The 57,290-nt window shown below is 70.6% G+C and carries 37 protein-coding genes and 5 pseudogenes; 23 read left to right on the forward strand and 19 right to left on the reverse strand.

What is annotated here, in order from left to right; genetic code table 11:
- The 4 genes from IE226_RS38380 to IE226_RS38395 form a co-directional block, all read left to right on the forward strand.
- Positions 1–11,092 (forward strand): type I polyketide synthase (locus IE226_RS38380; protein ID WP_190086154.1); only part of this gene is annotated, 11,092 nt, incomplete at its 5' end.
- A 43-nt stretch (positions 11,093–11,135) separates the two neighbouring features.
- Positions 11,136–22,517: a type I polyketide synthase gene (locus IE226_RS38385; protein WP_229871815.1), complete on the forward strand. Its 11,382-nt coding sequence runs from the start codon at positions 11,136–11,138 to the stop codon at positions 22,515–22,517.
- 51 nt (positions 22,518–22,568) lie between these two features.
- On the forward strand, positions 22,569–23,330 hold the full coding sequence (locus IE226_RS38390; RefSeq protein ID WP_190086155.1) for a thioesterase II family protein: 762 nt from the start codon (positions 22,569–22,571) through the stop codon (positions 23,328–23,330).
- Between the two features lie 289 nt (positions 23,331–23,619).
- A complete protein-coding gene (locus tag IE226_RS38395; RefSeq protein ID WP_190086156.1) occupies positions 23,620–24,300 on the forward strand; it encodes a response regulator in 681 nt (226 codons plus the stop codon).
- Here the strand turns inward: IE226_RS38395 and IE226_RS38400 are convergent.
- Positions 24,275–25,477 (reverse strand): sensor histidine kinase, encoded by a 1,203-nt coding sequence (locus tag IE226_RS38400; RefSeq protein ID WP_190086157.1) that lies wholly within the window; start codon positions 25,475–25,477, stop codon positions 24,275–24,277. The two genes, IE226_RS38395 and IE226_RS38400, sit on opposite strands and share 26 nt — an antisense overlap.
- 337 nt (positions 25,478–25,814) lie before the next feature.
- Between IE226_RS38400 and IE226_RS38405 the strand changes: the two genes are divergently transcribed.
- Complete coding sequence (locus IE226_RS38405) at positions 25,815–28,031, forward strand: MMPL family transporter (RefSeq protein WP_190086158.1); 2,217 nt, start codon at positions 25,815–25,817, stop codon at positions 28,029–28,031.
- 171 nt (positions 28,032–28,202) lie between these two features.
- Here IE226_RS38405 and IE226_RS38410 read toward each other — a convergent pair.
- The 5 genes and pseudogenes from IE226_RS38410 to IE226_RS38430 form a co-directional block, all read right to left on the reverse strand.
- A pseudogene (locus tag IE226_RS38410) lies at positions 28,203–28,631 on the reverse strand (citrate/2-methylcitrate synthase); the annotation flags it as partial.
- Positions 28,632–29,562: 931 nt separating this feature from the next.
- Positions 29,563–29,976, reverse strand: coding sequence for a DUF4190 domain-containing protein (locus tag IE226_RS38415; RefSeq protein WP_190086159.1), 414 nt, complete (start codon positions 29,974–29,976; stop codon positions 29,563–29,565).
- Positions 29,977–29,997: 21 nt separating this feature from the next.
- Positions 29,998–30,591 carry a hypothetical protein gene (locus tag IE226_RS38420; protein WP_190086160.1) on the reverse strand — a complete coding sequence of 198 codons (594 nt, stop codon included), beginning with the start codon at positions 30,589–30,591 and terminating at the stop codon, positions 29,998–30,000.
- 99 nt (positions 30,592–30,690) lie between these two features.
- A complete protein-coding gene (locus tag IE226_RS38425) occupies positions 30,691–30,924 on the reverse strand; it encodes a hypothetical protein (RefSeq protein WP_190086161.1) in 234 nt (77 codons plus the stop codon).
- A gap of 250 nt (positions 30,925–31,174) precedes the next feature.
- On the reverse strand, positions 31,175–31,579 hold the full coding sequence (locus IE226_RS38430) for a DUF5958 family protein (RefSeq protein ID WP_190086162.1): 405 nt from the start codon (positions 31,577–31,579) through the stop codon (positions 31,175–31,177).
- A 357-nt stretch (positions 31,580–31,936) separates the two neighbouring features.
- Here IE226_RS38430 and IE226_RS38435 point away from each other — a divergent pair, with 357 nt between their 5' ends.
- The gene (locus tag IE226_RS38435; RefSeq protein WP_229871816.1) at positions 31,937–32,503 is read left to right on the forward strand and encodes a DUF4253 domain-containing protein; all 567 of its coding nucleotides are present in this window, start codon (positions 31,937–31,939) and stop codon (positions 32,501–32,503) included.
- A gap of 72 nt (positions 32,504–32,575) precedes the next feature.
- On the opposite strand, the gene IE226_RS38440 is transcribed toward IE226_RS38435, so the two are convergent.
- From IE226_RS38440 to IE226_RS38455, 3 genes are all read right to left on the reverse strand, one after another.
- Entirely contained in the window at positions 32,576–33,304 is a 729-nt protein-coding gene (locus IE226_RS38440; RefSeq protein ID WP_190086163.1) for an SMI1/KNR4 family protein, read from the reverse strand.
- Between the two features lie 59 nt (positions 33,305–33,363).
- Positions 33,364–34,242 (reverse strand): pentapeptide repeat-containing protein, encoded by an 879-nt coding sequence (locus IE226_RS38450; protein ID WP_229871817.1) that lies wholly within the window; start codon positions 34,240–34,242, stop codon positions 33,364–33,366.
- Between the two features lie 90 nt (positions 34,243–34,332).
- Positions 34,333–34,845 carry a hypothetical protein gene (locus IE226_RS38455; protein WP_190086164.1) on the reverse strand — a complete coding sequence of 171 codons (513 nt, stop codon included), beginning with the start codon at positions 34,843–34,845 and terminating at the stop codon, positions 34,333–34,335.
- Between the two features lie 184 nt (positions 34,846–35,029).
- On the opposite strand from IE226_RS38455, the gene IE226_RS38460 reads away from it, so the two are divergent.
- From IE226_RS38460 to IE226_RS38480, 5 genes are all read left to right on the forward strand, one after another.
- Entirely contained in the window at positions 35,030–35,647 is a 618-nt protein-coding gene (locus IE226_RS38460) for a hypothetical protein (RefSeq protein WP_190086165.1), read from the forward strand.
- Between the two features lie 224 nt (positions 35,648–35,871).
- Entirely contained in the window at positions 35,872–36,804 is a 933-nt protein-coding gene (locus IE226_RS38465) for an immunity 49 family protein (RefSeq protein ID WP_229871818.1), read from the forward strand.
- A 790-nt stretch (positions 36,805–37,594) separates the two neighbouring features.
- Positions 37,595–38,569: a hypothetical protein gene (locus IE226_RS38470; protein WP_190086166.1), complete on the forward strand. Its 975-nt coding sequence runs from the start codon at positions 37,595–37,597 to the stop codon at positions 38,567–38,569.
- A 437-nt stretch (positions 38,570–39,006) separates the two neighbouring features.
- On the forward strand, positions 39,007–39,888 hold the full coding sequence (locus IE226_RS38475) for a tyrosine-type recombinase/integrase (RefSeq protein WP_229871819.1): 882 nt from the start codon (positions 39,007–39,009) through the stop codon (positions 39,886–39,888).
- Entirely contained in the window at positions 39,885–40,037 is a 153-nt protein-coding gene (locus IE226_RS38480) for a hypothetical protein (RefSeq protein ID WP_190086167.1), read from the forward strand. Before IE226_RS38475 ends, IE226_RS38480 begins: the two co-directional genes overlap by 4 nt.
- A gap of 486 nt (positions 40,038–40,523) precedes the next feature.
- Here IE226_RS38480 and IE226_RS38485 read toward each other — a convergent pair whose 3' ends face one another.
- The gene (locus IE226_RS38485; RefSeq protein ID WP_190086168.1) at positions 40,524–41,471 is read right to left on the reverse strand and encodes a hypothetical protein; all 948 of its coding nucleotides are present in this window, start codon (positions 41,469–41,471) and stop codon (positions 40,524–40,526) included.
- Here IE226_RS38485 and IE226_RS38490 point away from each other — a divergent pair.
- Together IE226_RS38490 and IE226_RS38495 are read left to right on the forward strand one after the other, a co-directional pair.
- Positions 41,464–42,366 (forward strand): site-specific integrase, encoded by a 903-nt coding sequence (locus IE226_RS38490; RefSeq protein ID WP_229871820.1) that lies wholly within the window; start codon positions 41,464–41,466, stop codon positions 42,364–42,366. The genes IE226_RS38485 and IE226_RS38490 overlap by 8 nt on opposite strands.
- 8 nt (positions 42,367–42,374) lie before the next feature.
- Positions 42,375–42,881 carry a DUF6262 family protein gene (locus IE226_RS38495; RefSeq protein ID WP_229871821.1) on the forward strand — a complete coding sequence of 169 codons (507 nt, stop codon included), beginning with the start codon at positions 42,375–42,377 and terminating at the stop codon, positions 42,879–42,881.
- Between the two features lie 93 nt (positions 42,882–42,974).
- Here IE226_RS38495 and IE226_RS38500 read toward each other — a convergent pair whose 3' ends face one another.
- Together IE226_RS38500 and IE226_RS38505 are read right to left on the reverse strand one after the other, a co-directional pair.
- The gene (locus IE226_RS38500; RefSeq protein WP_190086187.1) at positions 42,975–43,628 is read right to left on the reverse strand and encodes a class I SAM-dependent methyltransferase; all 654 of its coding nucleotides are present in this window, start codon (positions 43,626–43,628) and stop codon (positions 42,975–42,977) included.
- Between the two features lie 179 nt (positions 43,629–43,807).
- Positions 43,808–45,512: pseudogene (locus IE226_RS38505) on the reverse strand (PHP domain-containing protein); the annotation flags it as partial.
- A gap of 258 nt (positions 45,513–45,770) precedes the next feature.
- Between IE226_RS38505 and IE226_RS38510 the strand changes: the two are divergent.
- The gene (locus IE226_RS38510; RefSeq protein ID WP_190086170.1) at positions 45,771–46,004 is read left to right on the forward strand and encodes a hypothetical protein; all 234 of its coding nucleotides are present in this window, start codon (positions 45,771–45,773) and stop codon (positions 46,002–46,004) included.
- Positions 46,005–46,085: 81 nt separating this feature from the next.
- Positions 46,086–46,418, forward strand: a complete 333-nt coding sequence (locus IE226_RS38515) for a hypothetical protein (RefSeq protein ID WP_190086171.1) — start codon at positions 46,086–46,088, stop codon at positions 46,416–46,418.
- A 256-nt stretch (positions 46,419–46,674) separates the two neighbouring features.
- On the opposite strand, the gene IE226_RS38520 is transcribed toward IE226_RS38515, so the two are convergent.
- A complete protein-coding gene (locus IE226_RS38520; protein WP_190086172.1) occupies positions 46,675–46,938 on the reverse strand; it encodes a hypothetical protein in 264 nt (87 codons plus the stop codon).
- Between the two features lie 332 nt (positions 46,939–47,270).
- Between IE226_RS38520 and IE226_RS38525 the strand changes: the two genes are divergently transcribed.
- Entirely contained in the window at positions 47,271–48,932 is a 1,662-nt protein-coding gene (locus IE226_RS38525; protein WP_229871822.1) for an ISL3 family transposase, read from the forward strand.
- On the opposite strand, the gene IE226_RS38530 is transcribed toward IE226_RS38525, so the two are convergent.
- Positions 48,923–49,507 (reverse strand): hypothetical protein, encoded by a 585-nt coding sequence (locus IE226_RS38530; protein WP_190086173.1) that lies wholly within the window; start codon positions 49,505–49,507, stop codon positions 48,923–48,925. The genes IE226_RS38525 and IE226_RS38530 overlap by 10 nt on opposite strands.
- A 168-nt stretch (positions 49,508–49,675) precedes the next feature.
- Between IE226_RS38530 and IE226_RS38535 the strand changes: the two genes are divergently transcribed.
- From IE226_RS38535 to IE226_RS38550, 4 genes are all read left to right on the forward strand, one after another.
- Positions 49,676–50,173, forward strand: a complete 498-nt coding sequence (locus IE226_RS38535) for a PIN domain-containing protein (RefSeq protein ID WP_190086174.1) — start codon at positions 49,676–49,678, stop codon at positions 50,171–50,173.
- A gap of 90 nt (positions 50,174–50,263) precedes the next feature.
- Complete coding sequence (locus IE226_RS38540) at positions 50,264–50,485, forward strand: hypothetical protein (RefSeq protein WP_190086175.1); 222 nt, start codon at positions 50,264–50,266, stop codon at positions 50,483–50,485.
- Position 50,486: 1 nt separating this feature from the next.
- A complete protein-coding gene (locus IE226_RS38545) occupies positions 50,487–50,861 on the forward strand; it encodes a fic family toxin-antitoxin system, toxin component (RefSeq protein ID WP_190086176.1) in 375 nt (124 codons plus the stop codon).
- A 164-nt stretch (positions 50,862–51,025) separates the two neighbouring features.
- Complete coding sequence (locus tag IE226_RS38550) at positions 51,026–51,367, forward strand: hypothetical protein (RefSeq protein ID WP_229871824.1); 342 nt, start codon at positions 51,026–51,028, stop codon at positions 51,365–51,367.
- A 36-nt stretch (positions 51,368–51,403) separates the two neighbouring features.
- Here the strand turns inward: IE226_RS38550 and IE226_RS38555 are convergent.
- The 3 genes and pseudogenes from IE226_RS38555 to IE226_RS44960 all read right to left on the reverse strand — a co-directional run.
- A pseudogene (locus IE226_RS38555) lies at positions 51,404–52,379 on the reverse strand (IS5 family transposase); the annotation flags it as partial.
- 273 nt (positions 52,380–52,652) lie between these two features.
- Complete coding sequence (locus IE226_RS38560) at positions 52,653–53,477, reverse strand: alpha/beta fold hydrolase (protein WP_190086177.1); 825 nt, start codon at positions 53,475–53,477, stop codon at positions 52,653–52,655.
- A 33-nt stretch (positions 53,478–53,510) separates the two neighbouring features.
- Positions 53,511–53,642, reverse strand: coding sequence for a hypothetical protein (locus IE226_RS44960; protein WP_268251313.1), 132 nt, complete (start codon positions 53,640–53,642; stop codon positions 53,511–53,513).
- 36 nt (positions 53,643–53,678) lie between these two features.
- Between IE226_RS44960 and IE226_RS38570 the strand changes: the two are divergent.
- Positions 53,679–53,918 (forward strand): annotated as a pseudogene (locus IE226_RS38570) (transposase); the annotation flags it as partial.
- A gap of 97 nt (positions 53,919–54,015) precedes the next feature.
- On the opposite strand, the gene IE226_RS38575 reads toward IE226_RS38570, so the two are convergent.
- Positions 54,016–54,813, reverse strand: coding sequence for a DUF1963 domain-containing protein (locus tag IE226_RS38575; RefSeq protein ID WP_190086178.1), 798 nt, complete (start codon positions 54,811–54,813; stop codon positions 54,016–54,018).
- Between the two features lie 80 nt (positions 54,814–54,893).
- Between IE226_RS38575 and IE226_RS38580 the strand changes: the two are divergent.
- A pseudogene (locus IE226_RS38580) lies at positions 54,894–54,995 on the forward strand (RICIN domain-containing protein); the annotation flags it as partial.
- 283 nt (positions 54,996–55,278) lie between these two features.
- Here the strand turns inward: IE226_RS38580 and IE226_RS38585 are convergent.
- Complete coding sequence (locus tag IE226_RS38585) at positions 55,279–56,136, reverse strand: LysR family transcriptional regulator (RefSeq protein ID WP_190086179.1); 858 nt, start codon at positions 56,134–56,136, stop codon at positions 55,279–55,281.
- Between the two features lie 70 nt (positions 56,137–56,206).
- Between IE226_RS38585 and IE226_RS38590 the strand changes: the two genes are divergently transcribed.
- The gene (locus tag IE226_RS38590) at positions 56,207–56,938 is read left to right on the forward strand and encodes an SDR family oxidoreductase (protein ID WP_190086180.1); all 732 of its coding nucleotides are present in this window, start codon (positions 56,207–56,209) and stop codon (positions 56,936–56,938) included.
- The last annotated feature ends 352 nt before the right edge of the window (positions 56,939–57,290 follow it).

The following is a 57,290-nucleotide window of genomic DNA, read 5'->3' on the forward strand; positions in this document are numbered from 1 at the left end:
CCGTGACCTCAACCTCTCGGCGTTCGTGCTGTTCTCGTCCGCCGCCGGTGTCTTCGGTGGCGCGGGCCAGGGCAACTACGCGGCGGCGAACGCGTTCCTGGACGCCCTTGCCCAGCACCGCCACGCCACCGGCCTCGCCGCGACCTCACTCGCCTGGGGCCTGTGGGCCTCCGGCGGAGGCATGGCCGGGAGCCTTGACGAGGCCGATGTGCGCCGTATCACCAGCGGTGGCGCGATCCCGATCGGCGCGGCCGAGGGCCTGGCGCTGTTCGACGCGGCGGCCTCCACCGGCCGCGCGCTCCTCGCGCCCGTTCCCCTGGACCTGTCGGTGCTGCAACGCCAGGCGCGCTCCCACCCTGTACCGCACCTCCTGCGCGGCCTGGTGCGGGGCACCGCGCGCAGGACCGTCGATCCCGCCGCCGCGAGGACCGCGCTGGCGCAGTCCCTGGCCGGCATGACCGAGGCCGAGCGGGAGAAGGCGCTGCTCGACCTCGTGCGTACCACCGCCGCCGCGGTCCTCGGCCACAGCTCGGCGCATGCCGTCGCGCCCGACCGCGCATTCCGGGAGCTCGGCTTCGACTCGCTCAGCTCCGTGGAGCTGCGCAACCACCTCAACGCGGCCACCGAGCTGCGCCTGCCCGCCACGCTGGTCTTCGACCACCCGAACCCCGCCGCGCTCGCCGCGTTCATCGGCACCGAGATCGCGGGCGTGCCCGTCGTCGCGGCGCCCACCCGCAAGACCGCCGCGGTGACCGACGAGCCGATCGCGATCGTCGGCATGAGCTGCCGCTACCCCGGCGGGGTCGAATCGCCCGAGGACCTCTGGCGACTCGTCCTCAACGGGGACGACGCCATCAGTGAGTTCCCCGTCAACCGTGGCTGGGATGTGGACGCGCTGTACGACCCGGACCCCGAGCACACGGGCACCTCGTACACCCGCGAGGGCGGCTTCCTGCACGACGCCGACCTGTTCGACCCGGCGTTCTTCGGCATCTCGCCCCGCGAGGCGCTGGCCATGGACCCCCAGCAGCGGCTGCTCCTCGAAACCTCCTGGGAGGCCTTCGAGCGGGCCGGCATCGCGCCGGAGACGGCGCGGGGCAGTGCGACCGGTGTGTTCGCCGGCGTGATGTACCACGACTACGTGTCGCGGCTCCGGTCCGTCCCCGAGGACGTGGAGGGCTACCTCGGCACCGGCGGTGCGGGCAGCGTCGCCTCTGGACGCGTCGCCTACGCACTGGGCCTCGAAGGGCCCGCCGTCACCGTCGACACCGCGTGCTCCTCGTCTCTCGTGGCCCTGCACTGGGCGATCCAGGCGCTGCGCCAGGGCGAGTGCTCGATGGCGCTTGCCGGTGGTGTCGCGGTGATGGCTACCCCCTACACGTTCGTCGACTTCAGCCGCCAGCGCGGGCTGTCCGCCGACGGCCGGTGCAAGTCCTTCTCCGACGACGCCGACGGCACCGGCTGGGGCGAGGGCGCCGGCATGCTCCTCGTGGAGCGTCTCTCCGACGCCCGCCGCAACGGCCACCCCGTCCTCGCCGTCATCCGCGGTTCCGCCGTGAACCAGGACGGCGCGTCCAACGGCCTGACCGCTCCGAACGGCCCCTCGCAGCAGCGCGTCATGCGGCAGGCGCTGGCCGGTGCGGGCCTGGCCCCGTCCGACGTGGACGCGGTCGAGGCGCACGGCACCGGCACCACTCTCGGCGACCCGATCGAGGCGCAGGCGCTCCTGGCCACCTACGGTCAGGACCGCCCCGAGGACCGGCCGCTGTGGCTCGGCTCGATCAAGTCGAACATCGGCCACACGCAGGCCGCAGCCGGTGTCGCCGGTGTCATCAAGATGGTCATGGCGATGCGGCACGGAGTGCTGCCGAAGTCCCTGCACCTCGGCGAGCCCTCGTCGAAGGTCGACTGGTCGGCTGGCGACGTCGAGCTGCTGACCCGGACGCAGCCGTGGCCGGAGACCGATCGTCCGCGCCGGGCCGGTGTGTCGTCGTTCGGCGTGAGCGGGACCAACGCGCACACCATCATCGAGCAGGTGCCGAGCGAGGAGCACGTCCCGGCCCCGGTCGAAGGACCTCTGCCGTGGGTGCTGTCCGCCCGGAGCGCGGAAGGGCTGCGGGCGCAGGCGATCCGGCTCAGGGAGCACGTGACGGGCGAGCCGGGGGTCGGTGCGCTGGACGTCGCTTACTCCTTGGCGACGACGCGATCGGCTTTCGACCACAGGGCCGTTGTCGTGGGCGACGACCGCACGACGCTGATCGACGGACTCACCTCCCTCGCCGAGGGCCGGCCGTACCCGGGCCTGACCGCCGGGTCGGTCGTCGTCGGCGGTGTGGGTTTCCTGTTCTCGGGACAGGGTTCGCAGCGGCTGGGCATGGGTCGTGAACTGGCCGAGCGTTACGAGGTGTTCGCGGACGCCTTGGACGCCGTACTGGACGAGTGTGATCCGCGCGTGCGTGAAGTGCTGTTCGGTGAGGACGCCGACGCGTTGAACGAGACCGGGGTGACGCAGCCCGCCCTGTTCGCGGTGGAGGTGGCACTGTTCCGTCTCCTGGAGTCCTGGGGTGTGCGCCCCGATGTCCTTGCCGGTCACTCGATCGGCGAGCTGGCAGCGGCCCACGTCGCCGGTGTCTGGACGCTGGCGGACACCGTGAAGGTGGTGTCGGCGCGTGGTGCGTTGATGCAGGCGCTGCCTGCGGGCGGTGAGATGGTGGCGGTCCAGGCGACCGAGGCCGAGATCTCCCCGGACCTGTCGGAGACGGTCGGCATCGCGGCGGTCAACGGACCCACCTCCGTCGTCGTCTCAGGTGTCGCCGCCGATGTAGAGGCGGTCGCGGAGAAGTGGCGCGAGGCGGGCCGCAAGGTGTCACGCCTGAAGGTCAGCCACGCCTTCCACTCGCCGCTGATGGACCCGATGCTCGACGACTTCCGCCGGGTACTTGAAGGGGTGTCCTACGAGGCACCGTCAGTCCCGATCGTGTCGACGCTGACCGGCGTCCGCGCGAGCGCCGAGGAGCTGGCCTCGCCCGAGTACTGGGTGCGGCACGTACGCGAGGCCGTACGGTTCGCCGACGCCGTCGGCACGCTCACGGACGAGGGCGTGACCACGTTCGTCGAGGTCGGCCCCGGTGGCACCCTGGCCGCGCTCGGCCAGGAGACCGCGCAGGACGCGGCCTTCGTACCGGTGCTGCGCGCCGACCGGCCGGAAGCGGCGGCCGCGACGACCGCCGTGGGCCGACTGCACGTGTGTGGTGTGCGGGTGGACTGGGAGGGCTTCTTCGCCGGTCGCGGCGCGCGCCGCGTCGGCCTGCCCACGTACGCCTTCCAGCACCAGCGCTACTGGCTGGACTCCGGGGTGGCGGCGGGCGATCTGGACGCCGCGGGGCTCGGCTCGGCCGGTCACCCGCTGCTCGGGGCGATCGTCGACACGGCCGACTCGGACGGGCAGCTCTTCACCGGCAGGCTGTCGGTGGCGACCCACCCGTGGCTGGCCGATCACGTGATCCAGGGCTCGATCCTGCTGCCCGGCACGGCGTTCCTCGAGCTCGCGGTGCGCGCGGGCGACCAGGCGGGCTGCGATCTGGTGGAGGAGCTGACGCTCGAAGCGCCGCTGGTGGTGCCCGAGCGCGGTGGCGTACGCGTGCAGGTGCAGGTCGGTGTGGCCGATGAGTCGGGCCGCCGCTCGGTGACGGTGCACGCGCGGGACGACGACGATGACCTGTGGGTGCGGCATGCGAGCGGTGTGCTCGTGAGCAGTGCCGAAGCGACCCCGCCTGATGTCGGTGTCTGGCCGCCGGCCGGGGCGCGGGCCGTGGATCTGGACGGGCTGTACGACCGCATGGCCGACGGAGGCTTCGGTTACGGGCCTGTGTTCCAGGGCCTGCGGGCCGCTTGGCACAAGGGCGATGAGGTGTTCGCCGAGGTCGCGCTGCCGGACGGTGCGGGCGTGGACGGTTTCGGCCTGCACCCGGCGCTGCTGGATGCCTCCCTGCATGCCATCGGGTTGATGGGCGAGGCCGACGGCCCCGGCAGGCTGCCGTTCTCGTGGTCGGGTGTGCGGCTGCACGCCTCGGGCGCGACGGTGCTGCGGGTGCGGTTGGCGCCGGCGGGGTCGGACGGCGTGTCGCTGGCGGTCGCTGACGGCTCCGATGCCCCGGTGGCCACCATCGACTCGCTGGTGCTGCGCCCGGTGACGGCGACGGCACTGGCGCGGCAGGGCCGGGATTCCCTGTTCCGGCTGGACTGGGTGCCTGCCCCCGTATCGGCCGGGAGCGCCGGTTCGGTGGCGGAGTACGCGGACTGGGCGGCGGTCCGGTCAGCGCTGGACGCGGGGGAGTCGCTGCCGGACCACGTCGTGGTGCGGTGCGCGGAGACCTCCGGCGTGGACTCCGTACGCGGGAGGACGCTGGATGCCCTGGAACTCGTCCGAGGCTGGCTGAGCGACGACCGGTGCTCGGCGTCGCGGCTGGTGCTCGTGACGCGCGGCGCCGTCGCCGTGGGTTCCGAGGACGACGTGGCGGACCTGGCGGCGGCCGCGGTGTGGGGCCTGGTGCGCTCCGCCCAGTTGGAGGACCCCGACCGCTTGGTCCTGGTGGACGTCGACGACGACACCGACACCGCTATGGACGGTGACGGCGGCTGGCGGGCGGCGCTCGCCACCGGGGAGTCCCAGGCCGTCGTACGCGAGGGCCGGGTGTTCGTCGCCCGCCTGGCGCGTGTGCGGCCAAAGACGGCCGGCACGGGACCGGCGTTCGGTCCCGACAGCTCGGTCCTGGTGACCGGCGCGTCGGGCGCGCTGGGCGGTCTCATGGCCCGGCACCTCGTCGGTACCCATGGCGTCGGGCATCTGGTCCTCGCCAGCAGGCGCGGGGCGACGGCGGAAGGCGCCGAGGACCTGCGGGCCGAACTGGCCGCGCAGGGCGCGGAGGTGTCGTTCGCGGCATGTGACGTCGCGGACAGGGACGCGCTCGCCGCGCTGCTCGCCGAGCACCCCGTGACCGCGGTCGTGCACACCGCCGGTGTGCTCGACGACGCCACGATCGGCTCGCTGACCCCGGACCAGGTCGACACCGTGTTCCGGCCCAAGGTCGACGCCGCGCGACACCTGCACGAACTGACCCGCGACCTCGACCTGTCCGCCTTCGTGCTGTTCTCCTCCGTGGCGGGCACCCTCGGTGCCACCGGACAGGGCAACTACGCGGCGGCCAACGCCTTCCTCGACGGCCTCGCCCGGCGCAGACGCGCTCAGGGCCTGCCGGCGACGTCGCTGGCCTGGGGTCTGTGGGCCGACGGCATGGGCGCCAAGGTGGCCGATGCCGCCGAGAACGGCCTCTCGGCGGAGGAGGGCGTCGCGCTGTTCGACGCCGCCGTCTCCGGGGCCGATCCGGTCGTCGTGCCGATGCGCCTCGACCTGCGGGCCGTACGGGAACTCCCGGCCGTACCGCCGGTCCTCAGCGGCCTGGTGCGGACCACGACCCGCAGGTCGGCGGAGAGCGGCGACCCCGCGGCGGCACTGCGCGACCGGCTCGCATCGCTGGCCGGGGACGAACGCGAGCGGGTGCTCCTCGACCTCGTGCGCACCCAGGCCTCCGCGGTGCTCGGCCACGCGGGCCCCGAGGCGGTCGCGCTCGGCCAGGCCTTCACCGAGCTGGGCTTCGACTCGCTGACCGCCGTCGACCTGCGCAACCGGCTCAACCTGGCCACGGGCCTGCGCCTGCCGGCCACGCTCGTCTTCGACTACCCGACCCCCGCGGCGCTCGCCGCGTTCATCGGTACGGAGTTCGCGGACGCCCCCGTGGCGGCGGCGCCCACCGGCACGGCCGTGGCCGTGGGCGCGACCGACGAGCCGATCGCGATCATCGGCATGAGCTGCCGCTACCCCGGTGGCGTCCGCTCGCCGGAGGATCTGTGGCGGCTCGTCTCCGACGGCGCCGACGGCATCACGCCGTTCCCGACCGAGCGCGGCTGGGACGTCGAGGCGCTCTACGACCCCTCGGGCGAACGGGACGGCAGCTCCTACACCCGCGAGGGCGGCTTCCTGCACGACGCCGACCTCTTCGACCCGGCGTTCTTCGGCATCTCGCCCCGCGAGGCGCTGGCCATGGACCCGCAGCAGCGGCTGCTCCTCGAAACCTCCTGGGAGGCCTTCGAGCGGGCCGGTATCGACCCCGGGTCGCTGCGGGGCAGCGCGACCGGCGTGTTCGCGGGTGTGATGTACCACGACTACGCCTCCCAGCTGTACGGCGTGTCCAAGAGCACCGAGGGCTTCCTCGGCACGGGCAACGCGGGCAGCGTGGCCTCCGGCCGCGTGTCCTACACCTTCGGCCTCGAAGGCCCCGCGATGACCGTGGACACGGCCTGCTCGTCCTCGCTCGTCGCGCTGCACCTCGCGGCGCAGGCGCTGCGGTCGGGGGAGTGCTCGCTGGCGCTCGCGGGCGGCGCCACCGTCATGGCGACGCCCGGCGCGTTCGTCGACTTCAGCCGTCAGCAGGGCCTGTCGCCCGACGGCCGGTGCAAGTCGTTCTCCGCCGATGCCGACGGCACCGGCTGGGGCGAGGGCGTCGGCATGCTCGTACTGGAACGCCTTTCGGACGCCCGGCGCAACGGCCACCCGGTCCTCGCGGTGGTGCGCGGTTCGGCGGTGAACCAGGACGGCGCGTCCAACGGTCTGACCGCGCCCAACGGGCCCTCGCAGCAGCGGGTGATCCGCCAGGCGCTTGCGAGCGCGGGCCTGTCCCCGTCCGACGTGGACGCCGTCGAGGCGCACGGCACCGGCACCACCCTGGGCGATCCGATCGAGGCCCAGGCGCTGCTCGCCACCTATGGGCGGGAGCGCGCGGGCGAGCCGCTGTGGCTGGGTTCGCTGAAGTCGAACATCGGCCACACCCAGGCCGCCGCCGGTGTGGGCGGCGTCATCAAGACGGTGATGTCGCTGCGGCACGGTGTGCTGCCCAAGACGCTGCATGTCGGCGAGCCCTCCCCGCACATCGACTGGTCGGCGGGCGCGGTGGAACTGCTGACCGAGGCACAGCCGTGGCCCCGGGCGGACCGGCCCCGACGGGCGGGCGTCTCGTCCTTCGGCTTCAGCGGGACCAACGCGCACGTCATCATCGAGTCGCCGGAGCCCGAGCCGGCCGACGACGCCGACGCTCCCCGGTCGCCCGAGGCGCCGCTCGGCCCGTGGCTGCTGTCGGGCCGCACCGAGAGCGCCCTGCGCGACCAGGCGGCACGGCTGCGCGACCATCTGGCCGCACGGCCCGAACTCGACCCCGCGGACGTCGCCGGCGCGCTGGCGACCTCACGGACCGCGTTCGAGCACCGGCTCGCCGTCGTCGGCAAGGACCTCGACGACCTGGTGGCCGGACTCACCGAAGCCGTCGAGGGACGGCCGGGCAGCGGTGTCGTGCTGGGTGTGACCGACGAGCACCGGGTCGGTTTCCTCTTCTCGGGCCAGGGTTCGCAGCGGCTGGGCATGGGTCGCGAACTGGCCGACCGCTACCCGGTGTTCGCCGATGCCCTGGACGCCGTACTGGACGAGTTCGAGCCGCGCGTACGTGAAGTGCTGTTCGGCGAGGACGCCGACGCGCTGAACGAGACCGGGGTGACCCAGCCGGCGCTGTTCGCCATCGAGGTGGCGCTGTTCCGCCTTCTGGAGTCGTGGGGCATACGGCCTGACGTGCTGGCCGGTCATTCGATCGGTGAGCTGGCCGCGGCGCATGTGGCCGGTGTCTGGTCGCTGGCCGACGCGGTCAAGGTGGTGTCGGCGCGTGGCGCGCTGATGCAGGCGCTGCCCGCGGACGGTGCGATGGTGGCGGTCCAGGCGTCCGAGGCTGAGATCGCCCCGGACCTGTCGGAGACGGTCGGCCTGGCCGCCGTCAACGGCCCCACCTCCGTCGTCGTCTCCGGTGTCGCCGCCGATGTGGACGCGGTAGCGGAGAAGTGGCGTGCGGCGGGCCGCAAGGTGTCACGCCTGAAGGTCAGTCATGCCTTCCACTCGCCGCTGATGGACCCGATGCTCGACGACTTCCGCCGGGTGCTCGAAGAGGTGTCCTGCGCGGCGCCCGCCATCCCGATCGTCTCGACGCTGACCGGCGGCCCGGCCTCCGCACAGGAGTTGGGCGCACCGGAGTACTGGGTGCGGCACGTGCGCGAGTCCGTTCGGTTCGCCGACGCCGTGGCCGGGACGGGCGCGGACGTGCTCGTCGAGATCGGTCCCGGCGGCGTGCTGTCGGCGCTGGGGCAGGAGTCCCTGCCGGACGCGGCCTTCATACCGGTGCTGCGCGGTGACCGGGCGGAGGACGGCGCTGTCAGGACGGCGCTCGCCGAGCTGTATGTGCGCGGGGTGCACGTCGACTGGAGTGCCTGCTTCGCCGGCACGGGGCACGGCGTCGATCTGCCGACGTACGCCTTCCAGTACCAGCGGTTCTGGCCGGACACGAGCGTGCGGCCCGCGACCGACGCGTCCGGGCTCGGGCTCGGGTCCGCCGACCACCCGCTGCTCGGCACGGCGGTCGCGCTCGCGGACGAGGACACCGTCCTGTTCACGGGCAGGCTGTCGCTGCGGACGCACCCCTGGCTCGCCGAGCACGAGATCATGGGGTCGGTGCTGCTGCCCGGCACGGCCTTCGTCGATCTCGCGGTGCGCGCCGGTGACCAGGTCGGCTGCACCTGTGTCGAGGAGCTGACGCTGGAGGCGCCGCTGGTGCTTACCGAGCACGGCGGTGTGCAGGTCCAGGTGCGCGTCGGCGCGCCGGACGAGTCGGGCCGCCGCCCGGTCACGGTGCACGCGCGGGAGGAGAACGGGGACCTGCCGTGGTCCCGGCACGCCAGCGGTGTCCTCGCCGATGACGCCGGCGCGCCCGCCGACCTCGGCGCCTGGCCGCCGGCGGGCGCTGAGCCCGTCGAACTGGACGGTTTCTACGACGGCATGGCCGACGGCGGGTTCGCCTACGGCCCGCTGTTCCAGGGGCTGCGCGCGGTGTGGCGCGGTGGCGACGAGGTGTTCGCCGAGGTCGCGCTGGCGGAGGACACCCCTGCCGCCGGGTTCGGTGTGCACCCGGCGCTCCTCGACGCGGTGCTGCACGCGGTGGCGTTCGGTGTGCTGGCCCCGGTCGAGCACGGACGGCTGCCGTTCTCGTGGTCGGGGGTCCGTCTGCACGCCGAGGGCGCGACGACGCTGCGGGTGCGGCTGAGCGCGGTGGGGCCGGACGCGGTGGCCCTGGCCGTCGCCGACGGTTCCGGCGCGCCGGTCGCGAGCGTCGACTCGCTGGTGCTTCGCGCGGTGTCGCCGGACGCGCTTCGGACGGCCCGCGGGCACGAGTCGCTGTTCCGCCTCGACTGGGTGGCCGCCCCTTCGGCAGCCGCGAGCGCGGGCTCGGTGGCCGAGTTCGCCGGCTGGGCCGCGGTGCGGTCCGCCCTCGACGCGGGCGAAGCGCTGCCGGAGAACGTGGTGGTGCGGTGCCTGCGGCCCGCCGACATGGACGCGGACGCGGTGCACCGGCAGACACACACCGCGCTGGAACTGGTGCGGGGCTGGCTGGCCGACGGCCGCTGCGAGGCGTCGCGACTGGTCCTCGTGACCAGTGGCGCCGTGGCCGTGCGTGCCGAGGACGACGTGGCGGACCTGGCGTCGGCCGCGGTGTGGGGCCTGCTGAGGACGGCGCAGGCGGAGAACCCCGGCCGCTTCGTCCTGGTGGACGTCGACGACGAGGACGGCTGGAAGCCGGCCGTGCTCGGCACGGAACCCGAACTGGCCGTGCGTGGCGGTGGGGCGTTCGTGCCGAGGCTCGTACGGGCCCGCACCACGGCCGAGGAGGGCCGGGGATTCGGTGCGGGCCCGGTCCTGGTGACCGGCGCGAGCGGCATGCTCGGCGGCCTCGTGGCACGGCACCTGGTGGTGGCACACGGCGTGCGGCGCCTTGTCCTGGCCAGCAGGCGTGGCCAAGTGGGCGCGCTGGAAGCGGAGTTGGCCGGCCTGGGTGCCGAGGTCGTGACGGTGGCCTGTGACGTGGCCGACCGGGAAGCGGTGGCGGCGCTGCTCGCCGAGCACCCCGTGACGGCCGTCGTGCACGTGGCGGGCGTCCTGGACGACGGCGTGATCGCGTCGCAGACGCCGGAGCGCATCGACACGGTCTTCCGGCCGAAGGTCGACGCGGCCTGGAACCTGCACGAGCTGACGCGGGACCTGGACCTGTCGGCGTTCGTGCTGTTCTCCTCCGCCGCGGGCACGCTGGGCAACCCCGGCCAGGCCAACTACTCCGCCGCCAACGCCTTCCTCGACGCGCTCGCCCGGCACCGCAGGGTGCGGGGCCTGCCCGCGACGTCCCTCGCGTGGGGTCTGTGGGCAGGAGAGGACGGCATGGGCGCCCGCATGGCCGAGTCCGGAGCCGCGGGCCTGTCCGCCGAGGAGGGCATGGAGCTCTTCGACGCGGCGGCACTCGGCGACGATGCGGTCGTCGTACCGATGCGGCTCGACCTGCGGGCCGTACGCGAACTCCCGGCCGTACCGCCGGTGTTCAGTGCCCTGGTGCGGACGACGGCCCGCAGGGCGGCGGACAGCGGGACCGACCCCGCCGCCGCGCTGCGGGACAGGCTCGCGGCACTGCCGCCGACCGAGCGGACGTCCGCGCTGGTGGACGTGGTGTGCACACACGTCGCGGCCGTACTGGCGCTGCCCGGCGCCGGGGCGGTCGACGAGCGGCGCGCCTTCACCGAGCTGGGCTTCGACTCGCTGACCGCGGTCGAGCTGCGCAACCGCCTCGGTGCCGCCACCGGGCTCCGTCTGCCCGCCACCGCCATCTTCGACTACCCGACCCCGCTCGACCTGGTCGGCCACATCGCGGACACGCTCGTCGTCGACGAGCCCGACGGGGTGGCGCCTCTGCTTGCGGAGCTGAGCCGCATCGAGGCGGGTCTCGCCTCGGTCAAGCCGGGCGACGACGAGGACGACCGGGTCGGCGCCCGCCTCTCGGCGCTCCTCGCCGCCTGGCGCGAGAGCCGGGCCGACGCCGACGCGCAGGCGGCCGACGACCTGGAGGCCGCCACGGACGACGAGGTGTTCGACCTGCTCGGCAAGGAGTTCGGCATCTCCTGACCCGCCCCTCCGCCCCCGGCCACCGCACGTGCACGAACACTCCATGGAGTTGGAAACGATGGACAACGAGGACAAGCTCCGCTACTTCCTGAAGCGGGTCACCGCCGACCTGCGGGACACCCGCAGACGCCTGCGCGAGGTCGAGGAGGGCGAGCAGGAGCCGGTCGCGATCATCGGCATGAGCTGCCGCTACCCCGGTGACGTACGTTCCCCCGAGGACCTGTGGGAACTGGTCGCCGGCGGCCGCGACGGCGTGACGGCGTTCCCCGACGACCGGGGCTGGGGCGAGGTCGAGCTGTCGGATCCCGAGGACCCCGAGCGCGAGTTCCGCACCGAGGGCGGCTTCCTCCACGACGCGGCCGAGTTCGACCCCGGCGTCTTCGGGATCTCGCCGCGCGAGGCCCTGGCGATGGACCCGCAGCAGCGCCTGCTCCTGGAGACCTCCTGGGAGGCCTTCGAGCGGGCCGGGATCGACGCCTCCTCGCTGCGCGGCAGCAGGACGGGCGTGTTCGCCGGGGTGATGTACCACGACTACACCTCGCGGCTGCGTTCCGTGCCGGAGGGAGTGGAGGGCTTCCTCGGCACGGGCGGCTTCGGCAGCGTCGCCTCAGGACGCGTGTCGTACACGTTCGCCCTTGAGGGGCCCGCCGTCACGGTGGACACCGCCTGTTCGTCCTCCCTGGTCACGCTGCACCTGGCGGCGCAGGCGCTGCGCTCGGGCGAGTGCACGCTCGCCCTGGCGGGCGGCGTCACCGTGATGGCGACGCCGGATACGTTCATCGGCTTCAGCAAGCAGCGCGGCCTCGCCGCGGACGGCCGGTGCAAGTCCTTCTCCGACGACGCCGACGGCACCGGCTGGGGCGAGGGCGCGGGCATGCTGCTCCTGGAGCGGCTGTCCGACGCCCGCCGCAACGGCCACACCGTCCTCGGCGTGCTGCGCGGTTCCGCGGTGAACCAGGACGGCGCGTCCAACGGCCTGACCGCGCCCAACGGCCCCTCGCAGCAGCGCGTCATCCGCCAGGCCCTGGACAGCGCGGGACTGACCGCAGACCAGGTCGACGCGGTCGAGGCGCACGGCACAGGGACCACCCTGGGCGACCCGATCGAGGCACAGGCGCTCCTGGCCACCTACGGCCGGGACCGCCCCGCCGACCAGCCGCTGTGGCTGGGTTCGGTGAAGTCCAACATCGGGCACACCCAGGCCGCCGCCGGGGTCGCCGGGGTCATCAAGTCGGTCATGGCGATGCGGCACGGCGTGCTGCCGCCGACCCTGCACGTCGGCGAGCGCTCCCGGCACGTCGACTGGTCGGCGGGCGCCGTGGAACTGCTCACCGAGGCGCGCCAGTGGCCCGAGACGGGCCGGCCGCGCAGGACGGCGGTGTCGTCCTTCGGGATCAGCGGGACCAACGCCCACGTCATCCTGGAACAGGCCCCGGCCGACGACCCCGACGACGAGCCGGGTGAGCCTTCCGCGCCCGTCGAGGCGGTGCTCGCCGAGGCCGTGCCGTGGGTGCTCTCCGGCAATGACCCCGCCGCCCTGCGCGCACGCGCCGCCGGTCTCCTGTCCCGCCTGGCGGGCCGCGACGAGACCCCGGCCGACATCGGCTACTCGCTGGCCGTCAGCAGGACCGCACTGGAGCACCGGGCCGCCGTCGTCGGCGCGGACCGCGCGGAACTGCTGTCCGGCCTCGAAGCCCTGGCAGGCGGCGACGAGGCGCCCAACGTGGTGCGCGGCACGGTCGGCACGCGCGGCAAGCTGGCGTTCCTCTTCAGCGGCCAGGGCAGCCAGCGGGTGGGCATGGGCCGCGAGTTGTACGCGGAGTTCCCCGTGTTCGCCCGGGCACTCGACGAGGTCTGCGCGGGCCTTGACCCGCACCTGGACGTGCCGCTGCGCGACGTGCTGTTCGCCGAGCCCGGCAGCGATGCCGCCGCCCTGCTCGACAGGACCACCTACACCCAGCCCGCGCTGTTCGCGATCGAGGTGGCGCTGTTCCGCCTCGTCACCGCCTGGGGCCTGACCCCGCAGTTCCTCGCGGGCCACTCCGTCGGCGAACTCGCGGCGGCCCACGTGTCCGGCGTGTTCTCCCTCGCCGACGCCTGCACGCTGGTGGCCGCGCGCGGCAGGCTCATGGGCGCGCTGCCCGACGGCGGGACGATGCTGTCGCTGCGCGCCGACGAGGACACCGTCCGCCGGCTGATCGCCGAGCACGGCGGCACGGTGGACGTCGCCGCGGTCAACGGCCCCGAGTCCACGGTGGTCGCGGGCGACGCCGACGCCGTGGCCGCCATCGACGCCGCGTGGCGCGAGCGCGGCGGCAGGACCCGCTACCTGCGGGTCAGCCACGCCTTCCACTCGCCGCACGTGGACGCCGTCCTCGCCGACTTCCGCGCCGTCGCCCGCACCATCACCTACGGCGCCCCGGCCATCCCGATCGTCTCCACGCTGACCGGCGCCGTACTCACCCCGGAACAGGCCCGCGACCCCGAGCACTGGGTACGCCACGTCCGCGAGGCGGTGCGGTTCCTCGACGGCATGCGCCGTCTGGGCGAGCAGGGCGTCACCCACTTCCTGGAACTCGGCCCCGACGCGGTGCTGAGCGCCGCGGGCCGCGACTGCGCCGGGGAGGGCGCGCTGCTGGTCGCCGCGGTGCGCGCCGAGCGGCCCGAGGGCACCACCCTCACCTCGGCGATCGCGGCATTGCACGTGCGGGGCGTCGCCCTGGACTGGCAGGCGGTGTTCGCGGGCCGCGGCGCGCGCCGCACCGACCTGCCCACCTACCCCTTCCAGCGCGGCAGGTACTGGCTGGACACGGGCACCTACGCGGGGGACGTCGCGTCGGTGGGCCTGCGTCCCGCCGACCACCCGCTGCTCGGCGCCGCGGTCACCCTGGCCGACGAGGAGGGCGCCCTGCTCACCGGCAGGCTCTCCCTGGCCACCCATCCGTGGCTGGCCGACCACACCGTCGGCGGTGTCGTCCTCGTTCCCGGCGCGGCGCTGGTGGAGTTGGCGATCCGGGCGGGCGACCAGGTCGGCCTCGACCACGTCGAAGAACTGACGCTGGCGGCGCCCCTGGTCCTGCCGGCGGAGGGCGCGGTACGCCTCCAGGTGTCGGTCGGGGCGCCGGACGAGTCGGGGCGCCGCACCCTGAACGCCTACTCACGGCCCGACGACGCCGCCGACGACCAGCCGTGGACACGCCACGCCACGGGCACACTCGCGGCGGCAACGGCCCCGGCCGCCTCCGCGGCGGGCGCCGGAGCCTGGCCGCCCGCCGGGGCCGAGCGGATCGACATCGAGGGCCGCTACGACGACCTGGCCGCGTCCGGCCTGGGCTACGGGCCCGCCTTCCGGGGCCTGCGTGCGGCATGGCGGCTGGGCGACGACGTCTTTGTTGACCTCGAACTGCCCGACCAGGACAGCGCGGGCTCCTTCGGACTGCACCCCGCACTCCTTGACTCCGCGCTGCACGCCATCGGCCTCGGCGGCTTCGTCACCGACACCGAGCGGCTGTATCTGCCGTACTCCTGGCGCGGCGTGCGGCTGCACAGCAGCGGTGCCTCGGCGCTGCGGGGACGGCTGTCTCCCGCGGGCGCCTCGGGCGTCGCGATCGACCTGAGCGACGGCACGGGCGCCCCCGTCGCCTCGGTCGGCGAACTGTCGCTGCGCCCCCTGGCGGCGGACGGCCTGACGGGCGACCGCCTCGACTCGCTGTTCCGCGTCGACTGGACACCGATACGGCCCGCCGAGGCCACCGCCGCCCGTTGGGCGGTCCTGGGGGAGGGGACGCAGCCCGCCGGGCCGGCCGCCGGGTACGCGGACCTCGCCGCGCTGGCGCAGGACGAGGTGCCGGACCTCGTGTTCGCCCCCGTGCCCCCGGCCGCGGGCCCCGCCGAAGCGACGCACCGGGCGCTGGCCCTGGTGCGGGCCTGGCTCGCCGAGGAACGGTTCGCCTCGGCGCGGCTGGTGTTCGTCACCAGCGGCGCGGTGGCGGCAGGCCCCGACGAGGACGTACCCGACCTGGCCAATGCCCCCCTGTGGGGCCTCGTACGCGCGGCGCAGTCCGAGCACCCCGGCCGGTTCGGGCTCATGGACACCGATCTCGCGTGGTCCGAGGCCCTCGCCCGCACCCTGCCGGCGGCCGTCGCCACCGGCGAGCCGCAGTTGGCCCTTCGCGCCGGAGAACTGCTCGCGCCGAGGCTCGTACGGGCCCGTCCCGGGGCAGGGCGGGAGCCGGACTTCGGCGCCGGTCCCGTCCTGGTGACCGGGGCGAGCGGCATGCTCGGCGGCCTGGTGGCGCGCCACCTCGTCGAGCGGCACGGCGTGCGGCGCCTTGTCCTCGCCAGCAGGCGCGGTGAAGTCGGCGCGCTGCGCGAGGAGTTGGCCGGCCTGGGCGCCGAGGTCGTGACGGTGGCCTGTGACGTGGCGGACCGGGATGCGGTGGCGGCCCTGCTCGCCGAGCACCCCGTGACGGCCGTCGTGCACGCGGCGGGTGTCCTGGACGACGGGGTGATCGAGTCACTGACCGCGGAGCGCGTCGACACCGTGTTCCGGCCGAAGGTCGACGCGGCCTGGAACCTGCACGAGCTGACGCGGGACCTGGACCTGTCGGCGTTCGTGCTGTTCTCCTCGGCGGCCGGCACGTTCGGCAACGCGGGCCAGGCCAACTACGCGGCCGCCAACGCCTTCCTCGACGCGCTCGCCCAGCACCGCCATGCGCGGGGCCTGCCCGCGACCTCCCTCGCGTGGGGGTTGTGGGCCGATGCGAGCGGCATGACCGACGAACTGGCGGAGAGCGACCGTGGCCGTCTCACACGGGCCGGCGTCACCGCCCTGTCCGCCGAGGAGGGACTGCGGCTGTTCGACGCCGCCCTCGCCCTGCCGTCGGCCGTCGCCGTGCCCATGCGCCTGGATTTGGCACCGCTGCGGGCCCGCCCCGAGGCCGTCCCCGCCCTGCTGCGCGCCCTGGTGCGCACGGCGCGACCCGAAGCCGCCAAGGCCGAAGGAGGCCTGGCCGCCCGCGTCTTCGCCCTGCCCGCGGAGGAACGCCTCCCGGCGGTCCTCGACCTCGTACGCACCTGCGTCGCCGCCGTGCTCGGCCACGCCTCCGCCGCCGCGGTGGAAGCGGAGCGGGCCTTCGACGAGTTGGGCTTCGACTCGCTCACCGCCGTCGAACTGCGCAACAAGCTCGACGCCGCCACCGGCCTGCGGCTGCCCGCCACGCTGGTCTTCGACTACCCCACCCCGCTGGCCCTGGCCACGCACCTGTGCGCCACGCTGCTGGGGGATGACGAGACACGCACGGCGGCCGTCCGCACGGCGGCCGCCGACGACGAACCGATCGCCATCGTCGGCATGAGCTGCCGCTACCCCGGTGGAGCGAACTCGCCCGAGGATTTGTGGCGCCTGGTCGCCGAGGGCCGTGACGCGGTGTCCGACTTCCCCGACAACCGCGGCTGGGACGTGGAGGCGCTCTACGACCCCGACCCCGAGAACACCGGCACCAGCACCGTCAGGTCGGGCGGCTTCCTCTACGACGCCGCCGATTTCGACCCGGTGTTCTTCGGCATGTCACCGCGCGAGGCGCTCGCCGTCGACCCGCAGCAGCGGCTCCTGCTCGAAACCTCCTGGGAGGCGTTCGAGCGGGCCGGCATCGACCCGAAGTCACTGCGGGGCAGTGCGACCGGCGTGTTCGCCGGCGTCATGTACAACGACTACGCCGCCCGGCTCGGCCGCTCACCCGAAGGCTTCGAGGGTCAGCTCGGCGTCGGCAGCTCCGGCAGCGTCGCCTCCGGCCGCGTTTCCTACGTGTTCGGCCTCGAAGGCCCCGCGGTGAGCGTGGACACGGCGTGCTCGTCGTCGCTGGTGGCCATGCACCTGGCGGCCCAGGCGCTGCGCTCGGGCGAGTGCACGCTCGCCCTCGCGGGCGGTGTGACGGTGATGGCGAGCCCGGCGACCTTCGTGGAGTTCAGCAGGCAGCGGGGCCTCGCCCCTGACGGCCGCTGCAAGGCGTTCTCCGCCGACGCCGACGGCACCGGCTGGGGCGAGGGCGTCGGCATGCTGGTCCTCGAGCGGCTCTCGGACGCCCGGCGCAACGGCCACCGCGTGCTCGCCGTCATGCGGGGCTCGGCGGTGAACCAGGACGGCGCCTCCAACGGCCTGACCGCGCCCAACGGCCCCTCGCAGCAGCGCGTCATCCGCCAGGCCCTGGCCAACGCGAACCTGGCCCCGTCCGACGTGGACGCCGTCGAGGCCCACGGCACCGGCACCACCCTCGGTGACCCGATCGAGGCCCAGGCCCTCCTCGCCACCTACGGCCGGGACCGCGCGGGCGAGCCCCTGTGGCTCGGCTCGCTGAAGTCCAACATCGGCCACACCCAGGCGGCCGCCGGAGTCGGCGGTGTGATCAAGATGGTGATGGCGCTGCGCCACGCCGAACTGCCCAAGACGCTGCACGCCGACGAACGCTCCCCGCACGTGGACTGGTCGGCGGGCCAGGTCGACCTCCTGACGGAGACGCGGCCGTGGCCGGCGCTCGACCGCCCGCGCAGGGCGGGCGTCTCGTCCTTCGGCGTGAGCGGCACCAACGCGCACATCGTCCTGGAACAGGCCCCGGAGGACGAGGAGTCCGTTCCCGCGACGGCGCCCGAAGAGACCCCGGCCGCCTCGGCGACGGTGCCCGGCCCGGTCCCGCTCGTCTTCTCCGCGCGCACAAAGGACGCGCTGCGTGCTTATGCCGCCCGACTCGCGGACGCGTCGGAGGACACGGCGCTGGTCGACATGGCGGATGGTCTGTTGTCGCGGTCGGTGTTCGATCACCGGGCCGTGGTGGTGACCGGTGGCGCGGACGCGCTGTCTGCGGTGGCCGCCGGTGCGGAGTCGGCTCGGGTGGCGGTGGGTGTGGCGCGTCCTGCGGGCCAGGTGGCGTTCGTGTTCCCCGGTCAGGGTTCGCAGTGGCTTCGGATGGGGGCGGAGCTGGCGGAGGCATCGCCGGTCTTCCGTGCCTCGTTGGAGGCGTGTGCCGAGGCGTTGGCCCCGTATGTGGACTGGTCGCTGCACGATGCGCTGGGTGATGCGGCGCTGTTGGAGCGGGTGGATGTCGTACAGCCCGCGTTGTTCGCGGTGATGGTGTCGCTGGCCGCGTTGTGGCGTTCGTACGGTGTGGAGCCGGATGCGGTGGTGGGCCACAGTCAGGGTGAGATCGCCGCCGCGCATGTGGCGGGGGCGCTGTCGCTCGACGATGCGGCCCGGGTGGTCGCTCTGCGCAGCAAGGCGATCCTGGCGCTGTCGGGTCAGGGCGGCATGGTGTCGCTGGCCCTCACCGTCGGGCAGGCGCGTGAGCGGATCGCGCGCTGGGACGGGCGTATCTCCGTCGCGGCCGTCAACGGTCCGGGTTCGGTGGTGGTGTCGGGTGACGCCGACGCGCTGGATGAGTTGATGGAGTCGTGCGCGGCTGATGAGGTGCGTGCCCGGCGGGTGCCGGTGGACTACGCCTCGCACTCGCCGCATGTGGAGCGTATCCAGGGGGCGTTGGCCGAGGTCCTGGCCGGGATCGAGCCGAAGCCGGCGTCCGTGCCGATGCTCTCCACGGTCACGGGGGAGTGGCTGACCGGGAGCGAGGTGGGCGCGGAGTACTGGTATCAGAACCTGCGCAACACCGTACGGTTCGAGGACGCCACGCGTGGACTCCTCGACCGCGGCATCGGTGTGTTCGTGGAGTGCAGCCCGCACCCCGTCCTCACCATCGGCGTGTCCGAGACGGTGGACGCCACCGGGGGCGACGCCGTCACCGTGGGCACGCTGCGCCGCGACGAGGGCGGCCTCGACCGCTTCCTGCTCTCGGCCGCCGAGGCCCACGTGGAGGGCATGCCCTTCGACTGGCGGACCGTGGTGCCCGCCGGGCGGCCCGTGGACCTGCCCACCTACCCCTTCCAGCACAAGCAGTACTGGCTGGACGCCCCCCTGGACCTGCGCTTCGAGCACGCCGCCGGTGGCCTCGGCCTTGCGGACGCCGAGCACCCGCTGCTCGGTGCCGTCGTGGACCTCGCCGACGAGCAGGGCCTGGTCTGCACCGGCCGGCTGGGCACGGACACCCACCCGTGGCTCGCCGACCACGCCGTCGCACAGACGACGCTCCTGCCCGGCACCGCCTTCGCGGAGATCGCGCTCGCGGCGGGCAGCGGGCTCGGCCTCGACGAGGTGGAGGAACTGACCCTGGCCGCGCCGCTGGTGCTGCCCGAACGCGGCGGAGTACGGCTGCGGGTGACGGTCGGCGGCGACGACGGCACCGGCCGGCGGGCGCTGAACATCGACTCCATCCCGGAAGACACGGCCACCGGCGCCGACTGGACCCGGCACGCCACCGGCGTCCTCACCACCGCCGCGCCCGCCGAGCCGGCCGCGCCCGCCCCGTGGCCGCCCGCCGGAGCCGAGCCGGTCGATCTCGACGGCCTCTACGACAGCCTGGAAGCCGCCGGGTTCGGCTACGGGCCCGCCTTCCAGGGCCTGCGGACGGCATGGCGCGGCGAAGGCGCCGTGTACGCCGAAGTCACGCTCGCCGAGGAACAGCACCGGGACGCCGCGTCGTTCGGGCTCCACCCGGCGCTACTCGACGCCGCGCTCCACGCCTGCATGCTCGGAGGCCTCCTCGAAGACGCCGGCCGCCCCCGGCTCCCGTTCTCCTTCAGCGGGATCCGGTGGCACGCGACCGGCGCGACGGCGGCCCGGGTACGGCTCACCCCGGCCGGACCCGACGCCGTCGCCCTTGAACTGACCGACGCACGGGGCAACCCCCTGGCGACGGTCGCGTCCCTGGTACTGCGGCCGATCGCCGCCGACCAGTGGGACGCGCGCCACCGCGACGCGCTGTTCCGGCTGGAGTGGGTGGCCGCACCGACCCGTGCGGCCACCCCCGCTCCCGCCCGCGGTTGCGCGATCATCGGCCCGGACGAGCTGAAGGCGGGCGCGGGCCTCGCCGCAGCCGGCATCGCCGTCCAGGAGCACGACAGCCTCGCGGCCCTCGCCGAGGCAGGGGTGCCGGGTCTCGTCGTCGTCCCCTGCGTGGACGGGGACGGGGACGGCGCGGTGGGCGAGGGCGCGGCGCCGGTCGCCGCCGCCCGCACCGCCGCCCTGCGCGCGCTGCGCCTCGCCCAGGAGTGGCTGGCCGACGACCGGTTCCTCGACTCCCGCCTCGTCTTCGTCACCCGCGGCGCCGTCGCGGCCGGTCCCGACGAGGACGTGCCCGACCTCGCCGACGCGACGGTGTGGGGTCTGATCCGCTCGGCGCAGTCCGAGAACCCCGACCGGTTCACGCTGGTCGACGTGGACGGACACGACACCTCCTGGCCCGGCCTGTCCACCGCCCTCACCACCGCCGAGCCGCAGTCGGCCGTGCGCGGCGGCGACGTACGGGTCCCGCGCATCGCACGGACCCGGCCCGCCGAGGCAAAGACCGGGCTCACGTTCGCGCCCGGCGGCACCGTCCTGGTGACCGGCGCCACCGGCATGATCGGCGGCCTCGTCACCCGTCACCTGGTGGGCGAACACGGCGTACGGCACCTCGTCCTGGCCAGCCGCAGCGGCGCCGCCGCCCCCGGCGCGGAGGACCTGCGCGCCGAACTGGCCGCTCTCGGCGCGCACGTCACGCTCGCCGCCTGCGACGTCACCGACCCCGCCGCCCTTGCGGAACTCCTGGCCGCCGTGCCCGCCGACCACCCCCTGACCGGTGTGGTGCACTCGGCGGGCGTCCTGGACGACGCCACGATCAGCTCGCTGACTGCGGAGCAGCTCGACACGGTGTTCCGGCCCAAGGTCGACGCGGCCTGGCACCTGCACGAGCTGACCCGCGGCCTCGACCTCTCCGCGTTCGTCCTGTTCTCCTCCGCCGCGGGCATCCTCGGCAGCCCGGGGCAGGGCAACTACGCGGCGGCCAACGCCTTCGTCGACGCCCTCACCCACCACCGCAGGGCCGCCGGACTGCCCGCGACCTCGCTGGCCTGGGGCCTGTGGGAGACCGCCAGCGCGATGACCGGCTCCATGGCGGAGAACGACGTGGCACGGATGTCCCGCTCCGGGTTCGCGGGCCTGACCCGGGAGCAGGGCCTGGCGCTGTTCGACCTGGGGTGCGCGGCCGGCGACGCGGTCGTGGTGCCGATGCGGCTCGACGTCGGCGCCCTGCGCGGCGGCCCCGACGAGGTGCCCCCGCTGCTGCGCGGCCTGGTCCGCCCACGGGCCGCCAGGGCGACGGCCGCGGCGAGCGAGGAGCCGTTGGCGCAGCGGCTCGCCGGGCTCACGGAGGAGGAGCAGGGGCGGGAACTCCTGCTGCTCGTACGGGACCAGACGGCGGCCGTGCTCGGCTACGCGCCCGAGGAGCTCGACGTCTCGGGCTCCCTGGCCCAGCTCGGCCTCGACTCCCTGACCGCGCTGCAACTGCGCAACCGCCTCGCCGGCGCGACCGGCCTCCGGCTGCCCACCACGGTCGTCTTCGACCAGCCCACGGGACCGGCGCTCACCGCCTACCTGCGGCGCGAACTCGCGACGGCGACCGGGCCGCGGGACGACGTGCCCGCCTCCACCGGCGCCCTCGCGGTGGAGGACACGCTCACCGGCCTCTACCGGCAGGCCTGCGACCTGGGCCTGTACGAGGAGGGCTGGCAGATGGTGAACGCGGCCGCACTGGTGCGGCCGGTCTTCGAGACGCCGGAGGAAGCGCCCGCCCTGCCGCCGGTCACGCTGGCGACGGGTCCGGCGATCCCGCTGCTCTGCTTCCCGCCGTCGATGGCACCCTCGGGACCGCACTACTTCGGCCGTTTCGCCCCCGTGTTCGCGGATGAACGCGACGTGACCGTGCTGCCCCACCCCGGCTTCGCACCGGGGGAGAAGCTGCCCGCGACCAGGGAAGCGGTCGTCGCCTTCCAGGCCGAGGCCGTCCGGAGGCAGGCAGGGGACCGGCCCTTCGTGCTCCTGGGCTACTCCTCGGGCGGCTGGATGGCCAACGCGGTCGCCGCGCTGCTCGAACGGCAGGGCAACGCGCCGCAGGCGGTGGTACTCCTCGACACGTACACCGCCACGACCTCGTTCGAGGACCGCCTGGAGGAGGCGCTGCGCAAGCGCGCGGCCAACAGTGACGCGTTCGAGCTGATGACCGGGGCCCAACTGACCGGGCAGGGCGGCTACCTGCGCATCTTCGACGACTGGAAGCCCGAACCGATCGACACCCCGACACTGTACGTGCACGCCACCTTCCCGCCCGGGGAGTCGCGGGCACTGCGGACCGAGGACGACTGGCGTCCCCGGTGGCCCCTGCCGCACGAGGGCACCGACGTCCCCGGCGACCACTTCACCATCATGGACGACCACTCGGAGTCCACGGCACACGCCGTACGGACCTGGCTGGCCGGAGCCCCGATCGGCGAGAACTCCGCCTGAGCGCCCCAGATCGAACAAGTACCGACATCCACAGCAGAACGGACGATCAACATGACTGTTACCGACGGCAGCGGCGACCTCTGGCTCCGCCGGTTCCACCCCGCGCCGAAGGCCCCGGCCCGGCTGGTGTGTTTCCCGCATGCCGGCGGATCGGCGACCTTCTACTTCCCCGTCTCGGCCGCGCTCCAAAGCGACTGCGACGTGACGGCCCTGCAGTACCCCGGCCGTCAGGACCGGAGGTCCGAGCCGAACGTGGACGACCTCGGCGTGCTCGCCGACCGGATCGCGCCCGTGGTGGCGCCGCTGTTCGACCGGCCGGTCGTGTTCTTCGGGCACAGCATGGGCGCGGTCATAGCGTTCGAGGTCGCGCGCAGGCTCGAGGAGCAGGGCCACACGCCCGCGGTGCTGTTCGCCTCCGGCAGGCGCGCACCCTCGACGCGACGCGTGGAGAACGTCCACCAGCGGGACGACGAGGGGATCGTGGCCGAGATGAAGGCCATGAGCGGCACCGACACCCAGGTACTCGGTGACGAGGAACTGCTGCGCATGGTGCTGCCCGCGATCCGCAGCGACTACCGGGCGATCGAGACCTACGGCCCGGTGGACGCGACCGTCAAGTGCCCGATCACCGCTCTGGTGGGCGACGCGGATCCGAAGACGACGGTGCCGGAAGCGGAGGAGTGGCGCTCCCACACGACAGCCGCGTTCGACATCCGGACGTTCCAGGGGGGCCACTTTTACCTCAGTTCGCGCGCGGCGGAGGTGATCGCACTGATGCGGGAGGCGCTGCGCGGTGCCGTAGCCGTCGGCTAGGCGCTCGGGCAGGCGTCGATAGAGGCAGGGAACGGGGGTTGGACGAGCAGGTGATCCAGCCCCCGTCGCGCGGATATGCGACCGCGTGCCCAGACGGCCACCGGGTGCGAACTCAGCGCCGAAGCCCTCGGCCGCACCTTCCTGGACCTGCCCGCCGCCGACCTTGGCCACAGCCTCCGACCGCGCGTCGTAACCAACCCGGCCGGTTCGGTCCCCGAGATTACGATGAGCCCCCTGGCAGTGGACGCCTGCGAGGGGCGACTCTTGGCAGAGACGGAAGGAACGGGCCGTGGCCGATGACCTGATCGATGTCGTGATCGCCGACGATCAGGAGTTGGTCCGGACCGGCTTCGAGATGATCCTCGATGCCCAGCCGGGCATCCGGGTCGTGGGTGTCGCCCGCGACGGTGTCGAGTGCGTCGAGCTGGCCCGACGGCTGCGCCCCGCGGTGGTGTTGGCCGACATCCGCATGCCGCGGATGGACGGCTTGGAGGTGACCCGCACCCTGGCGGGCGAGCCGCCCGGCGAATCCGCGACGAACGTCGTCGTGATCACCACCTTCGACCAGGACGACTACGTACGCGACGCGCTGCGCTTCGGCGCCTGCGGCTTCCTGCTCAAGGACGCTCCGCCCGCGCTGCTCGTGGAGGCGGTACGGGCGGCCTCTCGCGGCGACGCGCTGGTCTCGCCCGCGGTCACCGTGCGGCTGCTGCGCGGGCTGCGGCACAGAGCCGACGGCGAGGAGCGGCAGGAGGCCGCCGGGCTGAGCGGCCGGGAGACGGACATCGCCCGCCTGGTGGCAGTGGGACGTACGAACCAGGAGATCGCCGAGGAGCTGTTCCTGTCGCTGTCGTCGGTGAAGACGTACCTGGCCCGGGTCCAGGCCAAGGTCGAGGTCCGCAACCGCGTGGAGATCGCGGCCTGGGCGTGGGAGAACGGAGTCGTCACCTCGCGGGATCGGCGTCCATGAGGGGACGCGGCAGTGCGGCCACCACCGCCCACTGACCGGAGCGCGTGACACCGGCCCGGAACGTGCCATCGAGCGCCTCGACGCGCTCCCGGAGCCCGATCAGGCCGAAGCCGCTGCGCCCGCCCGCCGGATCGTCCGCCTGGCGCTGTCCCGCGCTGTTGGTCACCGTCACCCGCATCCACCCCGGGTCGGCGTCCAGACGCACGGTCACCCGCTCGTCCGGGGCGTGCCGCAGCACATTGGTGAGGGCTTCGCGGGCCACCCGCAGCACAGTGGCTTCGGCCTCCGGGCTGAACCGGCTCGTGCGGACCGCGGCGCTCGCCTCGAGCCGCGCCGCCGGAGCGTCGGGCCGGCGCCGGGAGAACTCACCGACGAGATCCCCGAGTTCGGCGAGCAGATCGCCCGGCCGCAGCGCCTGATGGCCGTCCTCGCGCAGCACCCGCACCAGCCGCCGCATCGACTCCAAGGTCTCCGTACCGGACCGGGCGATCGCCTCCAGGGCCGGTTCGACCTTCTCGGGCGCGGTCGCGTGGACGGTCCTGGCCGCGTTGGCCTGCACGATGATGCCCGTCATGTGATGGGCGATCAGGTCGTGCAGATCACGGGCCAGAGCCAGCCGTTCGGCGTGCCGTACGTCCTGTACGGCCCGCTGCCGACGGGCCTCGGACGCGCGGACGACGCACCCCATGGCGATGCCGAGCGAGAGCAGAATCGTCACCATGTAGCTGCCCCCGACGAAGCCGTCCAGCGTCCGGGTGCGCAGCGTCTGCATCAGCATGCTGACGGTCAGGGCGGCGACCGTCCACGCCGTGGCGCGGGTGCTGTGGACCTGGGCGAGTGTCCGGATGATCAGGAACAGCAGCGCGAACATCTCCAGATACCCGAAGTCGGTCCCGCTCACCGGCACGAACAAGCAGACGCAGCTGAGCGTGAGGGACATGGCGGCCGCACCCACCGCCCGCACCGGCAAGGGCAGCGGGCGGTGGGTGCCGGGCAGCGCGAGCGCGGCCAAGGGGCCGGTGACGAACACCGGCAGCCAGCTGGTGGGCGCGATCGGCGGCTCGGTCACGAACAGCAGCACCAGGATGTCGGCCGCCCACAGCAGGGCCAGGGACACCACCGCGGCGGCGGAGACGACGCGGCGGATGCCGGGCAAGAAAGGAAGCTTCCAGTCCACGCCACCAGCCTAGGGAGCCGGATCGCGCCCGTGGTGTCGGCCGGATGACCGACAAGACACGCAGCAGTCCGTACTCACGGCCGACGCCGCGTCGCCGAGGGTTATCGCAGCATGGTTCGGGGGCACGGGCGTTCCCCCGGCGCCGATGCCCCGTCCCCGGCCCGTCGACGACGAAGGGCCGGGGGCGCACCTCTTGGAGCTCCAGGCTTACGGGGCCCCGGAGGGTGCGCCGCGGTCTGTGGGGACAGCGCCCGGCACACCCTGCGGGCGAGCAGGCCGGGGCCCCAACTGCTGCCCATCCTCGTCTCGTTCCTGACGTACGGAGCTGGTTGTTCTCATGGCTACTTTCCTGCACCGCCTCGGGCGCGGCGCGTTCAGGCGTCGCTGGCTGACCCTGTTGCTCTGGGCGGTCGTACTCGGCGCCGCGGGAGTTGCGGCGGCCGGCAGTAGCGGCAGCAGCAACTCGAACATCACCCTGCCCGGCATCGAGGCGCAGAAGGCGTACGACGTGCTCGGCGAGAAGTACCCCGCGGCCAACGCCGACGGGGCGAGCGCCCGTGTCGCCGTCCGGGCACCCGACGGGCAGAAGCTTGCCTCCGCCGGGCCACGAGCCGAAGTCTCCGCGCTGCTCAAGGGCTTGCGGGGATCCTCGCTGCGGGTCGCCTCGGTCGCCGACCCGTTCAAGGCGAAGACCATCAGCGCCGACGGCACCACCGGCTACGCCCAGGTCACGTACAAGACCAAGCCCGCTGAACTGACGGACGCGGACCACAGTCACCTCGACGACGTCCTTGAGGCGGCACGCGGTCAGGGCCTGATTGTGGAGGCGTCCGGTAGCGCGCTGGCTCCCGCCGAGGCGAGCAGTTCCGCCGAGGCGATCGGCTTCGTGCTCGGCGCGCTGATCCTGATCGTCACCTTCGGATCGTTCGTCGCGGCCGGGATGCCGCTGCTGACCGCTCTGCTGGGTGTCGGCATCACCACGAGCGCCATCACCGCGCTCACCACGGCCCTGGATCTCCACAGCAGCACCTCGTCGCTCGCGACCATGCTGGGCATCGCGGTGGGCATCGACTACTCCCTGTTCATCGTCTCCCGCTACCGATCCGAGCGGGCCCTGGGCCACGACGCCCGCGAGGCGGCCGCGCGGGCGAACGGCACCGGGGGTTCCGCGGTGGTCTTCGCCGGTCTGACCGTCGTCATCGCCCTGGTCGGCCTGGCCGTGGTGAACCTGCCCATCCTCACGGCCATGGGTATGGCCGCGGCCGGTGCCGTCGTCGTCGCCGTCCTGGTCGCCGTCACCCTGGTCCCGGCCCTGCTCGCCTTCGCCCCCGAGCGCGTCCTCGGCCGCGCTTCCCGCACGAAGTCCGCCCGTCCGAAGACCACCGGCGTGAAGCCGCCCCTGGCGGAGCGCTGGGCGGCCTTCGTCCTGCGCCGCCCGTGGAAGGTCCTGCTCTTCTCGGTCCTCGGCCTCGGTGTGATCGCGCTGCCCGCGACCAGGATCGAACTGGGTCTGCCCGACGACAGCACCAAGCCCACCTCCACCACCGAGCGCAGGGCATACGACATGCTCGCCGAGTCGTTCGGCCCCGGCTTCAACGGCCCGCTGACACTCGTCGTCAGCGGCAGCGACCCGGCCGCCACGAAGACCGCGGTCGGTCAACTCCAAGGCAGCGTAAAGGACTTGAAGGACGTAGCCACCGTCGCCCCGGCCACGTACAACCCGGCCGGTGACACCGCGATGGTCACCCTCGTCCCCAAGAGCTCGCCCGCGAGCGAGGCGACCAAGGACCTCGTCCACACCATCCGCGCCCGGGCCAAGGACGTCCAGACCTCCACCGGCACCCGGGCTCTGGTCACCGGCACCACCGCGATGAACATCGACGTGGCCTCGAAGTTCGCCGCCGCGGTCGTCCCCTACCTGGCGCTTGTCGTCGGCCTGGCCTTCCTGGTCCTCATCCTCGTCTTCCGCTCGATCCTGGTGCCGCTGAAGGCGGCGCTCGGCTTCCTGCTGTCCGTCCTTGCCTCTCTCGGCGCAGTGGTCGCGGTCTTCCAGTGGGGCTGGCTCAAGGACTTGTTCGGCCTGGAGACCACCGGCCCGATCATGGGCCTCGTGCCGATTCTGCTGGTCGGTATCGTCTTCGGCCTTGCCATGGACTATCAGGTCTTCCTCGTCACCAGGATCCGGGAGGCGTACGTCCACGGAGCCGACGGGCGCCAGGCGGTCATCGAGGGTTTCAGGCACAGCGGCAAGGTCGTCATCGCGGCCGCGCTGATCATGACGGGTGTCTTCGCCGGGTTCATCGGCGGAGACGACACCATGATCAAGTCGCTCGGCTTCGGCCTGGCCATCGGCGTCGTCTTCGACGCGTTCGTGGTCCGCATGACCATCGTGCCCGCAGTCCTGGCCCTGCTCGGCCGACGGGCCTGGTCGCTGCCCGGCTGGCTCGACCGGCGCCTGCCGCACGTCGACGTCGAAGGCGAGAAGCTCGGCAGCACGGCCCCCGCGCTCAGCGAACCCGCCCCCAGGGAAGCCGACAGCGCGCCGACCCGTTGAGTACGCGGAGTACGCAATGCGCCCGCACGCGGGGTGTGCGGGCGCGGGCGCATCAGGAGGGGTTCTTCGGCTGGGGGACTGGTCTCCTGAGTCAGGAGTTCTGTTCAGATACCTGACGAGGCGTTCGAGGGAGGGGTATGGCGCTGTCAGAGGGGCGGCGGGCACCGGCCTTTCGAAGCAGCGGACAACATCGGGGCCGGGCACGCTGCCGAAGCACATGTGGAAAACGTTCTCGGCGTAGCCGAGTTCGGGATTCGGCGGAATCGGTGCGAGGCCCCGGCGGCGGCGCTGGTCGGCGGCGACCACGGTGGTCAGCCTGGCCGGCAAGGTAAGGGACTTGGTGCGGTTGGCGGCGGGGCTGCCGTCGTCCTCGGTGGGATCCTCCGCGCCGAAGAAGCTGACGGCGGTGCGCAGAACGTCCACGGGGTGGCAGGTGCCGGGCAGCCGGCCGAGCAACTCGGACGTGGTGCGGTCCAGGGGGCGCATGGCGCGTTCGGATGCCTGGAACTTCCGCAGTTGGACGCTGTCGGGTAGTTCGCCGCACCAGAGCAGGCAGGCGACTTCCTCGAAGAAGCAACGGGCGGCCAGGTCCTGGCGCGGCGGGCAACTGGCCATCGAGCGACGGGCGGCGGCCCGAGTCGGTGGGGAGGGGCCCTGGCCGCCCAGCCATGCCACGATCTGCTCTGGATGGTGATCTGCTCCCCGCGTCCGCGGTGATGGCCGCTTCGGGACGCAGGTCTTCCTCGAACGTGACCTGCTGGAACGACTTGACGGGCCGCTGGGCGGATTTCTTCGCCGCGGTCGCTCGCCCCGGTCCCCGTGGATGAGGCGGTGTACGAGCGCGCTGTCCAGCAATGCCGAGCCTGGCAGGTGAAGAGCATGGATCGAAGTGCACAGCCCTCCCGGCGCGGCCCGCTTGCTGCCGTACTGAACAACCCGGATCAGGGGACGAGCATGGTGGCCCTGCGCGGCCCGGAAGATTCCGGGGACCAACTCACTCGCCCGTCGCCCGTCGCCGGGCGACAGGTCACAGGCATGGCAGCACGGCGGCAAACCGGCCCAGGAGGGCGGCCTCATCGCCGCGGAGCGCTCCCTGTCGGCCCGTGGCGCTGGTCCACCCCTGGGCCCCGGGCCAGCACGCCCGAGGCTTCCATAAGGCGGGCCGCTGATACTGGCCAGGGGGCAGCGACAACGCACGAGTCATCCGAGGCGTCAGAAGGGTGTCTGGGTCCCACCGGTAACCTGCTCCCACAGGGCCACATGGCTTGGCATCTGTTCGTCAGGCATCGGCCCCTCGATCAACCAGCCGTCCTCAGCGATCAGCGCCCCTGCCGCAGGCTTCCATCCGGATCCGAAAGCCCGGCATCGTCGGCATCAAGAATCACCCTCATATGGGATGACTCCTTGTCAGGTAAACGCCCGAATGCCCTGATGTTCACGTCACATGCCGGTCGCTGATCTTTCTACGGCGTATGAAGTAGACGCGGAATCAGCGACGCCCGGATACCGACGGCACGGGGCTCGGGACGGGTCAGTCGTTCAATTCGCGGTCGAAGTCCTTCGCGCACGCGTCACGTTCGCTCTTGGTGTCGGCGTGCTTGATGCAGTCGTCGAAGTTCTTGTACTCGTCCGAATTGAGGATCGACGCGCCGATCGCGATGATCACGCCGGACGCGATCAGGCCAAGTCCGCCGAGCACCGCACCGATGATCGACATCACACCGTGAGGCGCCCGGCCCCCACGCGCCTTGCGCGCGCCGATGATGCCGAAGATCACCGCCAGCAGGCCGAGCAGTGCGCCACCGATGACAGTCCAGAAGAGCAGGATCGCCAGAATGCCGAGAACAAGAGCGGCGATCGCCATTCCGTTGCCCGGCCGCATCCCGGAGTGCTCGGGAGGCCGTCCGTCGTGGCCGGAGGTCTGGGGATACTCGGGGAAGGACATGACATCACACCCATCTGTGCCCTAGTGCAGTCGAGTTGCCGTAGCCGTCCGTATGCCCTGACACCGTCTGTGAATGCGTGAATTCCGCCGAGCGTACCTGTCCGAAACGGGTGGGCCGCCTGGCCGGCGAAGGCCTGTGCCGCGTCGTACGCCGAGGTGGTTGTCGCTGACGGCCAGCTCGGCGGGGGAGAAGACGGGAAGGTATCCGCGCTTGCTGTCTGTCCCGGTGCGCAGCAGGTCGAGGATGCGGTCAAACGTCGAGAGGCCGTCGTCGGCGGGGGTGAAGATCGTGTGGCCGTAGGCGGACTCCCCCCGGCGGATCCCGATGGGGGAACCGGCGCGCATGAAGGGCGCGTAATAGCCGATCATCTCCAGGTCGCGGCGACCGCCCAGGTACAAGAGCGCTTCGGCGTACTGGAAGACCGGGTTGGCCTTGCGCGCCGCCAGGTAAGGGAGTCTCTGGCGGGGGTCGGATAGTTGGAACCCGACGCCGATGACCTCGCATGCTTTGCCTCCGCGGGCGGCGATGCGGTGCTCTGCCTGGGCCGAGGCCAGCTGGAGGCAGGCAAGGTAGGCGTCGTCTTCCACGCTGCGGAAGGCGGGTGTGGTGAGCATCGATTCTCGAGGCCTCCTGCGGCCGTTGGGGCGGCCGGTGGCCAGGACTGTGCTCTGTGCTGCCGCCCAGCGCGTACCTCTGGACGGCAGGACGCTGATCTAGACGGCCGGGGCGATGTCGTCCAGGTCCACGACCCGGAACGACCACAGGGTGCGCACGAGTTGAGAGGCCGGGAACCACCGCAGCGCCGGGTTCCCGTAGGGGACGGGGACGTCGTCGGCCGCCAGGACTGTGACGCCGTTGACCGTGTACGCGTGGGGTGTTCCGATGACGCCGTACAGGGGTGCGCTCTGCGCCAGCAGGCGACTGCGAGCGGGTTCGACGGACGCCATGCGGAGGTCTTCGCCTTCGGGGGGTCGCTGATGTCCCCCTGGGGCCATCGCCATGGTGTGCGGGAGGCGATGTCGAGGACGTCGCGAACCAGTTCCTGCACGGGAGTGTCCTGGGCGGCGAGGTACTTGGAGGCCTCGGGGGAGAGCCGGGCGGGCCAGGCCTCGGTCACCGGCGGGTCCCGAGGACCTGGTCGAGGCTGACGCCGTCGGAGGTGTCCTGGCCGGACGCGAGGACAGCTCTCACTCAGCTTCAGCTACGTTCGGTAAGAGGCAGCCTGTGCCACTCGTGCCCGCACCCGTCGGAACAGAAGCGCTGGCGTCGGCGACCGTCGGCAACCGCCAGCACTGAGATCAACAGGCGGAACGCCTTCCGGCGCTCGTCCAGGGGAGCCAGACCGGCGATCTTCCCCAGCTGTTCGTTGATCCGGCCGCGTGTGATCAGAACTGCCGGAGTGTGGGTCGCGCGGAGGCCGGCGCGGCGAATGGCCGCCGGCCCGTCGGCGGACGTGGCTCGCGCCTGGACGCAGTAGTGAGACAGGAGCCGCAGGGCTGCGACCTGCTCCTCGGCGAGGAGGCTGTCGAACCAGGCGATGCCCTGTGTCATCGGGCGGCGTTCCTGAGCCAACTCGTTGAACATGACGGCCCACTCGTTCACGGCTCATCCCCCTCGATCAGAACGGAAAAGATCCGTTCCCCGGCATCGAACCACACCGGCCATTCGGCCGATCCACGCGAGCGTGTCAGAACCCGCAGCTAACATCCGCCTGTGCACCCAGAGCTGCTGTCGTCCCTTGCTGTTCCACTCCCGCCAGGCCGGTTGGTCACCTCCGATGAAGGTGAGGGACGCGTGGCAGCTCTGTGGCTGAGCGACGGGGCTGTATCTGCGGAATCGTGGACGCGGATCCACGCCGAACGTCCCGGCCGGGGTGTGTGGCCCCTTTTGCTGGACTCGCGGGACCCGCGGGACAGTGAGTTTCGGCCCTGGGGCACCGGCGAGCTCTTCCCAGAGCAGATGTCATCACCGGATGACCACGACCCGGCCGATTTGCTCGCGAAGTGGTGGGCGACGTACACCGCAGTCGATGAGGACGACGACATGCTGTCGCCCGACCAGCGACTGGCCGTGACGGCCCCGTTCGGCCAATCCTGGCCGGGCCTCGCGCCGGCCGGTCAAGCGGCAGCAGATCCCGACGATCTGGCAGCGGAGTACGCAGCGCGTTTCGTCCTCAGCCGGCCGCAGTCACGTCTGGGCCTCGTGGCCGCGCATTCAGATGCCGATGCCCTTGCCGTCGTAGGCTGGGACGGGCCTGCCAACTGGGACAACGACACCGCCACGTTCGCCGCCGTGGTGAGTGACTGGGAACGGCGCTTCGGTACGCGCGTGGTCGCCGTCGGTTCCGACACACTCCATCTGAGCGTCGCCGCACCCCCGACGACCGCCGAAGCCGCCCTGTTCGTCGCGGCCGAGCACTTCGCCTTCTGCCCGGACAACATCTGGCAGGGCCCCCGCCCTCAGACCCTCGCGTCGTACGCCGAGAGACTCATTGACACCCACTGCTGGGAATTTTGGTGGGACTGACCCCGGCCCAGCCGGGAAACGGTCACCGCGGAGATGAGAAGCGCTCTACGAGACGTCACATTTGAGCTCAGGTCAGCGGCAGTCGTTGAGCCAGTCTCCTGGGATCAGGTCCCGAGCGCGGTCGAGGTCTTCCGCCGTACGGCCACGGGCAAAAATAGCTGCACCAGCGTCGTCGCGTAGCAGGACGTCCTGGCCCAGGAACCACCGGCTTCCGTTTTCCTCGTCACCGATGGGATACACCGGGAACGGCAGCCGGACGAAGTTCCCCTCCAGCGACTCGACGTCGAACTCATCCGCGTCAAGGAAGTCACAGAGCTCTTCATCGGCATGCAGGGATTCGGACAGAACGATCTCAACGAAGCACAGGGAAAGGCGCTCCAGCCAGCCTTCCCATCGCTCGGCACTCTTGTCCATCAGGTCAGTCCGGCTGAATACCGCAGGGTCGTCATCCTGAAGGCCATCGAGGAGGATGCCCCAAGATGCCGCGCCTTGATTCTCATGCCGGAAGACCAGAGCCTCCCTGGCGTCATCCACATAGAGCTCGGCCGGGCCGAGGAGCACGTCGTAGTTGCTGGTCAGATCCCGGCGGCGACCGAACAGCAGATACGCCTCGCGCAACGCGGCCGGCAGCCGCAGTCCGAGCCTCTTCTCGGCTGCGGCCAGATCGGCCCCGGACCACCCATCGGCGCTCTCCAGAGGGCTGGCCCAACGCCCAGCGAAGCCTCGGATGAAGTTCCAAGCGCCGCTGCGTCCCCTGACACCGTCATCGAGAAGGGCAGCAAGGTCGAACTCGTGTGTCATGCCAAGACGATATCTGTCGCGCTCTACGGCCCTCACCTGCTCGTGACGGGCAGTCGGGGTCAGGGCGGAGGGTTTTTGGTGATCCGGGCGATGAACGCCTCGGCCTCCGCCTCGCTGATCTCGACGTGGTCGGTGTCGTTGTGCCCCAGCTCGTACCGGCGCAGGTATTCGGTGGGCTCCCAGCGCAGGTTCCGGGTGAATGCGTGATCGGTGGTGAAGCCGTTGGTGATGGTGCGGCGCACGATGCCCGCCGGCCTGGTGCGGGGGAAGTCGTCGTCGATCCGTGCGTAGTAGGTGGTGGGCGATGCGGCGTTGAGAACGTGCACCGTGGCGCCGCGCTGATGCAGCCACCGTTCCAGTTCACGGCCCGCCAGCTCGTGGTGCGCACCGTCGGCCACGAGGTACACGCTGCCGGTGAGCCCTTGCACCACAGTGTGCTCGTCCAGGTGCACTTGGAAGGACGTCTCCTGTAGCGAGGCACAGCTCAGGTCTGCCCCCTCAAGACGTGCGTCCAGCAACAGGGCGCCGTGGAGGCGCGCTTGTCGGAAGCACGCCTTGCGGGCGTCGGTTTTGTAGAGGTCGGCTCTGCCGAGGTTCGCGCCGGCCAGCAGAGCGTTCTGCAAGCTCGCCTCGTCCAGGACTGCTGCCTTGACCAGGCAGGCCCGGTTGAGGTCGGCGCGGTCCAGGACGGCGCGTGCCAGATCTGCGCGGTAAAGGGCGGCCCCGGCCAGGACCGCGTCTGCGAGCAGGGCCTCGATGAACAGTCCCATGGCCAGGTCGGCGCCGGTGAGGTCGGCGCCGGACGCATCCAGGCCGCACAGATCGAGGGTGGTGTCCTCCTGGCCGCTCCACGTCCTGAGTTCGTCGGCAGCCTCGGCGACCGGGGGCAGTACGCGCACGGCCCGGACGCCGTCACACATGTCGGGCAACTCGATCACTCCAACGATGTTCGTCGTGCCCGCCCGCCGTCAGGTCAGCCAATGGGGCCTTGACCGGGGGCGGATGTCCCCTGTGGGTGGGGTGCCGGGTCAGTGCCGCCGGGGTGGGGCCAGTCGTCTGGCCATCGGCTTCGCCAACAGATCCACCTGATCGCTCTCGACATCGAACCCGAGGACCGGATGGTTGGGAGCGCCGCCCTCGCAATACATCACCACCGGCTTACCCAACCGCCGCCCGATCACGGCGAGGAAGCCGCAGAGCACGTCGAGTCGCTCCTGGCCCTGGAGTTCCCGCAGATCAACATCGAAGTCGATCTCCTCGACCGAATAGAAACGGAAGATCGCCAATACATCGGCAGTCGGCCAGACCCGCAGTTCCGCGCACTCCGCGTCAGCCGGGCGAGACAGCACTGCTTCCGCGCGAGGCACCGGAAGCACCGTCTCGCCTTCGGAGTACTTGCATATCCAGTTGCTCACCCCGACGAGATCGAGGACCGCCTGCCAGTCCTCCACCGAGGTCTCGGGGACAACCACGTCCGGCAACGACCCCATCAGGTCAGGGTCGAAGAAGCTCTTGACGTCATCCCACAGCAGATCAGCCACGCCGCCATCCTGCCCGCCACACTCTCACAACGCAGACCGACTACTTTGGCCAAAGTCCTAGGGGCACCCCCCGAGTAGGCCGACCGCCTTTTCGCCGCACGCGCGCAGGCGGTCGGCAGACAGCAGTTCCGGCAAGTGCAAGCCCGTTCAGGTCTGTTGCGCTGGGCCTGCCTACACTGCCGCCATGGGTCTGGATCTCACGCTGTTCATGGCGGACTGGGAGCAGTTGAGTGCCATCGCCGTCGAGAGCCGGGTCCGAGCACTGGACGACACGACCTGGCCGCGTGAGTTTGGCAACGAGTACCAGAGGTCCGGAGCGGGCGGCTGGCTGTGGCCCCCGGACCGGCGGGCTGCATGGTGCGCCGAGTACGACTTCTTCACCACTACCGGCGCCTACGGCCCGCACGCTCGCGCGGGCGATGCATGGGCCGACATACGGCTCCTCGTCAACGCATCCGTCCGCCGGGAGATGGACATCTTTCTCGGCGGTCTGATCTGGGACGCGGATCCGGCCGACGACCCAGCGCTGACAGACGGCGGGGGCTTGTTCCCACCGGCCGCCGATCGCTGGAGGCCGCGCGTCCTTCTCGTGTGCCCGCCCGGGGCAGTCTCCGCCAAGGCCCGTGCCTGGGAGCGAGTGGCGTCCCACCTCGAACAGCTGCGCGGGCCGTTCGCCGCCGAGTGCGAGGGGTGGGGAGGGCGCCCGGACACCTTCGAGGACTTCACCGCGCTGCTGCATGAATTGGGCGACGTGATTACGGAAGTCGCCCGCCGCAAATGGGGGCTCGTGGGTCTGCCCTAGCCAGAGATCCATGGTGCGGGCCTTGACACCTCGCAGCATAATCAAGCCGGCGGGCGACATCGCAGGTCACGGCCGTGCGCCCGGCTCCGCCCGTCGGCGGCGGTCTGTCGGCGGTAAGCCCTCGTGCGCGTGCGGCTCGGCGTATGGGCCGAGCTCGGCTTCCACCGGCAGCGGCTGCCGCCGGCGCCCCTGCGGTGTCAGTGGCGGGTGCCAGGATGAAACTCATGACGATCAAGAACATAGCCCGGCATGACGTGAGTGAGCAGCGGATCGAAGAGGCACTCGACGACATCCGGCGCCGGGCCTTCACCCGCTGGCACACGATGCAGTACGACTGCTACTCCGATGAGGAGTTGCAGGCAATGCGCGATGAGCTCCTCGATCATGTTGCGGCCCGCACGGTGGCGGACCCCGCGCCCGGTACCGCCCCGTCACACATCATCCTGCGCACCGCGGCCCAGTGCGCCCTGGGGATTGCGGACCTCGGCTGCTACCCCCAGGGTGACCAGGAGATCTCCTTCGCCCTCCTTGACCGGCAACTCAGCAGCGAGAACATCGACTTCGGGGCCGCTGTCAAGCAGGTGGCCACTGCGCGCACCTGGCTGGACGCCTTCACGCTGGCGGTGACCAGCGGCATGATCCAGGAACGGGACCTGGCCATCGGGCTGCTGCTGCGGGGCGACATCGCGCCCGACATCCGCCGCGGTGTGCCGCACTCGAAGCTGGAATCGAAGTCGGACCCGGGCGAGCTGGCGGAGATGGACGCCCTGTGCGGCTACCTCAGCCGGGCCGAAGGGCACCTTCCCCGCCACTGGCCGTCGGTGACACTGTGCCGGCCTACTGCCGACGAGCGCGCCGATGCACAACGGCAACTGGACGTCCTCGACATGCTGACGCCGGACCAGCATCTGCTGCGCGTGCTCCTGGACGATGACCAGCCTGCCTTCGAGCACGCCCTGGAACGGCGTCTTGTCCATCACCGCAAGAACACACCCGACGATGCACCGCCCCGAAGCCTCCTGCCGCTCAAAACCATCGCACTGGCCGCACTGGCCGTCCAAGTACACGGCTGGGGCCTGCGTGTCCGATCGGCCTACCTGCCACAGACCATGCTCAGTGCCCCTGAAGGCGCCTTCGACCCATGGCTGAACCAGTGAGCTCACCGCCGACCCGGCATGCCGGCCCGAAGGTCAAATCTCAAGCTGAGCAACCCGATCCGGTGGGAGCCGGCGAAACGGTCCTGCCGGTCCCCGCGGCGTGCCAGGCGCCGGGGCGGCCGCGGACCTCGCGCGCGACGTGAGCAGTATCCGCCCGGCAGGAGCTCAGTAGCAGACCAGGATGACGACCCGCTCATGCCGCCCGCCCTTCGCAACGTGAGCCGGGGTGGTGCAGCGTATTGGCGCCTTTGCCCTGTTCTGGCAGTTCGAGAAGATCTACTCGGGAGTCGACCCGCCCGTACAGGGCATGGCTCTCCGGTCCCGCGTGATGCCGACCGCCGCTGCGAGCTGCCGCTGCAGCCACCTGCGCCGATGAGTCGAGACCTCGGACACCTTTCTCAGCGGCACGGGCGCCTCGCGCGTTGCGCCCCCTTCGGGGTCGCCCCATCAGCGATCACTCTGGAAAGGTTCACCGAGGCGCTGCGGACTACGGACCGGGGGTGCTCCCTGCGCGGAGAACTGAGCCGCCGGGCGGAAGTGTGCCCCCTCTGACGGTCATTTTGGATCGCAGGTTGCTTTCATTTGTAACGTGAGATTGAAAGGTTATGCGGCTAAGAAACCTTGGATCCGTGGGAGATTCGAGGCCTTTTTTATGACTCTCGTCACAGCATGACCCCTTCTGTGTGTGATGAAGTCGATCTTGACCGCAAGGCCCGGCAAACGCCCATCACCCTTGAAGGGATGGGTTGTGAGCAATGCCTGAAAAAGCACGTTCAAAGGAGTACGGCGCGTGCAGAACAGCACACACCGTCGCCAGTTCAGCAAGCTCTCCCTCGCTGCTGTATCCGCCACTGTCGGGGCAGCGCTCTTCGCCTCCGCGATCCCGGCCAACGCCGCCACCGCCACCGCGCCTTCGGATGGCGCGGCCCGGGCTGCCGCTGTCGTGGAATCTGCCACGGGGACGGCCGACATCGCTGCGTCAACGGCGGCACCGGGCACGCCGGCCAAGGCAGTGACGGCTACGGACGGCTCTGCCCTCACGGTCACTGCACCGGAGAGGGCGAACGGCGCCCTCCATGCCGCTGACGACAACGGCGACTCCTTCGGCCTCACCCTGCCGGGCGCCAAGGACGTCGTCGGAGTCAAGGCTGGATCGGGGACCGTGATTTACCCCGACGCCGCTGCCGCCACGGACATCGCCGTGCAGCCGACCAGGGACGGCGGAGCCCGCACCCTGGTCACGCTCAAGGATGACAAGGCCGCCGAGACCCACCGATTCCAGCTCCACCTCCCGAAGAACGCAAGCATCACCGAAGACGCCCGGGGCGGCTTCGAGATCACGCGCGAGGCCGCCGAAGGCATTCACGTCCCGGTCGCCACGATCGACGCGCCGTGGGCCAAGGACGCGAACGGCAAGAGTGTTCACACCAGTTACAAGCTGGATGGCACCGATCTCATCCAGACCATCGAGACCGGCGAGGAGACCGCATTCCCGGTGGTCGCTGACCCCAAGATGACGTGGGGCATCGTGACGGGCACTGCGTACTTCAACAAGAAGGAGACCAAGGCGATCGCCAACAATGGCGCTCTGTCCGGCGTGGTCTCGGGGTTCCTCCCGCCGGGTCTGAACATCTACTGGGGTGCACACGCCGCGGTCATCACCACGACGGCGCTCAAGGCGAAGAACGCCAAGAAGTGCATCAAGGTCAAGTTCGCGGCGGGGATATTCATCCCGGGCCAGTACTCAGGTGGGCACTGCAAGTAGTAACAACAGCAACGCGATCGGAGAATGGCTTTGAGCAGCTCGTGGCTCATCTACAGCGGAGCCCTTCTGGTGCTCCTGTCTATCGGGGTCCTGTTTTTCGTAGGCAGACCTATGACACCCGTCTGGCGTGACACCACGTCGATAGCCTGCGGCGTCATCGTCTTTGCCGTTGTGTGTGTTCTGGCTCTGCTCCTTCACGCACCGGTTCAGATTGCGGTGTCCGGGGCGTGCTTCTGGATGGCTGCAGCCATCACCAGCGTGCACGCCGTACGCGGCCGTATCAGCTCGCAGAGCTGACCACGACGGCCCGCACTCCCGGCATGGAATCGTCGGGAGTGCGGGCCGTGTTGCGTTGTACCGGGCTTTTGGCCGGTTGCTGATCATGGCGCAGAAGGCTGAAGTGGACGCCGGGCCACGGCGGCAACGCTCCGGTCGTCGTGCCGGGGCCGGGGGCGAAGCCCGTCCGGGGCGAGATCCGGGTCAACAAGGTCCTGACCGCGGTGCGGATGTTCCTGCTCTACGCCGTGACGAACAAGATGGTGCCGGGCTGGGTGCTGGAACAGATCTACGAGATCGGCGACACCCGCGATCTGCCCGAGGAGGCTCGGGGCGAGAGTGATGGCATGCGCCTGCGGCTGCGCGCTCGCCACCGGGTCCAGGAGCCGGAGACGGACATTGACCGCGCCAGCGACGAGGAGGTCGTGGCGATGTTCCTGGCCTGCCGCTCCGCCCGCGACCGGCTGACGCTCTTGCTGCTCTCCCGCGTCGGCCTGCGTCCGGGGCAGGTCGCGGGCCTGCGCCGCAGCGACTCGCATCTGCTGATGGACTCCCGGCCGCTGGGCTGCGACATCGACGGCGCCCACGTCCACATCGCCCGGCGACAGAACGAGAACGGCGCCTGGTCGAAGTCGAAGAAGACCTGGGCGATGCCGGTGGACTTCCTAGTGGTCCAGGCTTTCGACCAGTACGCACTGGAACGCCACGAACAACTCCCCTCCAGCGAAAGCGACTTCCTCCTGTTCAACCTCTTCCGCCCGCCCTATGGCAAGCCGGTGACGACGGACGCGATCGGCGAGCTCTGCGAGTCCTTGTCCCGCCGGGCCGGTCTGGGCCGGATGATCACGCCTCGGATGTGTCGCCATGCGATGGCCAGCAACGTCGCGGACGCCGGCGGCAGCCTGGACGAGGTCCAGGCCCTGCTCGGCCAGAAGACTCCCCACTCGCCACGTCCGTATCTCCACCCGAGCCGCACTCGGCTCCGGGACGCCATCGAGCGGGTTCCCTCTCCCCGCCTGCAGTTCGAGGGCGAGGGCAGGTGACCGTGATCCACGCCGTCGTCTCCGCCGCCGAGGCTCCGGCGGACGAGCTGACCGATCCGCTGCGCGAGGCGATCAGCCCGGAGTTTCTGCAGCTCATGTCCTGGGACCCGCAGGTCAGGCTGCTGGTCATCCCGCGCGATCATCCGTAATTCAGCGCCCCGGAGTGCTTGGTAGCGGGCTGCGACAAAATGGTCTACTACGCGTTTCAGCAGGGACTTTGTGTCGGCTGCATGAAGCGGTGGGAGAAGAGTGGACAGAGCATTGAGGAGTTCGCCGGAACCGCGAAGCGAAACTGGCGGGCTATCGGCGCGGTCTCCTGCCAGGTTCCCCAGTGCGCCCGGCCCAGCAACGGCATGGCCACTCCGCTCTGCGCTGCGCACCTTCATCAGCAGAAGCGGATCTACAAGATCCCGGTCGAAGAGTTCGTACGGCATCCCGACGTCGTCCCGTTGGAGGCGTTCGGGCTCTGCAACGTCGCCGCGTGTTACCGGCAGCGGCAGAGCCCGGCCGGCTACTGCCCCGCGCACGCCCAGCGCCGCCGGGCCGCGATCCGCAAGGGAGGGCTGGACGACGAGGAACATTGGCGCCGCACCACGAACGCAATCTCCGAGCATGGTGTGATCAGCCTGCGCGGACTACCCGATCGAGTGGTGCACGAGATCCTCTACAGCCTGCAGGAACGCGTGGCTGAGGGCGTGATGCAGAAGGACTACCTCCTGCGACCGTTCTGCGACCGTGTTCGCTCCCAGCAGGTCACCACGCTCACCGAGCTCGACCTGGGCGCCTTCAACCATCAGACGAAGAACATCGCCACGGGCTTCCTCAAGCACCTCGGCCGCTTCGGCCTGACCCCCGAGACCGAGCGGCACAAGGACATCTGGTCCGGCTACGCGTTCGGCCTGGACGGCAACATCTACTTCGACAAGATCAGCCAGTCCTGGCTGCGGGAGGCCACGAAGGCCTGGGCCCTGGACGACATTCCCAAGCGGCGGGGCAAGAGCCGCACGGCCGTCCAGTCCCACATCAACGCGATCGTCCAGCTCTCGGACAGCCTGCGGCTGAACCGGCCCGACCACGGCGAGGACGTTCGCGCCGTCGCGCGCGTCGACGTGACGGTCTTCCTGAACCGGCTGCGGTTCTTGAACGAACAAGACGAGCTCAGCGGATACGCGCACGTCCGCGTGGTCCGATACGCCCGGCGACTGCTGAGCCGGATGCGGACCCTGGGCCTGACCCAGCGCGATCAGCCCCTGCACGGGATCTGCGAGACCTTCGGCCTGCAGGCCGACGACATTCCGGACGACCCCGAGGACAACGAGGCCGGCAAGGACCTGCCGACCGAGGTGATGACACAGCTCTGCCAGCACCTCGACAGCCTCGAAGCCACCGGATCCTCCGAGATCCGCACCGGAGTCGAGCTGATCATCGACACCGGCCGCCGGCCCGCGGAGATCTGCCGACTTCCCTATGACTGCCTCGAGCGCGACGAGGACGGCAAGCTGACGCTGATCTACGACAACCACAAAGTCGGCCCGGAAGGCCCGTCGCCTGCCCATCAGCGGGGAGACCGGCGCCGTGATCACCGCCCAGCAGGAACGAGTACGGGCACGGTTCCCGGACACTCCCACCAGCGAGCTCAAGCTGCTGCCCACCGTGTTGACCAACAAGATGGGCACCAAGCCGGTCACGTCCGAATGGCTCGCCTCCCGCCACCGCGCTTGGGTCGAGTCGCTGCCCGAGTTCCTCGTCCCCACAGTGGTCACGGTCAAGGGCCGCCAGGTCACCAAGATGCTGCCGTTCGACAAGGCCAGGATCTTTCCTTATGCCTACCGGCACACCTACGCTCAGCGGCACGCGGACGCTGGCGTCGCTCCCGATGCCCTGCAGTCCCTCATGGACCATCGCCAACTGACGACCACTCAGCAGTACTACCGGGTCAGCGAGACCCGCAAGCGCGAGGCCGTCGAGCGGGTCACCGCGATGCAGTTCGACCGGAACGGCAACCGCGTCTGGCGCAAGGCCCAGGCCCTGCTCGACTCCGAGCACGCCCGCCGGGCCATCGGAGAAGTCCAGGTCCCCTGCGGGCTCTGCACCGAACCCACCAACGTCCAGGCCGGCGGACACGACTGCCCCGTCAGGTTCCGATGCGTCGGCTGCGATCACTTCCGCACCGACGTCTCCTATCTCCCCGACCTGGAGGCATACCTCGCCGACCTCCTCCGCGGCCGCGAACGCCTGGCCGCCTTCGCCGCCGATTCCTGGGCGAAGGCCGAAGCCATGCCCTCCGACGATGAGATCACCCGGATTCGCCGCCTGGTCAAACGCGTCCGGGAGGACCTGGAGGACCTCACCGAGGAGGACCGGATTCAGATCAAGCAAGCCGTCACCACGGTCCGCCGCACCCGCCGCGTCGTCTCACTCGGTCTGCCCCGCGTCAGGCCGGCCCAGGATCTCCGCCCCGAAAGGCCCGCAGGATGACCAACCCCATGATCGAGGGCAAGCGCGCCGCCTCGGCTCGCCGCCGCGAGCGTGTCCTCAAAGCCATCGACACCGCCGCCAAGAACGGCGGAGACATCACCGTCGCCGGGCTCGCCAGAGCCGCTCGGGTCGATCGCACCTTCATCTATCGCCATCGTGATCTGCTCGAACGCGTCCACGCCGCAGCCAACACCCCTGTTGGGGAGGGCCGAACAGCGGCGGTCAGCCGGACTTCGCTGCAGACCGACCTCACGAACGCACTGGAACGCAACAAGCGTCTCGCGGCACGGGTCCGGCAGCTGGAGAGCCGCCTGTCTTCCCAGCTCGGCGATGCCATCTGGGCCGAATCCGGTCTTGGCGCACCCGTCGACATCGACCAACTCCAGCGTCGCATCGCCCTCCTCGAGCAGGAGGTCGCTGCCAAGCAAGGTGAACTCGAGGAGAGGACAGAGGAGTTGGAAGCTGCTCGAGCGGCGAACCGGGAGTTGACCCGTGCCCTGAACCACCGGCCTTGATCACGACTGGCCACTGTCCGATCTGATCGCTCAGGTCACCCCACGCCGGTTCTCGGCGGCCGAAGGCCGCCGAGAACCGGTCACGGACAGTCTCTAGGGGCGGCGGGCCAGCAAGTGGGCGTCGAGGAAGCCCCGCTCGGAGGCCGGGTCGTGGACCAGCCGAGCGAACGGGACGAGCCCGGCACCGGCCAGCAGCTCGGCGAACCGGTCCACCGGCCAGCTATAGGCGGGCGTCACCTTGTGGTCGAAGCGGACCGGCGCCGACCCGTCAGTCGCGAAGAACGACACCAGGAGCAGGCCCCCTGGTGCCAGGACACGCACCTGCTCGGCGATCAGTGCAGGCAATTCCCCAGGCGGGGTATGAATCATCGAGTAATGGGCCAGCATGCCACCGAGCGAGCCGTCCTCGGCCGGCAGGGCCTCCATCCTCGCCTCGTCGAACCGCAGCGCCGGATGGGCCCGGCGGGCGTGATCGACCATGACTGGGGAGAGGTCGAGCCCGAAAGCGTCCAGCCCAAGGTCGTGCAACATGGCCGTCAGATGTCCCGGCCCGCACCCGACGTCGGCTGCCCGCAAGTTTCCGGTCTCACGCACCAGTTCGGCGAAGGTGCTGATCATGTTCCGCGAGAACGGCTGCGTCTCCAACCGATTAGCGAACAACGATGCATACAGCTCGACGACCCCGTCATAGGCCGCCCTGGTCTCGTCCTGGTATCCCACGGGAGAGAAGGTAACACCGGCACACATTCGCAGCTTCGTCCACCCTGCGCCGGCCTCCACCCCCTAGAGACTGACTTTCCGTCACATGGCTACGAACAGGCCCTAGCACCACAGGTGTCGTGCTGCATAAACTCACCTACTAGGTCGCTGAGCAGCATCAACGTGAGACAGAACCCACGGCAACAGCATCGACCCCCAGAGAAGGCGACGTCCTCCTTGTCCGCCTGCAGCATCGGATAGGCGCCGCCCGGGGTGGGCTGCACCGGAAGGCGGTCCAGGAGGGTGGCGTTGGACAGGATCACGCCGCAGGGGTGCATGGCGTAGCCGCGTACCAGGGCGTCCAGGCCCTCGGCGAGCTCGAACAGCGGCCCGAACTCCTCCCGGCGTGCGGCGAGCCGGCGCAGCTCGGGCAGCTCGACCAGCGCGGAGCGGATGTCGCAGGCCCGGATGTGCGGAAACGATTTGGCGATCTCGTCGACGCTCTGCGGGGCGATCCCCAGCGCGAGGCCGGTGTCGTGTAGCGCGTGCCGGGCCCGGTAGGTCTCGGGCATCCCGGTCACCGCGACCCGCTCGGAACCGAACCGCTCGAAGATGCGGTCGTAGACCTCCAGACGGCGCGCGGACTCCACGTCCAGGTCGATGTCGGGCAGCGAGGTCCGCCGCTCCGACAAGAACCGCTCGAACAACAGACGGTGTTCCAGCGGGTTGGCCGTGGCGACGAACAGCGCGTGGTCGACCATGGAACCGGCCCCCGAGCCGCGGGCGGCGACCCGCACGCCCATCGCCCGCACGTCCGCGACGACCTGGGCGACGGCCAGGAAATATCCCTCGAAGCCCAGCCGGCCGATCACCTTCAGCTCGTGGTCCAGCTGCCGCACCGCGGCCGGATCCGTCTCCAGGCCGCGGGCGGCCATGCCCGCCTCGCAGCGCCGGCGCAGCAGCCGCATCGCCCCGCCGCGCGCCCGGTCCGCGCCGACCACGTGCGGCTCGGGAAAGTGCGGCCGCCCCATCCCCAGGTCGGCTGCGGTAAGGGTGCAGGAGGCGGCAACCGCGCCGGTCTCCGCCAGCAGCGTGGCCGCCCGCCTGGGACCGTGCCCGGCGGCCGAGGCGATCTGCGCGGCCACCGCGCCCATCTCGCCGGGCCCCTTGAGCCACCGCTCGCCGCCGTCCAGGCGGCGCCGGTCGATCGGTCGCAGCAGCCGGGCCGCATCCAGCACGTCCGCGATGCGGTGCTGTGCCGGATCGGCATAACGCACCGCACCCGAGATCACGACCGGCACGCCCACCTCGTCGCCCAGCTGCACCGTGCGCGCCGCCAGCCGCAAGGATCCCGCCCCCGTTCCGCCGCCCCAGAAAGACCGCCTCCAGCCGCAGCCCCGCGCCGGCGATCACCCGCCACGGCGCGAGCAACTGCTCGGCCCTGTCCGGGCGGCCGGCCATCAGCGCGGACACCGGCTCCGAGCCCGGCCCCATCAGCACGACCAGGCCCCGACCCAGATGCTCGGCCAACTTGGCCCACGGCGCCACCGGCACCCCGTCCACCGGGCCGGCGTGCGCGGCCGACACGATCCGGCACAGCCGCGCCCAGCCGCCCGCATCCTGCGCCAGCGTCACCCGCCACCGCGCCTCGATCACATGCGCACCCCCGCGCACCGGCGTCCGGCGCCGCGCCGCCGCCTCTTCCGGTTCTGCGGCGGAAGCCACCGCCAGGTCGACCCCGAAGACCGGGCGGACCCCGGCGGCCGCCGCGGCCCTCGCGAAGCGCACGCTGCCGGCCACCGTGTCGCGGTCGGTCAGCGCCAGCGTGCCGATACCGCGCTCGGCGGCACGGCGTACCAGGTCGTGGGGGAGCGAGGCGCCGTAGCGGGCCGAGTAGCCGGAGGCGACATGCAGATGCGCGAAGCCGTCCATCGCACACCTCCTGCCACGCGTCACACCCCCTGCCCAGCTGTCCGGTCCCAGTGAGCCACGATCGCCACTACTCGCACATTGGTTCGAAATTCTGGAAGCGGCGAATCGATCACGGCTGAAACTGTTCGGTACAGCAGCACCCCGCCAGAACGGGATGCAGCCCTCTCACCTGCACGAAACCCCGCAGAAAGCAGGCCGTAAGCAGCGCAGCCCCCATTGGCACCCGCTGGATTCGGCCAGCCGTGCGAAGCTACGGGCATGGCACAGCCCGGCACATACATCGTCCGGCTCCGGTTCCGCGAGGACGGCCCGGACGTGACCGGATGGTGGGCCCGCAAGGAGGTCGCCGAGTCCAAGTACAAGGGCCAGATCGGCATCTACGGATCCATCCCCGGTGTGATCATCACGCTCTCGGTACAGGCAGACGACCCCGAGGAAGAAATCCTGCTGAAGACCTGGAGGGCCGGACACGGCGAGCCGACCGGCGCATGAGCAGCACGGCCGGTACGGGGCAGGCTGAGCCGACCTCGGCCTCTGTCCCCGCCGGCGGACCCGCTCTGCCACGCTCTGCCCATGAGTCTCAACCCGGGGACGACCCTGGCCCACGCAGAAGACGTGCTCCTGCGCGCAGAGACCACATGGTCCAACTCGCGCAGCGCCCAAGACCTCTACGCCGCCTACACCGACGCGGTGCACGACACCTACCCCGCGCTCAAGCAGACGTTCACCGCCCCGGATCTCGCTGCGGGCCTCCACTCCGCGGCCTACTGGAACCTCCTGCCGATCGGCAGCACCGACCCGGGCGGATGGGTCAGCGCCACCGAGCTCCCCGGCGCGCAGCGAGCCCGGCGTGCACAGAACCAGGCGCTCGCCACGGAGATCGACAACCAGGTGAAAGCCATGTAGCAGGCCCGCACCGAACTGGAAGCGCTGAAGGAACTGGCCGCCCGGCCGGGCCTGCCCGTCGTGTACGTGGCTTTGGCCACGAGAATGGACAGCACTTATCCAGCGCCGGCGGTCAGTGCCTCCCGTTCTCGTGAGCATCGCCCCTTGCCAGGCCTGCGTCGTGGGTGCCCGGTCAGGCTGGCCCGTGAGCGGCTCGCATGCCGGGTGCTCCGCGTGCGAGGAGCCGTGGTGTGGTGATCCTGCTCAAGCGTTGTGGTCAGCGGTTCCCGTCCTGCGCATCCTGGATGAAGTCGTTGGCGTGGCCCTGCTGTGCCTTGAGGTCAGGCATCTGAATGCCGGGATTGCTTGTGACCCCCGGCATTTGCATGTTGTACGGCTGAGTGGCGAAGCTTTCGGCCAGCTGCTGCTGCCGGTCCTGGGGCTGGGCCTTCAGCCACTGCTGCTTTTCCGGGTTGAGCAGCTCCATCAGCGTCTGGAGTGGGGAGGTTGCTCCTCCTGCGAGGTCGCTGAGGTCGGTCATGACGGTCTCCCTTGCGGTGACGAGGCGTGAGGCCTCGGGGTGTCTGGTTGGCCGACGCTCACACGCCGGTACCGCAGCCGTGCCCCGCAGGCAGACCGAAGATGTAGCCGCGGCGGAGAGAGCACCCCATTGGCCGCCTGGGGTGGGCCTGGCGCCGTCGGAACTCGTGAACATCGCGGCGCGGCCGCGGGCGTCAAACGCCTCCCGAACCGATGGATAAGTGCTGCCCAATTCCGGTTCAGGCACAAATTCCGTGAGGACGATCACCGGCATTCCTGTGCGGTGACACGGCGTCATCTGGGACCGTGGTGCGGTGTGATGACCTCGTTGGTGTGCTGTTCCCGTACCTCGACTCCGTGCTGGTGATGCGGGTCTTCCTCGCGGACGGGACGGTCCGCATCAGAGCCCGTACCGGTGACGACGACGTGTCGTGCCCGGACTGTGCGGTGGTGTCGGGACGGGTGCACAGCTCCTATGAGAGGCGCCTTGCGGACAGCCCGGTGGGTGATCAGAGGGTGCTGATCGAGCTGACGGTCCGCCGTCTGTACTGCGAGAACACCGCTTGCCCGCGCCGTACGTTCGTCGAGCAGGTCGACGGACTCACCGTGCGCTATGGCAGGCGGACCCCGGCCTTCCGCCGGGCGCTGGAGGCGGTGGCCGTCGCTCTCGCCGGCCGTTGCGGTGCTCGCTTCGCGACGATCCTGCACAGCGGCGTCAGCCGCATGACGCTGCTCCGGCTGGTGATGGCCATACCTGACCCTTCCTGGACGGTGCCGAAAGTGCTGGGGGTCGACGATTTCGCCACCCGCAGAGGACAGCACTACGGCACGGTCCTGATCGACTGCGAGACCAGCCAGCCCCTGGACCTGCTTCCCAGGCGGGATGCCGAGATGCTGCCCAGCTGGCTGCGCGCCCATCCGGGCTCCAAAATCATCTGCCGGGGCCGGGCCGGGTCCTACGCCGAAGGCGCCCGCACCGGGGCACCCCACGCGATCCAGGTCGCCGACCCCTTCCACCTGCTCCAGAACCTCGGCACCGCGGTCGAACGATGCGTCCGCCAGCACAACGCCTGCCTCGAGACACCCGACGCCGACGAGAACGGCATCGTGCACATCCCCTTCCCCGAACCGGAGAACACGACGAAGGAGATGTCGCCCATCGAAGCCCGGCTACGGCAACGCCACACGATCGTCCACTCCCTCCTCGACCAGGGGCATGGCCTCCGGGAGATCGCCCGGGAACTGCACATGGGCGGCAACACCGTCCGCAAAGCGGCCCGCGCCGAGACACCCGAGCAGATGCTTAACGGCCGCCACCAACGCCGCCCCAGCCGACTCGACCCGTTCAAAGAACACCTCGACCGGCGCTGGTCCGAGGGCCAGAGCAACGCCATCCTGCTGCACACCGAACTGAGGGAACTCGGCTACCAGGGCAATTACCAGATCATCAGCGACTACCTCAGGCCCCGCCGCCGACAGCGCATCCGTGTCGTCGGACCCGCACCACCGGGCGTTCGTGAGGTCACCGGTTGGATGATGCGCAACCCTGACCACCTGCGGAACGACGAGCGAGAACAGTTCGCCGACGTCCTCGCACGCTGCCCTGAACTGACCGCCGCCGAACGGCTCGTCCGCTCCTTCGCTGAGATCCTTGCCGCCCGCTCCGGCCAACACCTCAAGGACTGGATCGTCGCCGTTCAGGCCGAGAACCTTCCAGGGCTGCTCACCTTCGCGCACGGCCTGGAGAAGGACTGGGACGCCGTGCTCCACGGGCTGACCACCCGCTGGAACTCCGGGCCCGTCGAAGGTCGGGTCAACCACATCAAGATGGTTAAGCGTCAGATGTTCGGCCGCGCCAAGCTCCCCCTGCTCCGCAAGCGCGTGCTCCTCACTGCCCTCGTTCTGCCGCCACATTCCGTGAGGTCGATCAGCGGGGCCTACCGAGTTGCCGGCCCCACCAACACCCACACGCGAAGCCCCGAGGTTCACCCCTGACGATGAGTTTCTCTCCGTCGGCTGAGACTTCCTCCCGCTCGGCCGAGCAAATTAGCCTGCCGCTTCTTTAGAAGTATGAACCGGTCACGGGCGTACTCCTTCAGATCCCATGCGGGATACCGAATGGCTGGCAAATGTTCTTCATAGTTTCCCTCTGCCCAGCGCGCCGCGAGGATCTCGTAGTTGGAGACATGTGCACAGAGCTGGAGCATGGCCGAAGGCATTTCATCCTCGATGAGGAGGTCAGCCTTTGTGATCACTACGTCGCGCATTGCCTGAACGTTGGGGATGAAGACGGTGATAGACCAAGTTCGCCACTCGGCAAGTTCCTGCTCGGAGGGTGGCACTTCACGATGGAAGGGATTTTTTTCGTCTGGTCCTGAATACTTTTCGATAAATGACTGGTATGTGAGGGTGTTTGCCTCTACCAGTGAGAGGAGAGGTCCATAGAACTCGCTCAACTGCAAGTTTAATCGTGCTAACCGGGCCTGCCTCTGTGTCAGCCGGAGTCCGTTTAAGTAAGTCGCTATGTAGCCGATGAACGCCAGCCCGATCGTCACGCCCAGGGTATCCATGGAGAACAGGTTAGAGCTCTTCAACCGGTGGTTTGTTGAACCCGGCGGTAGAGCCCTTGGCTGGATGGCGGGACGGTAGCGAAGTAGCAGTAGCGCCCAAAGGTGACACAGGGACCCCTGAATCACGTGCAAGATCGCTCATTAAATGTGTGCCTGAACCCCAATTCCGTGAACAAAGCCATGTACGACACCAACATGCTCAACCACTGGCGCCAGCCCGGCGACGTGCGCTGGCGCGACGTCCTCAAAGGCCAGGGAGAAAACACGCCGCAGACCCGGCTCGTCGTACCACTGTGCGTGGTCGACGAACTCGACCGCCAGAAGTACGGCCAGGGGGATTTGGCCAGGAAGGCCGCCACCGCCATCCGCTTCCTCGAGCGCACCCTCCACAACAGTCGGCCCGGACACCCCGTCCCGCTACGCGAGGGCGTCACACTGGAAATCTGGGTCGACACGAACAACCGGGGCGGCGACACCGACCTGTCGATCCTGCGGTGCGCCGCCGACCTGGCCAACCTGCATCCGACCACCGGCGCGCGCGTCCTGACCGATGACATCGGCATGCGCCTGCGCGCCCAGCAGATGGACCTCAGGACAGTGCGGCTGCACGAAGACCACCGCAAGAAGGGCACAGCACTCAATGGCCAGCCCCCGCAAACGGGATAGACAGCACGCGACCCCCTGATGAGGGCAGCGCTGGATCTCCCTGGCCTCGTTCCCTGCCTGCTGGCCCGCCCGGGCGGCTACCGTAGAGGCATGGCCAAGGAGATCCGTCTGCAGATAGACGAAGAAACGTACGCGGAGCTGGTGCGCCAGGCCGCCGGCGGTCAGGTCGAACCCGACCGCTACGCCCAGCAGCTGCTGACCGCCGACCTCGCGCGGCCCCGGTTCACCGCGTCGGCCAAGGCCTTCGCCGACGAGCACGGCACAGCCTTCGCCGAGGAATTCGGCGCGGGCTCCACCAGCGACGCGGCCTGACGTGTCCTTCGTCCTCATCATCGATGAGCGCTGGCTTTTGGAGGCTGCGCAGAGCCTCGTCCCGGGCGATCCGGATATCACTGATCACGGAGCGATCGGCGCTGCGGTCGCCCGCCACCGGCATACCGTGATGGGCACCCTGGTCTACGACGCCCCGCACCACAGGGCCGCAGCCCTCCTGTACTGCCTGGCCAGGGTCCCGGCCCTGGAGCACTCCAACGAGCTGTTCGCCGCCCAGGTCGCCTACGCCTACCTCAACGCCAGCGGCATCGAGGCCAAGGTCACCAGCAAGGACGCCGTCGCCCTGGTCGCCGGGGTAGTCGAGGGCCGCCTCGGCGTACGCGACGTGGCCGCCGTCCTGAAGACCTGGATCTGAAGAGCCCATCTATTAACCTCTGTTGATCCTGTATGCACTTCACGGTAGAGGGCTTCGTACGCACAGAGCCCTCCGCTGGCCGTGGGTACGGCGGCGGGCTACTCAGGAGAACTAGGTACTTGTGCCCAGGCGGAGTGCGGTAGCTGCCGCCTAGCCTCCCGGTCATGACCGTTGAGCAGATGGCTGGATCGAGTGACCAGGTGGCGGCGCGGCAGCAGGCGCGGGGGACGGTGTCGCTGGTACTGGGTATTGTCGCCGTCGCGATGATGGTCTGCCCGTTGCTGCTCCCGGCGTGGGTCCGTCTGCTTCCCCTGTATTTCCTCCTGCCCGTGGGGGTCTCTGCAGTTGTCTCGGGCATCGTCGCGTTGCGCAGGATGCGGGACCATGAGGGAGCCGATCGCTACCGGGCACGGGCGGGCGTCGTGCTCGGCGCCGCAGCCATCGTGATTCCACTGACAGTGATCACCTTGGCAATCTGGGTGCTGAGCCAGGTCGAGACCTACTAGGGCCTGTGTGACGTCGTGATCAGTCAGTTGCCTTCGCAGGTCGTTGATCCAGATCATGGAGGCGCGGAGGTGGAGGCCGGCGAGGTAGCTCTGGGGCGTCTTGTCGTATCGAGTCGCGATGCCCCGCCAGGCCTTCAGCTTGTTGATCAGACGCTGGACGGTGTTGCGCTCCTTGTAGAGACCGGCGTCGTGACCTGTGGGCCGGCCGCCCCGGCTGCCTTTCCTCTTCCGGTTGGCTGTCTGGTTCTTCTTCTCCGGGATGACGGCCTTGATGTTGCGTTTGCGCAGGGAACGGTTGGCGCGGGATGAGTAGGCCTTGTCGGCGGCGACAGCCTCCGGCCGGGTCCGGGGACGGCCGACAGGCAGAGGGACCCGCACCTTCTGCAATACGGGGGCGAACTGCGGGCTGTCGGCGGCCTGTCCCGCGGTCAGGACGAACGACAACGGACGGCACGTGCGGTCCGCGGCGAGATGAACCTTGCTCGTCAGCCCGCCACGGGATCTCCCGAGTAGGGCTTGCTTCAGACGGAGCTTGTGCCGTCGTCTGAGGTGCCGCCGTTTTTCCGGTCGGGGGCGTCGCTTCCGTCCGTTCTGTTCCGGCGCGGCGCCCCCTTTTGCCGGGCCCGTTCCTGGTCGGCGGCGGCTTCCTCCAGGGCGTCCATGACCTCCTTGCCGATGTACATCCCGGCGGCATCGTGGTGGGCGCGGGCGGTGGTGGAGTCCACGCTGACCAGGGACAAGTCCGTCTGCCCGCGGCGGGCGGCCTCCGCGATCGTGCCTTCCAGGAGAGCAGAGAAGACCCCGGCGTCCGGCCAGACGCGAAAGCGCCCGTAGACGGTTGGCCACGGTCCGAACTCGGAGGGCATCTCGCGCCACTGGGCGCTGGACGGAACCGCCAGATCACCCCCTCGAACTGCTCCCGCAGCCGCTCGGGGTACGGACCGTACTCGCCTATCGGCAGGTACGGCTCGATGAACTCCCATTGCTCGTCGGTGATTTGCCTACGTGTCACACCCAGCGTCCTACCAGGTCCTACCCCTGCACGGGACCAGAACCCGAAATTGATCACGACGTCACTCAGGCCCTAGTTGTGTTGTTCTGACACGTTGGTGACGCGGCTGGCTGGGGTTTGGCCGCTGCGAACCCCCGGGATTGCACAGATTCGTCGGACGCGTCGGCCACTTGAGCTCGCGTCGTTTGCCGACGAATGGCCGACGGGCTGTGAGGACTGGGCTTTCCACCGGGCTGATGCGGGCGTGAGTGGCACAGCCGGGAGTCCCGGCGGTCAGGGCCGTCCGTAGAGGTGGGGTGCACAGAGCTCGTCGAGGAATTCCAGTAGCAGGTGACGCAGGGCGTCGGGGCGCTCCAGGTGTAGGTCGTGACCTGCGCCGGGGATGCTCGCGGCTGTTGCCCCCGGGTGCTGCTGGAGCATGGCTTCGGCCTCCGGCGGAGCGATGATGCCGGACTGCCCCAGTACGGCCAGGACCGGGCAGGTGATTGTCTGCCACTGGCCCCAGAAGGAGCGCCGGGCGTTCTCGGCCAGCGAGTCGACCATGATGTCCCGGTCGAAACGGGGCCACCAGCCGTCAACGTGCTCCTCGAGCCCTGCGGCCCAGCCCTCGCCGACTGCGCCGCCGCCGAGGAATGCTGCGGCGGCCTCACGGGTGGGGAACGGTGTGGGCCATGCGTCGAGCCATCCGCCGATGTCGGCCTGCACGTTCGCGTTGGGGCCGCCCGGGCCGGCTTCGACCAGGACGAGTCCGCGCACGAGGTGAGGGTGCGCGGCGGCAGTGAGCAGGGCGGTGTGGCCGCCCAGGGACTGACCTACAAGGACGGGCTGGTGCAGGCCGAGCTGTTCGAGGACAGCGGCGACGTCGGCGACGTAGGCGCTGCGGCTCACGTCGCGGGGGCGGCGCGAGCTGGCGCCGTGGCCGCGCTGGTCGACGGCGACGACCCGGTGGGTGGGGCTCAGGGCCCGGGCGAGGAGGTCCCACTCGCCGGCGTGTCCGGCCAGTCCGTGCAGGAGGACGACGGGCGGACCTGTACCGCCCCAGTCGCGGCAGGACAGGCGGACGCCATCGCGCTCCACGGCGCGTTCGGACCAGGTCATAGGGGCCTTCCTCCGGAGCTGGTGGTGCGGTGATCAGCAGCGGAACAGCTCGGCGAACCGGCGCAGTAGGGCAGGATCGCCTTCCAGGCGCACGCTGCCGTCAGCGATCACGTCGTCGGGGGTCGTGCGGCCGCTCATCAACTCGCGGACCGGGTGGCCGGACACGCGCTCGATGACGAGGTCGGGAGCCGGATGCCGGGTGGGCAGTGGCGGGAGATGCCGGCGGAGTTCGGCGCCTGGTCGACCGTCTCCAACCGGTTCCGGCAGTGGCGTGACGCAGGCGTGTTCGAGGCCCTGCTGGAGGGCCTGCTCGCAGAGGCCGCGAATCGGGGTGAGGTGGACTTGTCCCTGGTCAGTGTGGACTCGGCTACTGCCCGGGCCCACCATGACGCTGCCGGTATGCACCTGCCGCACGCCGCGCTGCGGAAGGCACGGGAGGCTGGGGCGGGCAGACCCGAGAGCGCGAACTGACCGGCGTTGTCCGCAGTCGGGGTGGCGGGCCGTGGTCGTTCCGTTGCGCGCGCGGACCGGGGGAGAGCTAACCATGCATGTCGACGGAGAGCATCACCCGGTCGAAGCGCAGGTCGGCGAGGTCCTGGCGGCGGATCAACCAGTGCATGCGGGGAAGGGGAAGCGCGACGACGTCGTCGCAGTACCAGTTGGCGAGCAGACACCAGTCGTTACCGCCCCCGTACTCGTACTCGTTCGCCAGTTCGACGGGATCGTCGTTCCAGAAGTCCGCATGGCCGCCGAGGTACAGGTCGGATCCGAAAGAGTTGCCGTCGACCTCCCCCCAGATGTCGCTTAGCTGGTCCATGAGTTCGTAGTCTTCGACGGTCATCTCGGACTCGTCGTCGGAAGGGTCTGCGAACCCGTCGGGACCGGACGAGGGCCATGACGGCCCCACGCGGACCGAGCGGTAGTCCCGCTCCTCGTACGAGCCGCGAACGGGCTCCGGGGCGGGGACCTCCGTCGTGGGCGTCCCGGCGGGTACGTACACCACGTAGCCGGGCCCCGGGCCCTGACCGAGCTTCTCGGCGTCGCCGAAGAGCAGCAGGTGCCCGTCGGCCGGAAGGGGGAGGCCGGTCGAGTTCGGTGGTATCTGCGCGCAGTCGATGGTGCAGAGGAATGGCTCGCTCGGCTTGCCCGTGCCGACCGGCAGCATGGGGTTGTTGCCGCCGAGGTGGACGACGACCGGTCCGTCGCCCCCTATCTGCGGATAGACCGCCGGCAGGAAGGAGCTGATCAACAGCTCCACGTTGCGCGATGACACGCCCGCTTCCGCCGCCTTGGCCCGAAACCGGCTCAGCGTTTCCGCCACGAGTTGATCAGTCATGCGCACAGCCTAAAGGCGGGCACTGACACGTAATCAGTGCGGGCGACGAAGGTGCGCATTATGACGCGCGCGGCGTCCCCGGTAAGTGCTTGGACGCGTCGGGCGGCACATGGAACGACGGAACCCCCGTCCACCTGTGGACCTGCCACGCCGACGCCAACCAGAAATGGACCCTGCCCTGACGCACACAAGGTGGTGAATCAGCGGCGACTCCGTCAGAACCGTGGTCGCCGGCCGCCGCCTTGCTGAGCGGCGGCCGGTGCGCGAGGAACGAGGCTCTGCCTCGCGGTCCTCGCGCGGCTAGTGGCTTGGCTCGGATTGTCGACCGCGTAATTGGTTCGCCGTCCGGTTCCCGTCATTCTGCCTCCAGATGTGATCTCGACGGTGGCCGTGAGGGCGTCCTTAAGTGTTCGCACGCCTGCGAGCACGGGCGAGGGCCCCTCCCACCCCGCGTGTCTGCCCGCTCTACCCGCCGTGGCCCGTCGCCTTGCCCGCCACGGCGGCGGCCGCGCGGACGAAGGCGGCCAGGGCTGGGGAGGTGGCGTGCTCGGGCCAGGCGAGGACGAGCGTGGTGGGCTCGGCATCATCGACCGGGACAGCGACCAGGTCGTCGCGGAGCTGGCCGCGGATGGAGGAGGGGAGGACGGCGACCATGCGGCGCAAGGCGATGAGGTGGAGAAGCTGCCCAAGGTCGTGGACCTCGGGTCCGTGTGAGCCACCCTCATATGCGCCCGGCCAGCGCGGCAGGGGCTCCCCGGCGAGGTCGTTCAGGCAGACCCGGGTACGGCCCGCGAGACGATGCGAACGCGGCATCACGAGGAGTTGAGTCTCGGTCAGGAGGTCCTGGGTGTCCAGGCCGCCGAGGTCGTGACGGGGGCGGTGAAGCAGGGCGGCGTCGGCACGACCCTCCCGCAGGAGGATCTCACGCTCGCCGAAGCTGCACACCAGGTCGACCGGCAGCGCACCCGGCTCAGCCTGATAGGCGTCGAGGATCGCGGGCAGCAGGCCACCGTCGCCGCCCGGCTTGATGACCAGGACCAGACGCGGGTCGGCGCGGCCGGCCCGCCGGGTGCGGCGCGCCGCGGCCGACGCGGCGTCGAGCACCGTACGGCTCTCGCGGAGCAGGACGGCCCCCGCCTCGGTCAGTGCGGCCCGGCGACTGCCACGTTCCAACAGGGTTACGCCCAGCCGTCGTTCGAGCTGCTGAATGGCGCGGGAGAGCGGCGGTTGGGTCATCCCCAGCCGGGCGGCCGCCCGACCGAAGTGCAGTTCTTCGGCGACAGCGGTGAAGTAGACGAGCTCGCGGAGCTCCAGTCCTTCCATACCCGCAGGGTATCGCTGCGTACCTGGTCGGTGTTGGAACTCCCGGCCGCCCCCGTGGTGGGCTGAACGCATGACAGAAACCACGATTGCCCTGGTCACCGGTGCCAACAAGGGCATCGGGCGTGAGGTCGCGGCCCGGCTCGCCTCGCTCGGCACGAACGTCCTGCTGGCCTCGCGCGACCCGCGCCGCGGTGCGGCAGCCGCAGCCGACCTGGGCCCGCGGGTGTACCCGGTCACCCTGGACGTCACCGACCGCGCCAGCGTCCTGTCCGCCGCCCGCTGGATCGAGGAGCGCTTTGGCCGGCTGGCCATCCTGGTCAACAACGCCGGCATCTCCGGCGACCTCGCCGCCCAGAGCCCTGGCAGTGTCGAACTGCCCGCTGTACGCGAGGTGTTCGAGACCAACGTGTTCGGCGTGATCAGCGTGACCACCACGATGCTGCCGCTGCTCGCCCGCTCTCCCGCCGCCCGGATCGTCAATGTCAGCAGTGGACTGGGCTCCCTCGCCCGGATGACCGATCCCGAGGACTACTTCACGACCCGGCCCCCGTTGGCCGCGTACGTGCCGTCCAAGACCGCACTCAACTCGCTGACCGTGCAGTACGCCAAGGAACTGCGCAGCCGCAACATCCTGGTCAACGCCGCCGATCCGGGGCCGTGTGCGACCGACTTCACCACCGCGTTCCCCGGCCTCACCCGCACCGCGGCCGACGGCGCGGCCGTGGTCGTCCGGCTCGCCACGCTGCCCGATGACGGGCCGACCGGCGGCTTCTTCGACGAGCACGGCCCGGTTCCCTGGTGAGCTGCCTGTCAGACAACCGGGGGACGGGGTGGTGGGGGTCAGCCCGGATGGGACGGGTGAGCCGGAGACCGCGCCGGCGCCCGACGGACCGCAGGGTGCGGGCGACGAACCGGAGGGCGCCTTGGTGGTCGTAGCGGCCCAGCAGTAGCCCGGCCGGGGAGCGCAGGGGGCCGGTGATCCCGGCGACGACGGCCTCAGTCGTTGTCCAGGCCCATTGGTGAAGAGGCAGTATTCCAACCCTAATCGGTACTTAAGGACGTTCCGAGGGACCGAGTGGATCTCGGGATGCTCGAGTACCGGATCGTGACATCTCGGGGCAGCCGGGCCAGTGACGCCTCAACGTAGACCGGGT

The sequence above is a fragment of the Streptomyces longisporoflavus genome (assembly GCF_014649775.1).
Taxonomy (GTDB): Bacteria; Actinomycetota; Actinomycetes; order Streptomycetales; family Streptomycetaceae; genus Streptomyces; species Streptomyces longisporoflavus.

Excerpts from the sequence above, each read along its gene's own strand:
- IE226_RS38420 (WP_190086160.1), bottom strand. The coding sequence starts at position 30,591 with ATGCTCACCACACCCGCCTTCCGCAGCGTGGAAGACGACGCCTACCTT.
- IE226_RS38540 (WP_190086175.1), top strand. The coding sequence starts at position 50,264 with ATGGCCAAGGAGATCCGTCTGCAGATAGACGAAGAAACGTACGCGGAG.
- IE226_RS38515 (WP_190086171.1), top strand. The coding sequence starts at position 46,086 with ATGAGTCTCAACCCGGGGACGACCCTGGCCCACGCAGAAGACGTGCTC.
- IE226_RS38500 (WP_190086187.1), bottom strand. The coding sequence starts at position 43,628 with ATGTGTGCCGGTGTTACCTTCTCTCCCGTGGGATACCAGGACGAGACC.
- IE226_RS38510 (WP_190086170.1), top strand. The coding sequence starts at position 45,771 with ATGGCACAGCCCGGCACATACATCGTCCGGCTCCGGTTCCGCGAGGAC.
- IE226_RS38415 (WP_190086159.1), bottom strand. The coding sequence starts at position 29,976 with ATGTCCTTCCCCGAGTATCCCCAGACCTCCGGCCACGACGGACGGCCT.
- IE226_RS38460 (WP_190086165.1), top strand. The coding sequence starts at position 35,030 with ATGGGTCTGGATCTCACGCTGTTCATGGCGGACTGGGAGCAGTTGAGT.
- IE226_RS38390 (WP_190086155.1), top strand. The coding sequence starts at position 22,569 with ATGACTGTTACCGACGGCAGCGGCGACCTCTGGCTCCGCCGGTTCCAC.
- IE226_RS38585 (WP_190086179.1), bottom strand. The coding sequence starts at position 56,136 with ATGGAAGGACTGGAGCTCCGCGAGCTCGTCTACTTCACCGCTGTCGCC.
- IE226_RS38435 (WP_229871816.1), top strand. The coding sequence starts at position 31,937 with ATGTCATCACCGGATGACCACGACCCGGCCGATTTGCTCGCGAAGTGG.
- IE226_RS38495 (WP_229871821.1), top strand. The coding sequence starts at position 42,375 with ATGATCGAGGGCAAGCGCGCCGCCTCGGCTCGCCGCCGCGAGCGTGTC.
- IE226_RS38405 (WP_190086158.1), top strand. The coding sequence starts at position 25,815 with ATGGCTACTTTCCTGCACCGCCTCGGGCGCGGCGCGTTCAGGCGTCGC.
- IE226_RS38590 (WP_190086180.1), top strand. The coding sequence starts at position 56,207 with ATGACAGAAACCACGATTGCCCTGGTCACCGGTGCCAACAAGGGCATC.
- IE226_RS38530 (WP_190086173.1), bottom strand. The coding sequence starts at position 49,507 with ATGGATACCCTGGGCGTGACGATCGGGCTGGCGTTCATCGGCTACATA.
- IE226_RS38440 (WP_190086163.1), bottom strand. The coding sequence starts at position 33,304 with ATGACACACGAGTTCGACCTTGCTGCCCTTCTCGATGACGGTGTCAGG.
- IE226_RS38385 (WP_229871815.1), top strand. The coding sequence starts at position 11,136 with ATGGAGTTGGAAACGATGGACAACGAGGACAAGCTCCGCTACTTCCTG.
- IE226_RS38520 (WP_190086172.1), bottom strand. The coding sequence starts at position 46,938 with ATGACCGACCTCAGCGACCTCGCAGGAGGAGCAACCTCCCCACTCCAG.
- IE226_RS38560 (WP_190086177.1), bottom strand. The coding sequence starts at position 53,477 with ATGACCTGGTCCGAACGCGCCGTGGAGCGCGATGGCGTCCGCCTGTCC.
- IE226_RS38575 (WP_190086178.1), bottom strand. The coding sequence starts at position 54,813 with ATGACTGATCAACTCGTGGCGGAAACGCTGAGCCGGTTTCGGGCCAAG.
- IE226_RS38425 (WP_190086161.1), bottom strand. The coding sequence starts at position 30,924 with ATGGCGTCCGTCGAACCCGCTCGCAGTCGCCTGCTGGCGCAGAGCGCA.
- IE226_RS38550 (WP_229871824.1), top strand. The coding sequence starts at position 51,026 with ATGACCGTTGAGCAGATGGCTGGATCGAGTGACCAGGTGGCGGCGCGG.
- IE226_RS38465 (WP_229871818.1), top strand. The coding sequence starts at position 35,872 with ATGACGATCAAGAACATAGCCCGGCATGACGTGAGTGAGCAGCGGATC.